Below are 57,671 nucleotides of genomic sequence, written 5' to 3'. Positions count from 1 at the left end.
ATATTGGCCAGGTAAAAGGGCTAAATGTTTACCAATTAACTTATCCAGCGCATTGTGCCTACCAATATCTTCACTGGTTCCTACAAGATCACCCTTGTGATCCAGCAGCGCTGCTGCGTGAACACCGCCAGTCCTAAAAAAAACCGGTTGTTGTAATCTCAGATTATTCGGTAAATCACATATCGACTTTGCCGCTAATGAAACCCTGTTTTGTTCATCGATAGGAGACAAATTTTCTAGCAGTTTGTCGATATTCTGTTGTCCGCAGACACCACAACTAGAAACGGACAATGAGTTCGCCTTATATTTCGATAATTCAACAGATACACCCGGTTTCAGAGTAATCAGGATCCGATTGCTATGATTTTCTTTTAATCTGTCTGTGCCAGTATGTTCAATACTGAATATATCGTTAAGGGAAACCAAATCAATAGAAAGCAACCAGCCTTTAACCAAATGGATGTCATCACCAGGAGTACGCATGGTGGAATGCAAATAAAGCTTTTCGGTTTGGTTCGGCGTTTTATAAAATTTCAACCAAATTTCCAAGGGTTGCTCACACGCAATCCAGTCGGCTTTATAGGTCGCTGAATTCTTATAACTCACTATATTGTATTGAATAGATTCTTGCATACCGCGCTTTTGTTAGAAAAATCTAGTTGCCAGAATCGAGCATCAGTAGGGTAATGCGCTGAAGCCAAGAAATAACACCCAACTGGCAAAAAAGATTTTTAAATTTGTTGCTGAAAAATATAACACCACTTGCTTAGCCAAGATACCACCGATAATCGCGCCAGCTCCAGCAAATAAAACCACAGGCCAGTATACGTCAACGCTAAAAAAGCCATGATAGATGATGGCGCTCCACACTGAAAAAGCACTTAGAATAACGGCTAAAGCGATGGAAAAAGTGATACTGAATTTACGAATGATTAAATAAATGGCGACTAACTCCCCCACTCCAATTGATAAGTAGGCTGTTATGATGCCACCGATAAATGCGATTATCGTCAAGGCATAACAATCAAACCGTGCTAAGTCAGAGGAAAAGGACTGCTTTTTAAGCAAAGGAATACTCGCAAATAACGCGATCGCCAAACCAATAGAGAATACGCCAAAACCTGCATGTAATTGCTCAGCTTCGCCTATTCCACCTCGGGCAGCTTGAAATAGTTGTGCAAGCCAAATGCCCAATACAGAAAAAGGTACTGTTAGCTTGAGTATTTTGCTGATCTCGTGCCAATGCTTATCATCAATATGCTGTTTGCGATAAAATGCCCACCAAGTTATGGCGCCAGCTGTCATCCCACAACATTGAATGGCAAAACTGGTTGCCACTGTAGAATTGGAATCGAATCCCAATTGATTAAAAAATGGGACAAATATCACACCACCACCAGCGCCTGTTGCGTTGGCAAAAATAGCGCCCACCACACCTAAAATTGCAAAAGCGCTATACTCTGTTATTAACAACAGTGGTTCTGCTTGAAAAAGCAATACACCAAACCAGGTTACAAAAAGGAAACATCGGATTTGATTGGCAGTTATGACGTGCAACATAGCAGTATCTTAAAGGTGTTTGGCGACTCAGTGTATCGCGTTTCAAATTATTATGGTTAAGCATTTTACGCAAAACAATATCACAACGATCACGCTGAGCCCAAATCGTTCTGCTACTTGGGCTGAAGCCAAAATGATTGTATTTATTATGGCCCTATGTGTACTGCTAATCGCGTCGATTTGGGCACTGTTAGGGATGTGGCTAATTTTACCTTTTGCCGGATTTGAAGTCGCTTTACTTGCCTTTTTAATGCATAAAGTGAACCGCCATTGTTACAGCAAGCAAATCATTACCATCAACCCAAAAACCCTAATAATTGAATGTGGAATTCAATATCCCATTTTCAATTGGCAGTTTGAACGGCATAAAACACACTTGTCGGTCATCGAAGCTGAAAGCTCATTTGACCGACCACACATGATCTTAACCGATGAAAATATCAGCATTGAGCTGGGACAATTTTTAAATCAACAAGACTGCCTTATCGCGCGTAATTTGTTGAAGCACAATGGCGTCATGGAAGTCAGCAACAAATGGTGGAAGCGACAATAATTTAGTAAGGTTTAATCCACATACTTGACCGCAGTACCACAGATACTAACCATCAACATGCTTCCATTTTGGCCAATCACTTCATAATCAATATCAACGGCAATAACGGCATTCGCGCCCATCATCCTGGCTTCTTCGGTTAATTCCGTAAATGCAATTTTGCGGGCTTTGGTTAACTCTTGTTCGTACGAACCAGAACGCCCGCCTACAATGTCTCGTATCGAAGCAAAAATATCTTTGAGTATGTTCGCTCCCATAATGGCTTCTCCCACTACAACACCGTAGTAGTGCTCAATCTTTTTGCCATCTAAATTGTTTGTCGTCGTTACTAACATATTTTATCTCCCAATAATGTAGACATTTTTTCAATCAAACTGTTTGAATCACTCAGTTCATAATGTTTGGCAGCAGCCACACCCCACACAGGTTTGGGCCATGCGACATCATGTTGAAATCGAGCAATATGATGAATATGTAATTGGGAAACCATATTACCAAGGGCTGCGATATTCAATTTGTATGGTTGAAACAAGTGTTTAATCGATTCACTAAGAATTTTTGACTCGTACCATAACTGACTCTGCTGCGCTTCGTTCAAATCAATTATCTCGGTGACTTTATTCACGCGGGGCACCTGTATAAACCAGGGGTATTGATAGTCGTTTAACAATAAGATTTTACTCAGAGGTAAATTACATACTTCAAAGCAATCTTTGGCCAATTGCGGATCGAGTTGGAAATCAGCATTGTGCATGCTTTCTCCTTATAATTTTGTTGCGACTACTGTTAGCAGTGCCCGTTGTCCAATTGCCACATTTTCATTCGGAAAAACAATGGCTTCATTATCAAACTCACAGCGATATTCGGCACCCGTCTCAGAGGCTAACAAATGTCCCTTTTTAAAGTCAGTAAAATTGGGGGTATCGTTATCGAAGTGTAATTTAAAATCTGGTTGCTGCTTGTTTATCACCTGATTAACCCGATAAATATAGGTTTTTTGAGGTGGAAATGCAGGTATATTTAATTCTTTATTGACGATCAGAGCGGTCAAGGTTTCTCTCACTGCAGCAAATTTCGACATGTCATTTTCGCCAAAACGATGCACTTTACCCAACTCAACAGTAAACGCATGAGCACCAAATTGGTGGGAAGAGTAATAACTAAAAGTTGTTGTAGGACTTTCAGAAAGCAAAAACGTGTTGACGCCACAAGCATACAAAAAAGCCAGTTGTTCAAGGCTATGTTGTTTTCCGTGTAAAAAGGGATAAACCGCAAATTTGTCGTTTTTAGAAGCACGAATGGCTGTATGTAAATCGTAATGTAAGCGCTCAGACGAGGCACTACCTAGGGTATAGAAATTCGCCACAACTTGCTCAAGCTCTTTGGCTCGTTGACGCTCCTGATTATTCTCGCCACTGGACGTTGTGTGAGCACCACTGAACAGGCGATTTAAATTTTCAACGACAAAACGTTTCTCGATATCCATTGAAGGTAAGTTAGCAAAAATCACCAAAAGCCGATGTTGTGGAGTTAGTTCTAAACGTAGGATTTGTGTAACTAAATCGTCGCATATTTCAATCGGAGCCGTTTCGTTGCCATGCACACCACAGGATAAAACTATGTCCTTTTTTGAAGTGCCTGATGGGGTAAACTGAATGATTCCAGGACTGCTAATATTGACTTTTACGCCATTGGCTAAAATGAATTCAACGGGATGCTTAAATAATTGAGGATCGAATCTGGAAAGCGCCAAAAATTGGCCTGATACGGTAAGTTTCTCAACTAACATAGAACCTCTTAACTGTTAAAATCATGAAAGTATAGCAAGTTGTCATTTAACTGGCAGCATAAGCCGTGCTTAAGCAGGTCTAGACAAAAATGTCTTTGACGTTCCAACAATCAAATCTGTGTAAAACAGCTGCACAAAATCGTCACGCTTAATGGCCTTAGAAAAAAGAAATCCTTGCCCACATTCAATGCCAATCTCTCGCAACATTTGCATTTGTTCTACACTTTCAATTCCTTCTGCCACTATGTCACATTTCAGTGCCCGACCAATCACTTGGGCAGCTTGAATAATCGCCAAATTCACCGGATTGTCTTCCAAGCTCATAACAAATGTTTTATCTATTTTTATCGCATCAATAGACAGATCGCGAATGTAGGCTAAATTCGAATAACCTTTACCAAAGTCATCCACCGATACTTTCATTCCCAAAGTTCGAGCTTCAGATAACTGACGTTTAACCATTAACGAATTAGACAGCGCCACATCTTCTGTTAACTCAAGTTCTAAACAGTTCAAATCAATGTCATAAAGTTTCTGCAGTTCCCGTAATTTAGGAATGAATTTGAAGTCGTAAAGTTGAGTGGGCGACATATTTACCGACAGAACAATATCTATGCCCTGCTGTTTAAAGAAGACCGCACTTTGAAATGCTTTTTCCAACGTCCAGTTACCCAATTCGTTCATCATATTATAAGATTCAGCAGCTTCGATTAATGCACCGGGAAACAACACGCCGTCTAACGGGTGATTCCATCGTAATAAACACTCAGCACCAGTAATCTTTAGGGTTTGTAAATTCACTTTAGGTTGGAAATAAATTTCTAATTCATCATTTTGAAAAGCGCGTTTCAAATCGGCTTTTAACGCTAAAGAACGACCACTATGCATTCTTTGGCTCATACTAAGAATATGTAAATTCTCATATTTATTTTCTTTAGCCTGTTTTAACGCAGACTCTGCGGCAGCCAGTAATTTAATGGTATCTTGATTATCCGCTTCATTGGCTACAGCACCAACATTGAAGTCAGCGATAAAGGCGTGCCCATCAATGTTAATAGGCGTTTTAAAGTGTTCGACTAAATGATTGAAGTGGTAACGAAGTTGTCTGTCTCCATGACGTCCTGGAATGACAATACCAAAAATATCACCACTCATTCTGCCGAATAGGACTTCTCGTCCAAATAAATATTTGATGCGGTTAGCTATCGCCAACAAAATGATGTCGCCGACTTGATAACCAAGGGAACTACTAACGTCTGAAAAGCGTACGACATCGATTAACATTAAGGATAATTTGTTATCGAGTTTAACCGCTTCATCTATGCGATCTAAAAATGCATATCGATTCGGGATAGTTGCTAACGTTTGGTGAGCTTGACCCATTCTAATTTTTCTTATTTAGGCGCACTGCTAGGCAATTACTAAGATTCTATACGTATCTGAGGGCAAAAGAAAAGGCTCAATTGAAAAATTGAGCCTTTTAATAACATATCAGCGGTTTTGAAATCTAAACTGTAACCATATGAGTGCTAGGTTAGCAGCAACTATCTAAGTCTATTAGGTTCAAAATGATTGCTCTACTTCACATGCATCTAACTTCCAGATTCGATCTACGTAATCTTGAACCGAGCGGTCGGAAGTAAATTTACCCATTCTGGCACAATTTAAAATTGCCATGCGGGCCCAATCTTTACTGTCTCGATAGGCTATATCCACTTTATTTTGAGCTTGCGAATATGCCTCGAAATCTGCTAACACTAAATATGGATCACCACCATCAAGCAGACTATGCTTCAATGAGGATAAAGCACCAGGCTTTCCAGGCGTGAAATAGTCGGTTTCTAACCAATCTAAAATAGCCTTGAGTTCCGCATTTTGGTAGTAGTAATCATATGGGTTATACCCTTTGGCGTGTAATTTATCGACTTCCTCAACCGTTAACCCAAAAATGAAGATGTTTTCGTCGCCCACTTCCTCAGCAATCTCTATATTGGCACCATCCATCGTACCTATAGTCAAAGCACCATTTAGCGATAGCTTCATATTTCCGGTACCCGATGCTTCTTTTCCGGCTGTCGAAATTTGCTCGGAAACATCAGCAGCAGGGATCATTTTTTCAGCCAAGCTGACTCGATAGTTGGGTAAAAACACCACTTTTAATTTTTTGTTTACCCGCTCGTCATTATTAATTCGTTCTGCAACCATATTAATCGCGTAAATAATGTCTTTGGCTAATTTATAACCTGGCGCAGCTTTCGCTCCAAAAAGAAAGACTCTAGGCTGCATGTCATAGGCTGGGTTTTCTAATAATCTGCGATACAGAGCCATAATATGTAGCAAGTTTAGATGCTGGCGCTTATATTCATGTAAACGTTTAATCTGCACATCAAATATGGCCTTAGGATCAATGTCGATCCCAGTTAATTTTTTCACCTCACTGGCAAGTGCGATTTTATTGTTAAGCTTAATTTTCATAAAGTCTTTTTGAAACTTTGCCTCAGTTGCAAATTTTTCTAAGTCTTTTAATTTTTTTAAGTTTAACGGCCAATCAGTACCAATCTTCTTATCAATTAATGCTGACAGTTCTGGATTACATGCTTTTAGCCAACGACGAGGTGTTATGCCATTAGTTACATTGGTGAGTTTATCTGGCCACATTTGGTCAAATTCTGGAAAAAGATTCTGTTTAACTAACTTGGAATGGATTTCAGCCACACCATTAACAGCAAATGAGCCAATCACGGATAGATTGCCCATGCGTACCATTTTATTGTTGCCTTCTTCAATAATTGACAGCTTTTGCTTAATTTTATTATCGCCAGGCCATTTTTTTTCTACTTCAGCTAAAAAGCGGGAGTTAATTTCGTAAATAATTTCTAAATGACGAGGCAGTATTTTTTCAATCATTCTGGCCGGCCACTTTTCTAATGCCTCTGGCAGCAAAGTATGATTAGTATAAGCAAAGGTTTTATGGCAAATCGCCCAAGCGTCATCCCAATCGAGTTCTGCTCGGTCAACCAAGATACGCATCAATTCAGGGATAGCGATAGCTGGATGGGTATCATTCAGTTGAATTACGACCTGTTGCGAGAAACGGCTCCAATCATCACCATGGGCACGTTTGTAGCGTCGTATAATGTCTTTTAGTGAACAAGCGCAGAAAAAGTATTGCTGAATTAGACGAAGTTCTTTACCCGCTTCGGTTTCGTCATTTGGATATAGCACTTTAGAAATGGTTTCAGCTTGCACATTTTCTGATTGGGCATCAACATAACCACCAGCATTGAAAACATCCCAATTGAAATAATTTGACGCTTGGCTTTGCCATAAACGCAGGACGTTTACCGTTTTACCGCCAAAACCGACGACTGGAATATCCCATGGAATACCTTTGACAATAGAGAACCAGGATGCCATTCTTTTAATATGCGACCGTTTTCACCATATTTGGTTTCCACATAACCAAATAGTGGTACTTCTTGAATTGATTCAGGACGGCATATTTCCCAAGGATTACCGTAGTCACGCCAACTATCGGGACGTTCTATTTGCGCACCATTTTTAATTTCTTGACGGAATAAACCATTTTCGTAATGGATTCCGTAACCTACTGCGGGCAAGTCCATTGTCGCTAATGAATCGATAAAACAAGCAGCTAAACGTCCCAACCCACCGTTACCTAGTGCCATGTCTGGTTCTTCTTCCATCACATCGGTAAGACTGACACCCAACTCTTGCAAGGCTTGTTGTGTCACTTCAAATAAACCCAAATTATGCAGGTTATTGGACATTAAACGGCCCATTAAAAACTCAGCGGAAAAATAGTGAACGGCTCGGGTATCGTTTAGGTAGTGGGATTTCTGGGTGCGGCGTAAACGCTCAAGGACTTGTTCTTGCACGGCTGCACATGCCGCTTTCCACCAAGCGTGGTTGTTGGCTTTATTTTCGTCTGTACCTAAAGAACAATGAAGGTGACGAACAATTGCTTCTTTAATATCACTCTTGTCTAATTTTGCAGGCTCATTTAGAGCCTTACTTTTAAGATTAACTTTTGGCATGACAGGAATTCCCACTTTTGCGACTTTCTATTCAATTCGAAACTGTAATAAAATTACAGTTTTCAGTATGAACGTAGTTTTAGCAGGAATTCCTAATCAATTCTATTAAATAAATGTTAATTTTTAGACTATTTTCGTAAATATTCTACAAAACACGAGTTATTTAACTAAAATAGAACCGAAAACAAACATTAATTAAACATTTTTGGATTTAAACACACCATCCACTAGGTTTTGAGCTTCATTTAAAAGACTATCTAAGTGTGTTTCGCCATTAAAACTCTCTGCATAGATCTTGTAAACGTTTTCTGTACCAGACGGACGTGCAGCAAACCAACCATTTTCGGTACTCACTTTCACGCCACCAATAGCGGCATTGTTACCTGGCGCATGAGTTTGGATATTGTTAATTTTCTCACCCGCTAATTCTGTAGAGGTAATTACCGACTTATCCATCTTACTCAATACTTGTTTTTGTTCATGACTGGCTGCAACATCAATACGTTTATAACTTGGCGAGCCAAACTGTTCTGTCAGTTTCTGATAATGTTCGCCTGGATCGATGCCGGTAACCGCCATGATCTCAGCCGCTAATAAACATAAAATAATGCCGTCTTTATCTGTAGCCCAAGGCTGACCATTCCTGCGTAGGAAAATTCCACCAGCACTTTCCTCTCCAGCAAAACCGAATTCGCTGTTTAACATACCTTGTACAAACCACTTAAAACCAACTGGCATTTCCGCTAATTCACGTCCCAGAGATTTAGCGACACGGTCAATCATGCTGCTGGAAACAAGGGTTTTACCAATTTTCAAATTGCTAGGCCAGTCGCTGCGATGCTGGTATAGGTAATTGATGGCTACAGCAAGGTAATGATTAGGGTTCATCAAACCTGCGGTCTTAGTGACTATTCCGTGACGGTCGAAATCAGGATCATTACCAAAGGCGACATCAAAATCTTGACGGAGCTCAATGAGTCCAGCCATGGCGTAAGGCGATGAACAATCCATACGAATTTTGCCATCTTTATCGCGGTGCATAAATCCAAATTGTTGATCAACTTTGTTATTAACCACTTTGATATTTAGATTGTAACGGTCGGCGATGATGTCCCAATAGCCTAAACCAGCTCCACCCAAAGGATCTGTTCCAAGACTTAAACCAGCTTCAGATATTGTTTTGAGATCAACGACTTGATCAAGTTCGCTAATATATTGTGCGGATAAATCAACCTCTTGAACAAACCCTGATTTCATTGCTGCATCAAAGTCCATGCGCTTAATTTCTTTGCATCCTGCGGCAATAATGCGATTCGCTCTATCTTGGATCCAATTTGTCATCCCCGTCCGCGGGACCACCGTGAGTGGGATTATATTTAAATCCACCATCCTCGGGAGGATTGTGCGAAGGTGTAATCACCACCCCATCTGCCAAGCCGGATTGCTTACCGCGATTGTAGTTAAGAATAGCGTGAGAAACGACCGGTGTAGGGGTATAGCCTCGCTTTTCTTGCACTATCATGTTGACCTGATTTGCGGCTAAAACTTCCACTGCAGTAATAAAAGCAGGCTCTGATAAAGCATGGGTGTCCATACCAATGTACATAGGACCACTAGTATTTTGAATACTTCTATATTCCGCCAATGCTTGGCATATAGCCGCAATGTGGACATCCGTAAACGTATTTAAAAAAGCACTACCACGATGACCAGAAGTCCCAAACGCCACAGCTTGTGTAGGATCGTCTAGATTCGGTTTATTGGAATAATAAGCGCTGACTAAGCGCGCTACATTGACTAGTTGTTCTGGAGCTGCCGGCTGTCCTGCCTGTGGATGAATTGCCATAATAATCCTAGTAGTGAGTTTGAGTGAGTTTAGGCTTTAAATATTTTACCTAAGCGTTCTACATTACTTTTAGAATACCCTAAGATAGCAGCGGTATTGGTTAGCATAGTACATTTTTTCTCTGTATTGTTATTTGTGACTACCCAATACTCTGAACCGGGTATTTGTTTTGGGTTAGTACTGCTGCCCGTTTTTAATAATACATTTTTGTCAGTCGCAAAATAGAGTCGACCTTTACCTTTAATTTCCAAAACCGCATTAAAACGATCCGGATGGGTTTGATGTAAAGCGCCCAACATCTTTAAAAAACGTTCTACCTTGCTCATGGGTTGATCAAAAGTCTCTTGGTTCAATAAATCGAACAACGACGTTGCATCAACCACCTCATCAGTGTTTTTTTGCTCTTTTGCTTGCACGTCACGAACTTTTTTAATTTTATTTATATCTTTGACTTCTTTATTTACTTCTGCTGGCTTGGATACATCAACTCTAGGACTTTCCCCTGCTTTTAAGCCTAATTCATCTATCAAAATTCGGCGCAAGATATCTGAAGCACTTTCACCGATATGCTTCGTTTGAGAGGCAATAAATCCATATAATTCGTCGTCGATAGTAATCGTTTTCATATTTCTAATAACTGCTATTTAAAAGTGCCACTATTATAAGACTAATGACATTTTTATTTCAGTAAAAAATTCACTTCTCTGTTCTAATTGGCTGACTTTCCTGCCGTTTATTGTGATTAAGTTGGCTTCTTGACCCCCTGACATAAAAAAGTGAATAAGATCTATACGTGAGTATTAACCCTGACAGTTACACGACTCTCAGCATGGTCTAGAATTAAATAGAGTAACTGTTTCTTTTCAAATACTAAAATAAAAAACAAGGTATTGCCAACTATGCACCCACAATTGCAAAATGCGATAAGTCAGGTTTCAGAACAAGTCATTGGCAAGCACCAACAGATTAAATTAGCGTTTACCTGTTTATTGGCTAATGGTCATTTGTTGATAGAAGATTTACCCGGAATGGGCAAAACTACCCTATCCCATGCACTTGCGGCAGTATTGGGGTTGGATTTTTCCCGCATTCAATTTACTTCTGATTTATTGCCTGCGGATATGCTGGGTTTAAACATTTTTGATAGCACCAAACAATCCTTTCAATTTCATCCAGGACCGATTTTCAATCAATTGATTTTAGCTGATGAGATTAATCGCGCTAGTCCCAAGACCCAAAGCGCTTTGTTAGAAGCCATGGAAGAAAAACAAGTTAGTCTAGACGGTGAAACACGAGCTTTACCTACCCCATTTTTTGTTATTGGGACACAAAATCCAATGCATCAATCAGGGACCTACCCTTTACCTGAATCTCAATTGGATCGTTTTTTAATGCGTATTCAATTAGGTTATCCAGATTGGCAAGCTGAAAAGAAAATGCTTTTGGAGCAAGATTTCGGGACTAAAAAACCCCAACAAGCCTGCTTAACTGTTACCGAATTTACACAAATGCAAGAGCAAATAAATAAGGTAAATGTATCTGATGCCATATTGGATTACATTCTAAAATTAGTAACCCATAGCCGTGAAAACGAAGGTTTCCCTAATCCCTTGTCCCCACGAGCAAGTAAGGCACTGATGCAAGCGTCCAAAGCCTGGGCGTTTTTGCACGGCAGAGATTACGTCATACCTGAAGATACCCAAGCGGTGTTACCGTCGGTAGCAGAACATCGAATGCGCGCAGCTTTGTCCGACTTTAATGGGCAAACGAGTTTGAGTGATCGGCTACTAGAAGCCATTGACCCGTTGGCAGCCTAATATGTTTGGTTGGCAATCAACTGCACAGAGATGGTTAGATAGGCGCATTCCTGAAGCCAATAACTATAAATTGAACTACCGTAGTATTTTCATTTTTCCATCGCGTTTCGGAGGATTGTTTATCCTGTTATGTGTGGGTTTATTTATTTTAGGAACCAATTATCAAAATAACTTAATGATAATGTTATGTTATTTTTTAGTCTCATTATTCCTTCTGAATTTATTTATCGCATATCTAAATTTTGCCAAGTTGGAAATTCAATTGGGTAAAATTCAACATGGATTTGCAGGGGAAAAGCTACAAATACCAATCTGGTTTAACAATAATAAACAAGTTTCCCACGGAATCCTTAAACTGAATTTTTGGAAGGTGAAAAATAATATTAATGTGGACTTGGACAATTTTTCGAATCCTATTTACCTTCCTTTGGATTGCCCACAAAGAGGTAGATTGAAATTACCCCGAGTCACACTAACCAGTACTTTTCCTTTGGGATTAATCAGTTGTTGGACTCACCTAGCTTTTTCATCTGATATTGTGGTTTACCCCAAACCTTTGGCTAGCAAAGTTCGCCTAATTGATAAACAAGACTCAGTGCACCTCAACCAAGCAGATTCGTCGCTCAAAGGTCACGATGATTTTGATAGCCTAGCGCCATACAAACAAGGTGAGCCCCTTTATCATGTGGCGTGGAAACAAGTCGCCAAAGGCCAAGGCATGATCTCCAAACAGTTTTCCAATCAATCAGGTGCAACAGGCTGGTTAATGTTGGCGTCGCTAAATTCCCATGATTTAGAACACAAACTCAGCGAGTTGAGCTTTCAAGTTATTGAATTAACTAGAAACAATAGTGTATTTGGTTTGGACTTGGGTAACCTTAAAATTGCGCCTAGTAGTGGAATAGAACATCAATATGCCTGTTTAAAGGCGCTCGCTTTGCACACGCCTTATTTGGAAGGCGTTAAATGATGATCTCTTCTGCTAAAAATCATGCTCATATCATACTGACTATGGTATTTCTGTGTATTAGTTTGAGTTTACTTGAGCCAGTAATGGGCTGGATTCTCATTTTAGTGGTGTGCGCTGTAGTGATGCGCAGCGCACTGTACTTAGAGTTGCACAAGCATGCTCCATCTGTACGTACACTCAACCTCTTAGCACTGTTAAGTGCAATTGTACTGGCCTATTTTAGTTTCCAGCTAGGGGTACTTCTAGGCATGATAAACCTGTTAGTTTTAGCCTGCTCATTAAAGTTAATGCAGTTACGCAGTATGAAAGATTATTATCAATTAATAACCTGCTGTGGCTTCCTGATTGGTTGCGGTTTTATATTCCAAAATAGCATAGGTTTTAGCATTTTTTATTTGTTCCTAACATTGCTGCTTTTGCTTTCTCTAGCCTGCAATATCAGTCCTAGCCTCGGCTTTGACACTAATTTAAAAAGAATCGCGATTATGGCAGGGCAGGCTTTACCTATCACCGCCTTATTGTTTATTGTACTGCCCCAAATAGGCCCATTGTGGCAAATGCCCACGGCCAAATCGCATCAAACCGGATTAGCAGAACAGGTCACTCCTGGAGATATTGCGCAGTTGTCTCAAAGTGCAGAATTAGCATTTAGAGTAACATTCAAAGGCGCCATCCCTGTCCCTCAAGAACGCTATTGGCGGGCTCTGGTTATGGAAGAGTTCGACGGTAAAACTTGGCGAGTATCTGCAGAACGAAAAGCGATTCAGCGCCAGTACAAACGGTTTAATAAAGAATTCACTCCCACACTTACTGGAAAATTCTATAGCTATGAGGTTATTGCTGAGCCAACCCATCAAAACTGGTTATATAGTATTGATGTTGGCGTTCCAGAAGGTCCCAAGAGTGCAAACCAGATTTGGCAAAGCCACGAATATCAATTAACAAGTCACACGCCGCTGGTAAGTAACTTTCAATATACATTGCGATCGTATCCCGAGACACCTCTTAACCAAGCTATCTATAGTGTAGACAGGCGGATTAATTTGCAACTGCCGGACACAGGAAATCCCAAAACTCAAATTTGGGTTAATAACCTGCGATCGCAATATCCCGATGATCAGGAATTCATACGCCAAGTATTGGCATATTTTGCTGAGCAACCTTTTGAATACACCTTACAGCCTCCGTTAATGCAAATAGATACTGTAGATACGTTTCTATTTGCACAACAGCAAGGGTTTTGTTCCCACTATGCTTCTGCTATGGCGTATATTCTGCGACTTGCAGGGATTCCAACTCGCTTAGTGACAGGTTATCAAGGCGGCGAAATGCGTGAGCAAAATTACATGAGTGTGTATCAATATGATGCCCATGCATGGATTGAGGCATGGCATTCAGATTTGGGGTGGCAGCGCTATGATCCAACTGCAGTGGTAGCTCCTGATAGAGTAGAGTATGGTTTAAGATCAGCAATAGAAGAAGCAGCAGAATTGATTGACTCCCCCTTCTCACTTAGTCGCTATAGCGCAATAGCTTGGTTAAATGAGTTTAGGCTTTTACTAAAAGATATTGATTTCGTATGGACCAAGTGGGTGTTAGGTTTCGATAAAAACTCCCAAAAAGACTTAATTAAATCACTAATTGGCGAGTTGACCCCAAAAAAGTTAGCCCTATTTGGACTCAGTGTGATCGGCTTGATCGTGCTTTTATTGGCATTTTTCTTTCTGCCATCGTTACATCGCAAAAAACCTGATCATATTACCCTGTACTATCAAAAATCAGAAAAGCTCTTGAACAAGCTTAAAATCTACCGGGCAAAATCCCAAGGGCCACTAGACTTTGCCAATAGTGTAAAAAACAAGCTTCCCAATTCACTACACCAACCTTTTAGCAATGTGACGCATATTTATATGCGCCATCATTACCAGCAAAACACCAATGCTCAAAAATCGAGTAATAGAACACGAATAAAACAACAGTGGCAAGCCTTAAAAAAAGCAATTAATCGACAGCTTAAAAACTAATCATTAAATAAAAGCGGATAAGCCTAAGCTGAAAGTCGCGCTTTAAAACGCTAGAGGGTTTTAATATGAACGGTCACTTCTTCTCGGTCGTGATAAAGGTGTTTCGCTTGCCATTCATATTTAATCGCATGTTTGTCCATCATTTCATGCACAAGTTGCTTCGCTTGGGTAACCGATTCGTACCTTTGTTTCATGGGCAACTTTAAATTAAAAATAGCTTCTTTACACCATCCCTTAATTAGCCAGTTAGCCATAAGTTTCGCCACGCGCTGGGGTTGCTCAATCATATCGCAAACTAGCCAATGAACATTCTTTTTACGGGGTTCGTATTTAAAGCCATCTTCAGGAAAGTAGCTAACCTGCCCTGTTTCCATCAAAGCTGCATCCATAGCGCCATTGTCAACCGCTTGCACAAAAAGCCCTCGCTGCACCAATTGATATGTCCAGCCACCTGGACATGCCCCTAAATCTACGGCGTGCATACCAGGTTCAAAACGGATTTGCATCTCAGCTTTGGGGATAAAAACCTGAATGGCCTCATCTAATTTAAGGGTTGAACGACTGGGTGCAGATGAAGGTGAACGCAAACGTAAAATGCCTAGCGGCAACGGACTGTGCTTTTTAGGGTTAGAGAATCCAAGAATCACTTCAACACCAGTGACAAAAAATACAAATAAACAAGGTTTGTTAGTTTGTTCTTTTGCTGTCAGTAAGTTGTTTTTACGTAAACTTTGTCGTAATGGTACCGCTAACTTTCGACATAACTTAGATAGTTCGCGACCATCCGTAGTGTCTGCATGTTCAACCCGCAGTTCACCAAATAAACTTTGGTCTTGCAAATTTTCTAAGATGGGAGAGATACGATCTGCAGTATCAGTGAGAGAAATAGGTTCTGTGCTCGCAAACATTTGACGAGCAAAGACCAAATCTTTTACGGCCAGTTGTTGAATAACTTTTTCTGGATCTCCATCTTGATGACAGATAAATCGGACAAAACCCGATTTTTTGGAAAACAGCGGATAACCAAATACACCTAGCTTACTCAACTGTTCTTGCAGTTCAGTGCACAGATCAGCCTCAAAGCCTGCTCGGCAATATAATAGTAGAGAATTAATTCTCATATTCGTAAGCTGCCACTAATAAACATACCCAACCGGCTATAAAACATAATCCACCCAATGGCGTAATTGGACCAACCCACTTTAAGTTAGTCAATGCTAACGTATATAAGCTGCCACTAAAAAAAATAATCCCAAAAGCAAACGAACGTGCTCCCCAAATTAACCACTGATTTTTCCAAAAACTGTAAAAAACTAAAAATGCCAACATAGCAAGACTATGGGTCATTTGGTATTGTACAGCAGTGTGAAAGTAGCCTAACGAATTCTCAGTTAACAAGGTCTTTAATGCATGCGCCCCGAAAGCCCCGAGCAATACTGATAGCGCTGCACTACTAGCAGCGAACATTAATAAAAACTTCATATTTGTCCCTTCATAAATTTTATCATTCTATCGGCTGCAGAATTAATATGTTCAACGGCTGTAATTCCACTCGATTTAAGCGGTACAAAACTATGGTCTGCCGCTGCTAAGAATTGAACTTCTATATTTTTAGGGAGTGGATATGACTCCACTCTACTGCGATTCCCGAATGTATCCCGCTCCCCCTGAATAATCAGTATAGGTGCGTTTGATAAATATAGATGTTCAGTGCGTTCCTTTTCAGGTTTACCTGGTGGGTGAAAAGGGTAACCTAAACAAATAACACCTTTAACTCGAGCAAGTGACTCAAGCATCGAGGCCATTCTTCCCCCCATGGATTTACCACCAATAAATAATGGTAGCTCTGTATCGGCACTATTTATCATCTCTGTAAAATCTTGCAGCAAAATATTAGCTCTATCAGGGGGCTGGCGTTTATTTTTTTCCGCTGCTCGAAGCATGTATGGGAAGTCAAAGCGTACAACCTCTACCCCACCTTGACAGAGTATTTCGGCAACCTGTTGCATAAACTCACTATGTTTATTCGCGCCAGCTCCATGGGCAAAAATAAACCGAGCAAACGGCTTTTCAGGACGATCAATTAAGCACTTCATCTTGCTCCCCATCTTGCTCTTCTTTAACCTGTTCTAACAACCAATGCCGAAAAGTCGCAATTTTACCTAACTCGGCTTGAGATTCATGACAAACAAGATAATAACTACTTTTACTCACTAAACGCTCTTCAAATGGACAGACTAATCGTCCAGAAGCTAATTCAGGTCGTGCTAACACACTATTTGCAAGCGCAATTCCTTGCCCAAGTGCCGCGGCTTGAAGAACCATCATAGTGTGACTAAAAATGGGCCCCTGCTCGACTTTGACGCCGCTAACATGAAATTGTCTAATGAACGTTTTCCAACTTTCGCGGGTACTGTCGTGTAACAAACGATGGTATTTAAGATCATCGAGACTATCTAAAGGCTTAGTACCGTTAAATAGCATTGGCGAGCAAACAGGTGTCAAATACTCAGTATGAAGTTTGTCTACTTTTAGCCCTGACCATTTGCCTCGCCCATAATAGATAGCCACATCAACATCGTCCTCTAAGAAACCATCATCAAAATCTATGGCTTTGATTCGCACATCTATATCAGGGTATTGCTGGCTAAATTGGTTCACCCGAGGCACTAACCATTGGATGGCGAAGCTTGGAGGCATGGCCACAGTTAGAGCACCTTTAGCGCCTGCCGCGAGAAGCCTCTCAGTAGCTGAGTGTAGTGATTCGAACAGTTCTTTTAATTCAAGGTAATAGCTTTGTCCCTGCTCTGTAAGTAACAAAGAACGATTCTTACGTAAAAATAATTTGATCGAAAGATACTCTTCCAAACTTTTAATTTGATGGCTAACTGCGGCTTGCGTTACGTAAAGCTCATCTGCCGCTTTCGTAAAACTTAAATGCCTTGCAGCAGCTTCAAATGCTCTAAGGGCATTCAATGGGGGCAATCGGCGATTCATGACAAATCTTATTTTTAGTGAATTGTGTTAAGGATAAACTAGAAACGCTTTTTAATCATTAGTTTTTCTAATGATTATCCATACTAAATGTCATTTTCAAGGTTTCACGTTATTGTATAAAATAGCTCCAAGTTAAAATTTTATGTATATAAAACATTAACTTATTTGTACATTTTTGTTAAATAAATATAGCAAAAATGATAATGTTAAATGAAAATAATTTAGAGAAAATATGAAAAACTTAAAATATCTTACAATTGCGATTGCTTTAAACGCCAGTGCTATCAGTTTTGCTAGCGCTAATGAAACAACTGAAATGGGCTTGTCACTAGCAACAACCATTGACGCTTTACTTCAACAAAACTTGGAAGACTTGCAACCATTGAACTCAATTGAAGCTTCTAAACTTTTGTTAGGATCTAATGCTGCCAAAAAAGAACTACAAAAATTTATAGTTGAAATTGAAGAAACTTCAAGTGTAAACAACACGGCGAAACTAACTGAATAAGTTCGCCGTTACGGCTATTAGTTAGCGCTAGTATCTAAAGGTTCAAAACTTTTAACCAATTCATCTAGCTGTTTCATTTGTAGTAAATAAGGTTCTAATTTATCCAACTTTAATGCACAAGGTCCATCACATTTAGCTTGATTTGGCTCTGGGTGAGCTTCAATAAATAATCCAGCGAGACCAAGTGACATGCCGCTACGAGCCAACTGAGCCGCTTGCGCTCTGCGACCATCGGCAGAATCAGAACGTCCACCAGGCTTTTGAAGAGCATGGGTTGCATCAAAAATGACAGGTGCATAATCTTTCATTTCATCCATACCAAGCATATCAACTACGAGATTGTTATAGCCATAACAAGAACCCCGTTCACATAATATTACTTTGTCATTGCCCGCTTCCAAAAACTTATTAATGATATGACGCATTTCATGGGCCGCTAAAAACTGTGGTTTTTTAACGTTAATGACGGCATTGGTTTGAGCCATTGCAACGACTAGGTCTGTTTGACGTGCTAAAAATGCAGGTAGCTGAATAACATCTACAATTTCAGCAACTGGTTGCGCCTGATGAGGTTCATGAACGTCTGTAATCAGCGGCACATCAAAGGTGTTTTTAATTTCTTCAAAAATCTTTAAGCCTTCTTCCATTCCAGGGCCACGATAAGAATGAACCGATGAACGATTGGCCTTATCAAAAGAAGCCTTAAAAACATAAGGGATATTTAATCGAGTTGTTACTTCTTTGTAGTGTTCTGCTATCCGCATTGCCAGATCACGAGATTCTAGTACGTTCATACCGCCAAACAATACAAAAGGTTTGTCATTCGCAACGTCTACATTGCCTACCGAAATAGATTGTTGATTATTCACTTAAATTGCTTCTCTATAGCTGAATTTATTACATAAGTTAGCGCTATAGTAGGAATATTAAAGTGCGGAGTAAAGGAAATTTGTCGGTGGCACGAGTAAGCAAATTGAGATTAATCGCCACTTGAGGACACTCTAACTGATGAAGTAAAAAACCACGATCACGGCGTTCGTAAGGGTCATCAGGACAAAGTTCAATTAGCAAATCCACCGCGCGAAGTGCCATTTGGTAATTTTCTTCTCGGATATAAGACGCTTTTAAATTATGTAATAACCTAACCAATATTTCTTCTGTAGAGGCAACATTGAGTGTGTCTGAGGGCATTTCCTCATCTTCTGTTTCACCTACGATACTAAAATATAACGCTTCTAACTCTTGCCATTTAATAGTGTTGCCATTAAGTGGATCGATAAAGCGTAAACGCTTTTCCTGACTTTGAAAAACGAATTAAAAAATGCCCAGGAAAGTTAACCCCTGCCACATTGAATCCAAGTTGATTGGCGATAGCAGAAAAAACAATGGATAGGGTGACGGGAATCCCAGTGTGATAGTCAATAACTTGGTCTACTAAACTATACTTGGCATTAAAAAAGTTGTTTTCATCGCCGCTAAATGCCAATTGAGTATAGAAACCGTCGATTAGTTGTTGAAAAAACCTTTCCAGTTCCGACCCATTAGAATCGATATTTTTGCGACTTGTTTGGCTAGTACAGTAATTTTGCCGCAACGTCCTTACGTACGTTGATGCTGTTTCCAAATTGGGGTTGAGTTTATAATAAACTCGCCAAACAACAGAGAGTCTTTTCTCATTGATAGACATGGTGTATGGCTATCCAACAGTATCCTCTAACAATTTGACATTATGTATTGACTTATCGGTTTTAGCGTAGTGAAACCTTAAAACACTTATCCATGTGATCTATTTGTTAAAAGCCGATTAAAGTGCTTGTTTACTAACCAGCTAAGTTAGCAGCCAAACATTAAACACACAATAGCGAGAGGTAAAACCACCCATGTTTTATCGCTGAATAGAAATTTAAGTAGTACAACCTAGTCCAATATAGGCGATACCAGAACGATTTTTTGCCACAACCAAGGTTGTTGGCTCGGATAAAAGGTCGATAAAACATAGAGTTATAGCAGTAACCAGCAACAGGGTATCAATTACATGCGGTACTATTTTCACCCATTTTTTATGTAACAATGTTGAATTACGCTGTAACCATACAAATCGTAAAATAAATAAAATAATGCTTAATGCCACTGCAGTAAGGTGAAGATGTTTGGTCATCATGTACATAAAACGCCCTTCTAATTATTATGTTTTTCAGTTGGAAAATTTGCACCTCAATATAAAGGAAGACTTTTGAGGCGGCCAACACTTTATACTAGACCAGTAGTCAAATCGAGAAGCCTTTGATTATTTTTTTGATAAGCAGCGTTCCCCGTAAGCTTGCTTGTATTAACGTTTGAAACTGGCGATTATTGATTAAACAGGATCAGGGTATTGCTGTTGTATATTCTCTATTTTCTCGATATTTTCGAGTAAAATGTCGACCAGTTTAGGTTCAAACTGTTTTCCTCGCGCCTCTTTGAAGGTATCTAGCACTTTATCCAACGGCCAAGCCTCTTTGTAATTGAGTTTACTACGCAGGGCATCATAAACATCAGCAATGGCCGTAATCCGACTAAAAATATGGATTTTTTCACCCTTCAAACCTCGAGGGTAGCCATTGCCATCCCAATGTTCATGGTGATCGCGAGCGACTTGGGCCGCTGACTGAATAATTTTGCGACGAGAATCTTTCAACAAATCATAGCCGATTTGAGCGTGCCGTTTGGCAGCTTCTTTTTCTAAGTCATTGAGTGGACCCGGTTTACCTAATATATCGGTTGGAACTTTCAATTTTCCGACATCATGCAATGGCACAGCTAAGGCGAGCATTTCAATTTGTGTCTCAGATAAACCATACTCTTTGGAGAGCAGTTTACACATTTCAACCATCCTTTGAATGTGCTTTCCAACGCTAAACTGTTTTTCCATAGCATCGCCCAAACGTTCGATTATTTCTCGTTGGGAGTCTTCAATATCTTTTGTGAGAAGCACGTTATCAAAAGCTATTTGGACATTATTAGTTTAGCGAGTTTTGCGCAGCTTTGGTTAACGTGTCTATAAATTACAGATATCAAATCGCGCCATTGAAGTTGCATAAAAATTTAGTGTAAAACCACAGTCAAAGCGCTTTCCCAATGCCGCATTTGCATTTTTAGTAGTTGCGCGGAAGGGTCTTGAGGACAACGTTTTATGAAAAACTGGTAATCGGCTTTCGCCACTTGAGGACACTCTAACTGATGAAGTAAAAAACCACGATCACGGCGTTCGTAAGGGTCATCAGGACAAAGTTCAATTAGCAAATCCACCGCGCGAAGTGCCATTTGGTAATTTTCTTCTCGGATATAAGACGCTTTTAAATTATGTAATAACCTAACCAATATTTCTTCTGTAGAGGCAACATTGAGTGTGTCTGAGGGCATTTCCTCATCTTCTGTTTCACCTACGATACTAAAATATAACGCTTCTAACTCTTGCCATTTAATAGTGTTGCCATTAAGTGGATCGATAAAGCGTAAACGCTTTTCCTGACTTTGAAAACGAATTAAAAAATGCCCAGGAAAGTTAACCCCTGCCACATTGAATCCAAGTTGATTGGCGATAGCAGAAAAAACAATGGATAGGGTGACGGGAATCCCAGTGTGATAGTCAATAACTTGGTCTACTAAACTATACTTGGCATTAAAAAAGTTGTTTTCATCGCCGCTAAATGCCAATTGAGTATAGAAACCGTCGATTAGTTGTTGAAACCTTTCCAGTTCCGACCCATTAGAATCGATATGTTTTGCGACTTGTTTGGCTAGTACAGTAATTTGCGCAACGTACTTAAGTACGTTGATGCTGTTTCCAAATTGTTGAGTTAATAATAAACTCGCCAACAAAGAGTCTTTCTCATTGATAGCATGGTGTAAGGCTTTCACAGTATCCTCTAACAATTTGACATTATGTATTGTTATCGGGTTAGCGTAGTGAAACCTTAACACTTATCCATGATCTATTTGTTAAAAGCCAATAAGTGCTTGTTTACTAACCGCTAAGTTAGCAGCCAACATTAAACACACAATAGCGAGGGTAAAACCACCCCATTGTTTTATCGCTGAATCAGCAAATTTTAGTACGTAAAACCCTAGTCCAATATAGGCGATAACCAGAACGATTTTTTGCCACAACCAAGGATGTTGGATAGGATTAAAAGGTACGATAAAACATAGAGTTATAGCAGTAACCAGCAACAGGGTATCAATTACATGCGGTACTATTTTCACCCATTTTTTATGTAACAATGTTGAATTACGCTGTAACCATACAAATCGTAAAATAAATAAAATAATGCTTAATGCCACTGCAGTAAGGTGAAGATGTTTGGTCATCATGTACATAAAACGCCCTTCTAATTATTATGTTTTTCAGTTGGAAAATTTGCACCTCAATATAAAGGAAGACTTTTGAGGCGGCCAACACTTTATACTAGACCAGTAGTCAAATCGAGAAGCCTTTGATTATTTTTTTGATAAGCAGCGTTCCCCGTAAGCTTGCTTGTATTAACGTTTGAAACTGGCGATTATTGATTAAACAGGATCAGGGTATTGCTGTTGTATATTCTCTATTTTCTCGATATTTTCGAGTAAAATGTCGACCAGTTTAGGTTCAAACTGTTTTCCTCGCGCCTCTTTGAAGGTATCTAGCACTTTATCCAACGGCCAAGCCTCTTTGTAATTGAGTTTACTACGCAGGGCATCATAAACATCAGCAATGGCCGTAATCCGACTAAAAATATGGATTTTTTCACCCTTCAAACCTCGAGGGTAGCCATTGCCATCCCAATGTTCATGGTGATCGCGAGCGACTTGGGCCGCTGACTGAATAATTTTGCGACGAGAATCTTTCAACAAATCATAGCCGATTTGAGCGTGCCGTTTGGCAGCTTCTTTTTCTAAGTCATTGAGTGGACCCGGTTTACCTAATATATCGGTTGGAACTTTCAATTTTCCGACATCATGCAATGGCACAGCTAAGGCGAGCATTTCAATTTGTGTCTCAGATAAACCATACTCTTTGGAGAGCAGTTTACACATTTCAACCATCCTTTGAATGTGCTTTCCAACGCTAAACTGTTTTTCCATAGCATCGCCCAAACGTTCGATTATTTCTCGTTGGGAGTCTTCAATATCTTTTGTGAGAAGCACGTTATCAAAAGCTATTTGGACATTATTACTGAATATTTCCAGAAGCTTTTTATCATAGCGATTCATTGCTCTGGGAATACCAGATAAATACAACAGGGATCCATTAGTATGTTTACCCTGACAATAGGCTGCAACGTATTCATCGCCATAAACCAGTGATTTTTCTTTCAATGCTTTTCTACAGGCAACAAGCTCATCCCCGGTTACAACATCTTCTAACAACGCTCCTTCTTGTCCATGGTACTCTCCTTTTCCAGAGAACACGTAAAACTCCTTAGGCTCGAATACATCAATTGGATTAGGGGCGGCAATGGCTGAAGTGATATAAGCAGCATCCTTTGTTCCTCCAAGTAGCGAAGATAGCTGTTGAATAATACCTTCGATAAAATTTTCTAAGGAACGAATAGAAAATAAATTTGCAGAAGCGGAAATGATTTTTTCTAAACCTTGCCGATTCTCTTCAATTACCATGATATCTCGATATGAGCGAAGAGCTGCGATTACCACAGTGAACAATTTCTGAGCTGTAAGTTCGGTTTTCGATTTATAATCATTAATATCGTAATTTAGAATCACATCACGCTCTGGTGCTTGCCCGGGCTGCCCTGTGCGTAAAATGATACGAGTGAAATTGTTGTGAAGCTCGTTACGTACATATTGGGCAACGTCTAAACCGGCTTCATCTGTTTCCATTACAACATCTAACAACACAACCGCAATATCATCATGCTGCTGGAAAAGTTCTTTAGCTTCTTTCCCGCTGTATGCGCTAATAAAGCGAAGGCCTTTTTCCTGAAAAACAAAATCGTTCAATGCAAGCTTGGTAACCGCATGAACCTCAGGTTCATCGTCAACTATAAGGACTTTCCATACACCTTTCTGAACTTCAATTTTTTCGTCTGTGTCTTCAGCAAACAGAAACATATCAGACATAGCATAACCTCATAGATAAATATCCGAGACAATCTACCATTTAGAAACTACTTGAGCCACAGAAATTTAATACCTCAAAAACAACAGGCTTAACCTAACAAATTCATCGAACCTCATACACTTTCAAGTAGTTTTGCCCTGCACTTTAACCAGTGCCGTTTAACCAGGACACCCACCTTTAATTCATATGACATAAAATCTGGTCAGAATGCGTTTAACCAGGACACCCACCTTTAATTCACATGACATAAAGACTTTAACCAGGACACCCACCTTTAATTCACATGACATAAAATCTGGTCAAAATCACTTTAACCAGGACACCCACCTTTAATTCATATGACATAAAATCTGGTCAGCATAGGTTTAAACATGGCTGTCTTTGTTGTTATTTGTTGTTAGTTTTGCCCAGCACTTTAACCAGGACACCCACCTTTAATTCACATGACATAAAATCTGGTCAGCATAGGTTTAAACATGGCTGTCTTTGTTGTTAGTTTTGCCCAGCACTTTAACCAGGACACCCACCTTTAATTCACATGACATAAAATCTGGTCAGAATAGATTTAAACATGGCTGTCTTTGTTGTTAGTTTTGCCCAGCACTTTATCCAGGACACCCACCCTTTAATTCACATGACATAAAATCTGGTCAGAATAGGTTTAAGCATGGGTGTCTTTGTTGTTACACATGACATAAAATCTGGTCAGAATAGGTTTAAGCATGGGTGTCTTTGTTGTTAGGTTTAAGCATGGGTGTCTTTGCTGTTATCTTTGTTGTTATTTTGCGTATTTGCTAGAAAGCTGAAGTGAGATAGGTCAGTTGACGTGTAATAGAATTAGCGTTTTTGAGCTGCACTTATACGGGGTTGGTTATTTAGGTCTTTTTTATGAAATATATTTATATATTGATAGTGTGCAAATAGTTTACCGATAGCCTCAGATTGATTGTATCCATGTTCAATAAGCAGCCAACCTCCTGCTTCTAGATGCTGAAGTGATTGCTCAATGATTATTTTAATGTCATCTAAACCATCTTTTCCAGAAGTTAAAGCAGATACAGGCTCAAAACGCACATCACCTTGTGAAAGGTATTGGCTGTCACTTTCAACATAAGGCGGATTACTAACAATCAAGTCAAAAGTGTTAGCGCCTAATTCACTAAACCAACTACTGTGCAGAAATTTGACATGAGACAATTGATTGGCAACTGCGTTGCGCTTTGCTAAAGCGACTGCATCTTCAATGACATCCACACCTAAAACATCCCATTCAGGCTTTTCTTGAGCTAAAGACAATGCAATAGCCCCTGTACCTGTGCCCAAATCTAGCACTTTTGCATTTTGATTTAAGGGTAATTGCAACGCTTGTTCAACCAATAATTCAGTTTCAGGGCGCGGAATCAGCGTATCAGGAGTTACCTCAAGACTTAGCGTCCAGAAATCTCGTTTACAAATTAAATGTGCTACTGGATGACCTAGCTTGCGCTTACAAACCAATTGCTGAAAACGTGATTGGGCGCTCTCATCAACAATTTGATCAGGCCAAGTCATCAGGTAAGTCGTTGATTTTCCGATGCAGTAAGCTAGTAACAATCTAGCATCCGTTTTTGGACTTTCGCCCTCTGACAGATGCTGATAGGCCCAATTCAACAGTTCTGAAACGCAGGAACCTGCAGTCAAATTTGGATTAGTTTCCATCAGACAAAGAGGCTAACAGGTCAGCCTGATGCTCCTGTCTAATTGGCTCCAGCAACGCATTCACATCGCCGGCAATTACGTCATCCAATTTGTACAAGGTTAAATTGATTCTATGGTCGGTCACTCGGCCTTGGGGAAAATTATAAGTACGAATGCGCTCTGAGCGATCCCCACTCCCAACCAAGTTTCTGCGTGTCGAAGCTTCTTCTGCAGCGCGTTTATCGTCCTCGATTTGATTCAATCTAGATTGCAGTACAGACATAGCTTTCGCACGGTTTTTGTGCTGAGAACGTTCATCCTGACATTCGACTACAACGCCTGTAGGTATGTGAGTTAGACGAATTGCAGAGTCTGTTTTGTTGACGTGCTGTCCTCCCGCCCCCGATGCCCTAAACGTATCAATTCTTAAGTCTGAAGGATTAATTTCAATTGCTTCAGATTCTGGTATTTCAGGCAATACTGCAACAGTACAAGCAGAGGTATGAATCCGACCTTGAGATTCCGTTTCAGGAACCCGTTGAACTCGATGTCCACCAGATTCAAATTTCATGATTCCATAGACGCCGTCGCCGATAATATTCGCAACCACCTCTTTGTAACCACCGTGCTCACCTTCGTTTGCATTGATAAGCTCTACTCGCCAGCCTTGTGTCTCAGCATAACGGCTATACATCCTAAATAAATCACCAGCAAAAATAGCGGCTTCATCTCCACCAGCCCCAGCCCTGATTTCCAAGAAGCAATTGCTATCGTCATTAGGATCTCTTGGCAGCAATAATATTTGTAAGTCATTTTCTAAACTTTCGATTTTCGACTTAGCTTCTTTATACTCTTCTTGTGCCATCTCGCGCATTTCTGCATCATCTTCTTGCATCATTTCTTGCGCAGATTTTAAGTCTTCCTGGGCTTGCTGATAAAGCTTAAAGGTTTTAACAACACTTTCTAATTGAGAATATTCTTTAGATAACGCGCGGAATTTATTTTGATCAGCAATAATTTCTGCATTACTTAACAACGCCTGAACTTCTTCAAATCGTTCGATAAGGGTTTCTAATTTACTGACTACTGAATCTTTCATGATTTTCCTGTTTGTTCTTTTTCGACATCCAGACCCAATGTTTGCCTGAGCAATGACAATGTATCTTGGTCTTGTTCTGATGCAGCACGGCTCAGCGCTTTGGTTGGCGCGTGTAGTAACGCATTGGTCAGTTTATTTGATAATTCTATCACGACTTCTTGCGGATCTTTGCCTTCGGCCAATTGGCTTAGAGCACGTTGTTGTAATTTAACTTTAACGTCATTATTTTGCTGACGAAATAATTTCAATGAATCAATCGATTCTAGTGAGTTTTGCCAATTAAAGTAGACCTGAGCCTGTTCTCTTATGATCAACTCAGCTTCGTCGGCAGCTTGTTGGCGACTGGCCAAATTCTGTTCGACAATATGTTGTAAATCATCAACCGAATACAAATAAGCATCATCTAAATCTGCGACTTCGGTTTCTATATCTCTAGGTACCGCAAGGTCCACGAAGAAGATAGGCTTATGTTTACGGTCTTTTAGCGCACTTTCTACCATCCCCTTACCGATAATGGGCAAAGTACTTGCAGTAGAACTAATGACAATATCGGCTTCATGCAAAACATTGGGAATTTGCGCAAGTGTAATAACGTTAGCGTTTATTTGCTCTGCTAATTCTTTACCACGGCTTAATGTCCGGTTGGCAACGGTAATCTTGTTCACACCATTATTGGTCAGATGTTTAGCAACCAATTCTATTGTTTCACCAGCCCCTATTAACAAAACTTTGGTTTTTGATAATGAAGAGAATATCTGTTTTGATAACTGCACAGCAGCAAAAGCAACGGAAACCGCATTAGCACCAATGTCTGTCTCTGTTCGAACTTTCTTTGCCACCGAGAAAGTATGTTGGAATAACTTTTCAAGTTGACTATTCACTGCGCCATAATTTTTGGCGCTCGTATACGCTTGTTTTACCTGCCCTAGAATCTGCGGCTCACCCAATACTAAAGAATCTAAACCACTGGCGACTCGCAAAATGTGCTGGATAGCCTCTTGTTCTTCAAGCAGATAACTATGGCAAATAAGTTCGTTGGTATCTAAATTATGAAAGTTAGCAAGCCACTTGATCAGCTTATCGCCTAACGAATGTTCAGTTGATATATAAATTTCAGTTCGATTGCAGGTAGATAGAATTACTGATTCTTCAGCACCTAAATGCTCTCGCAAAGAGGCAAGCGCTTCCACCATGGATTCCACAGGAAAGGCAACTTTCTCGCGTAAAACCACAGGGGCCGTTTTGTGATTAATTCCTACAGCAATCAGTGTCATTGAGAAATGCTAGTCAACCGTGCAATATTATTGGGAGCGGCATTGTACGCAAAAGCCAAAAGTATTGAAAGTAGTGGAGCTTCTGTGTTCCCATATAAAATAACAATCCAACTCAATTTTAGCTGTTTTTTATCAGAAGTCTTAATTAACGCATAAAAAATCATCTAAATCTCAATTTGGCACTTTGCATGAAATCGATTTTTGTCATATCTGCTTGTTTGACCATACTGTTACTATCAGGTTGTGTAACATCGACTAGAATTAATCAAAGTATCGATAGCGAACGTCATCAGCAGCAGCTTTCAGATTTAACCCATTGGAAAATCAAAGGGCGCTTAGCATTCAAAAGTGAAGAAGATAAAGTTAGTGCTTACATGAATTGGCAGCAGCAACTAACTCAATTTGATTTACAATTAAATACCTTTATAGGTACCAGCATTTTAAAAATGCAAAGTGGTGATAACTACGCAAAATTAGAAGTTGATGACCAAACCTTCACCGATACTGACCCCAATAAATTGATTTTACGGGTAACAGGTTGGAATATTCCGGTAGAAAAGCTCGGACTTTGGGTAAAAGGACAACATACAAAAAATGATAACGTGGTGTACGATGAGTACGGTTTAGTCAGTAAGTTAGAAGCTAAATGCAAAAAATGCGTGCCTTGGACGTTAACCTATTCTGACTACAAAAAAGTGGAAGAACTTTGGTTACCCCATGCTATTGAGCTGACCAACACGCAAAATACCGCGAATCAAATTAAAATTAAAATATCTTCTTGGCAGAGAATGCAATGATACAGAGCCCGCTCCCTCAACATTGGTGGCCTAGCCCCGCCAAATTAAACCTTTTTTTGCACATCAATGGACAAAATGAAAAAGGTTATCATTTATTGCAAACATTATTTCAATTAGTGGATATTGGTGATCAATTAGCGTTTGAAGTCACTGATGACGGCGTCATTAGCATAAAAAGCGAACTAGAAGGTGTAGCCCAAGAAGATAATTTAATCTACAAAGCAGCCAAACAATTACAGCAACTTTCAGGCTCAACTTTAGGTTGCAATATCTGGTTAGATAAACAGCTTCCAATGGGAGGTGGCATTGGCGGAGGTTCATCCAATGCGGCAACAACCTTGGTTGCGCTCAATGCATTGTGGAAAACGAAATTGTCAGAATCGCAATTAGCTGACATCGGATTAACCCTAGGTGCCGATGTCCCTATATTCATCTATGGCAAAACCGCTTTTGCAGAGGGTGTGGGAGAAAAAATCACAGCAACCGAGCTTCCTTCGAAATTTTATCTGATTGTTTTTCCAAATTGTCACGTGTCCACTGCGGAAATTTTTGCGGCGGATGATTTAATCCGAAATTCAGCTAAAATAGCCTGGCAAGATTACGAATTTACGAAAACTCGCAATGATTGCCAAAAATTAGTCTGTGATCGCTATCCTAAAGTTGCAAATTTATTACGTCAGTTGTTAGAATACGCGCCGTCGAGAATGACAGGGACAGGAGCGTGCTTATTTTCTGTTTTTGACACTTTCGAACAAGCTGAGCAGGTTAAACGAATCTTGCCTGAAGATTGTCAGGCGTTTGTCGCAAAAGGTATTAATACATCCCCCTTACATGAGTATTTAGCTATAATGCAATTAACCTCGGCTTAACTGCTGACAAACGCAATCTAGACTAAGCTCGCGGCAACCCTGAAACGCGATGAATCAATGTAGCCCATTGGTTACCCTTAACACTTTCGCACTGAGGAAATTTCTTGTGCCGGACATGAAGCTTTTCGCTGGTAATGCAGTACCAGAACTCGCCCAAAAAGTAGCAGATAGACTTTATACTAAACTTGGCCACGCTAGTGTGGGCCGCTTCAGTGATGGTGAAATAAGCGTCGAAATCCATGAGAATGTACGTGGTTCTGACGTTTTTATCATTCAATCAACTTGTGCCCCAACTAACGATAACCTAATGGAATTGATCGTGATGATCGACGCACTTCGTCGCGCATCAGCAGGTCGTATAACCGCTGTAATTCCATATTTTGGCTATGCACGTCAAGATCGACGAGTTCGCTCGGCGCGTGTTCCTATTACCGCAAAGGTAGTGGCTGATTTCTTATCGAACGTGGGTGTTGACCGCGTATTAACCATCGACTTGCATGCAGAACAAATTCAAGGTTTCTTCGATGTGCCAGTTGATAACGCATTTGGAACACCGATTTTGCTAGACGATATGCGTCGTCGTGATTTTCATAATCCAGTAGTAGTTTCGCCAGACATCGGTGGTGTAGTAAGAGCCCGAGCAATGGCAAAACTGCTTAATGACACAGATTTGGCGATTATTGATAAACGTCGTCCCAAAGCTAATGTCGCACAAGTTATGCATATCATTGGTGATGTAAACGATCGAGATTGTATCATTGTCGATGATATGATCGACACTGGCGGTACATTAGGTAAAGCAGCTGAAGCACTAAAAGCTCACGGTGCAAGAAACGTGTATGCCTATGCAACTCATGCGATCTTCTCTGGTAATGCAGTGGAAAATATTCAAAACTCAGTGATTGATGAAATTATCATCACCGATAGTATTCCACTTGCTGATGACATAAAAGCTTTGAGCCGTGTCAAACAACTAACCTTGTCCAACATGTTAGCTGAAGCAATTCGTCGAGTGAGTAATGAAGAATCCATTTCAGCGATGTTCGAGTACTAATTTCTAACAGTACACGAGATTGATTAAAAGCCGTTTGATTGTAAAATCAAACGGCTTTTTTATGCACTTTTATAAAATGTAATTGTCAAAGTATCGTGTTATACATGGTTGTATATTGTACAAAATAATATTGATGGGATAAAAATGAATAAGTTACTGTGTCTATTTTCGATAATATTTTTTGTGGGTTGTTCAGGTACTGATACTGCCGACACCAGCGTGTCTGCAGCGGCTCAAGCAAAACCGGCTGTAGAATTGAAAAAAGCGAACAACAGTGAAGCCACACAAGAGGAAACAGAAATGCTCACTATTACTGGCACCATTGTTTATAAAGGTATGGAAGGTGGATTTTTTGGCTTAGACGCAAATGATGGCAAAAAATACATGCCCAGAGGAATGAACAAAGAACTATTGCAAAATGGCATGGTTGTCGAAGTAAAAGGCTATGTTTTAACTGATGTACTAACGTTTCAACAATATGGTGAAGTACTCAAAGTAGTAGAAGCTATTGAAATTGATAGAAGTAAAGTTAAGCAAAAAGACGCTTGGTGAGCCCTCTCTCGTCTTGTATAAAAAATTGAGCCCGAACAATGTCGGGCTCTCGAACCATATTAATCTATTTGAACATGAGATTAATCTAAATTTTTCTCTACCGGCACACCTTCTGATTTATAAACCACACCACCTTTCATCACAAAGTCGACCCGCTGTAATAAATTAATGTAACGTAAAACATCTCCGTGAACCGCGATAATATCGGCATCTTTACCCGCTGAAACCGTACCCGTTTTTTCATGGACACCCATCATAACTGCGGGCCAATAAGTTGCGGCACGAATCGTATCCATAGCACTTATATTCATTTCATCTACCCATACTGCCATTTCATTCCAGGTACTTTGACAATGAAACTTCGCCGGAATACCACTATCAGTGCCAACTAGAAAAACCACACCCGCGTCTTTCAATTGCGCGATCTTGCGTTTCAACGTAGGTTTACGTAGCGGTGTCAGTTGCATGTAGTCCAGTTGCCCTACATGTTCTAACGATCCTTTGATATCAGTAATTGTGTCTTCCTTGAGTCCACGCTTCCAACATTGGCTGTCTAATTTTTCAGGATTGGCAACAGTGGCAGGATAATTCCACAAACCTTCAACGGTGGGTGTCCAAAATAAAGGTCCGCCCGCTACTCGACCAGTTGCAGTGCGTTCTTTTAGCATTTTTACAATATCTTCGGGGTACTCAGGAGAGGTTGTTAGTCCAGTATGTTCAAAATTATCGACTCCGATTTCAAGACCGCGTCTAATTTCATTCGGTCTATGGGAATGCGCGATAACTTTAAGGCCTCTTTTATGCGCTTGATCGACAATAGCTTGGGCTTCTTCTAATTCCATTTTATCCTGATCAATTAATTTAATGATGTTCATACCTGCATCAGCTAATTTATTAACTTTTTGCTTTGCATCACGCACCCCATTGATGCCCCAACGAAACTGTTCCGTTCCTGGGTAGGCTTCATGTTGTAAGAACGGCCCTGACACATATAAGTTAGGACCAGGAATAGTGCCATCTTCAATTCGTTTTTTAACGCTTATGGTGTCATCTAAAGGTGCTCCTAAATCTCGAGCACTCGTGATCCCCGCGAGCAATAGTTGCACAGCACTCGCGGGCATAATTTCATCAGCCAAACGGTTTATGTAAGCTTTATCCCAATGCACATAGTCTGAGTGACCATTGAGCATTAAATGAGCATGGTTTTCCCACAGACCAGGTAACACATCCATCCCTTCGGTGGAAACAATTTGATACCCCTTAGGCACAGGTAAAGTATCAACTGTGCCTACTTGTTGAATAATTCCATCTTTGATTAAAATGACGCTATTCGCTATAGGTTGGTGCCCAAACCCATCAATTAAGCGTCCACCAACTAACGCTGTTTGCTCAGCAAAAACGCTGAAATTGATTAAACTGGCACACAATATTACGACCCAAAATTTAAGATGATTCATTCAAACTATTTCCTATATTGAGAATAACTAAAAAGCTAATCTATCCTATATCCACAAGTGATACAAAATCTTAGACAGCTAGTTAAATAAAGTACCAAGTGCTTGTTAAGTATGCACTCGAGTGGTAGACTTCCGCGCCCGTTTTCCATGGGTAGCAAGGTAATACTTGCATTTATGTAGTTTCTGGTCGCAAGAAACTACAAAATTTAATTTTTTAATTTGGAGTTCCAAAATGTCTGATGCAATTTTCAACTTGGATGCAGAAGTTCGTTCTGACTTGGGGAAAGGTGCGAGCCGCCGCCTACGTCGTGAAGACAAAGTCCCTGCTATCCTTTACGGTGCTGGTAAAGACCCAGTATCTCTAACACTAGCTCATAACAAAGTAATTCAAGCGCAAGAATTCGAAGCTTTTTATAGCCACGTTCTTACTCTTAACATTGCTGGTGAAAAAGTAGACGCGCTTGTTAAAGATATGCAACGTCACCCTTTCAAACCAAAAGTTACACACATAGATTTCTTGCGTGTTGATAAAAATAAAGAAGTTACAACCAATGTACCTCTTCATTTCATCAACGAAGATAAAGCGGAAGCAATTAAAACTGAAGGCGGTCACGCAGAACATCACATGAATGATGTTGAAGTAACATGTTTACCTGGCGTACTTCCAGAATTCATCGAAGTTAACTTAGAGTCTGTTGGTCTAGGTGAAACTGTTCACTTGTCTGACCTTGTGCTTCCTGAAGGTGTAGTTTTAGTTGAGCTTGCTAAAGGTGAGTCTCATGACTTGGCTGTAGCAACAATTAAAACAGCTAAAGGACCAAGCGCAGAAGAAGCTGAAGAAGGCGATTCTGAAGAAGCTGCATCTGAGGAATAAGTTGCTTGTCTGACATTCAACTTATTGTGGGCCTGGGAAATCCAGGCCCCGAATATCAAAATACCCGTCACAATGCCGGTACATGGTTTGTTGAAGCACTGGCAAAACAATTTGGGTGCACGCTCAAATTGGAAAATAAATTTTTTGGATATACTGGCCGCATTACTTATGCTGGACAGGATATTAGATTACTGATCCCTACCACCTATATGAATAAAAGTGGTCAGGCAGTTTCAGCTCTAAGCAGTTTTTATCGAATCCCCCCTGAAAATATGTTGGTTGCCTTTGATGAGCTTGATTTACCACCCGGTATTGTAAAATTCAAGGTTGGCGGCAGTTCCAGTCAAAATGGGATCAGGGATATAGTTTCAAAACTGGGAAACTTTAAAGACTTTTTACGCTTACGTATTGGCATTGGTCATCCAGGTGATAAATCCAGAGTTACCGGCCATGTGTTAGGAAAAGCGTCAAAACAAGATCAAGAAAAAATCGATGCCGCAATAGACGAAGCATTGCGTTGTACCGAAATATTGTTAAAGGATGATTTAAAAAAGGCAATGAATCGCCTTCATTCATTCAAAGTAGAATAACAGCATACGCCGGATTATCTGAGCGCCAAATAGTTTAAGGAACACCAAATGGGTTTTAAATGTGGAATAGTTGGTTTGCCCAACGTCGGAAAATCAACGTTGTTCAATGCATTAACAAAAGCTGGCATAGAAGCGGCTAATTTTCCGTTTTGTACGATTGAACCCAATACAGGCGTTGTACCTGTGCCAGATGAAAGACTGACTGCACTATCTGAGATCGTTAAACCGCAACGCGTCATTCCTACCACAATGGAATTTGTTGATATTGCAGGATTGGTCGCTGGTGCTTCTAAAGGCGAAGGTTTAGGTAATAAGTTTCTCGCAAACATTCGCGAAACAGATGCCATAGGACATGTTGTTCGTTGTTTTGAAAATGACAACATCGTGCATGTTGCAGGTAAAGTAGATCCACAAGATGACATTGAAGTTATCAACACTGAATTGGCCTTGGCTGATTTAGAAACCGTTGAAAAAGCACTACTTAGAGTGGCCAAAAAAGCTAAAAGTGGTGATTCTGATGCAAAATTCGAAATAAAAGTATTGGAAAAGATTAAGCCAGCATTGGATGAAGGAACTTTACTTCGCGGTGTGGCGCTAGAAAAAGAAGAACTAGCCGCAATTAGCTACATGAACTTACTGACGCTTAAACCGACAATGTATGTAGCAAACGTTAACGAAGATGGGTTTGAGAATAATCCTTATCTGGACAAAGTTCGCGCTATTGCTGAAAAAGAAAATGCAGTAGTTGTAGCAGTATGCGCAGAAATTGAATCTGAAATAGCAGAGTTAGATGAAGAAGAAAAAGCAGAATTTATGGATGAATTGGGTTTAACAGAACCCGGCTTAAACCGAGTCATTCGTGCGGGCTACAACTTATTGACCTTACAAACTTACTTTACAGCTGGAGTTCAAGAAGTAAGAGCTTGGACTTTCCCTGAAGGCTCAACTGCACCACAAGCTGCCGGTAAAATCCATACAGACTTTGAAAAAGGTTTTATTCGAGCTGAAATAATTGGTTACGACAACTTCGTAGAATTTAAAGGTGAGCAAGGAGCCAAAGACGCCGGTAAATGGCGTTTGGAAGGCAAAGACTACATTGTGAAAGACGGTGATGTTATTCACTTCCGCTTTAACGTCTAACTTGTAGTGTTCGACAATTTGATATTTGAAGAGGCCCATTAATTGGGTCTTTTTTATTTCCCATACGACCTATTTAAAAGAGAGAAACATATCCACATGATCGATACCGCCATCATCGTATAGCTCACTTTTTATTTCAAATCCCCACTTTTTATAAAACGCAATAACATCTACCTGAGCCGATAATAAAAGCCCTTCAACCTTCGTATCTTGTTGGAAATATACAATAATTTCATCCATCATTTGAGCTGCTAATCTTTGACCACGAGCATGGCTGTCTACAACAACTCGTTCTATTTTCCCGATAACCGATGCTTCGCCAACAATCCGTAATCGTGAATACGCCAACAATTGCTGCGTCTGTGAATAGACACATAAGTGTTTGGATAGTTGATCCAGATTATCAATATCGTCATAAAAACTTTTTTGTTCTAAAACAAAAACGTTCTGGCGTAAACGCAAAATTTGATAAAGCTGATTCGGGCTTAATTGCTCAAATGCATAAAAACAATAATTCATAAAACTAAGAATTCTCGATGCCTTAATATTAGTCGTTGCACTAGGTCAACTGTAATAATATTTTTACGGCTTAGATGGATGCCCCTAGTATGCCACCGCTATGCTTGTTAGCATAGATCAACTCATACAGAGATAAATATTAAAAACAAAGGATTTTCAATGGAATTAGGTACACTCATATCACTTACCGTGTATTTTATCGTGATGCTTGGTATAGGCCTTTACGCCTTCAGAGAGTCCACATCCGACATGACAGAATACATGCTCGGTGGTAGGACGTTAAGCCCTAAAGTGACAGCCTTATCTGCAGGTGCGTCAGACATGAGTGGTTGGATGTTAATGGGAGTTCCTGGCGCAATGTACGTATCCGGACTATCGAGTATCTGGATCGCGGCAGGATTAACCATAGGTGCTTTTCTGAATTATATTTTGGTTGCTCCAAGGCTTAGGGTTTACACTGAAGTGGCTAATAATTCTATTACCCTACCCGACTATTTTGAAAACCGATTCGAAGACAAAAGCCGCTTACTCCGAGTTATTTCCTCCGTCGTGATTATTATATTTTTTACCCTTTATACCTCCAGCGGTGTCGTTGCTGGCGGCAAGCTATTTGAATCCTCTTTTGGTTTAACATACGAAACCGGTCTTTATGTGACAGCCGGTGTGGTGGTTGCGTATACCTTATTTGGTGGTTTCTTAGCGGTGAGCATGACTGACTTTGTGCAAGGCTGCATAATGTTTGTGTCTCTTATTATGGTTCCCTTAGTTGTGTTGTTTGAAGTGGGCGGTATAGGCGAAGTCACCCAACAGATATCGAGTGTTAGTGAGAATATGATGAGTTTGTGGGTAGATGCATCAACTGGACAGGCACTCTCGGCCATCGGCATCATTTCGTTACTTGCTTGGGGACTCGGTTATTTTGGACAGCCACACATAATTGTAAGATTTATGGCTATTCGACATGTCAAAGACATGAAAGTAGCGAGACGGATTGGCATGAGTTGGATGATCGTCTCTTTGGCAGGCGCAGTTGCAACGGGTTTGTTCGGTTTAGCCTATATGACTAAAACCCAAGGAAATATTGAAGATCCTGAAACTATTTTTATTGTGTTATCACAATTGTTATTTAACCCATTTGTCGGCGGTTTTTTACTCGCAGCAATTCTAGCCGCAATTATGAGTACCATTTCATCGCAGCTACTGGTGACCTCAAGCTCATTGACGGGTGATTTTTATCAAGCATTTTTACGTCGTGGAGCCAGTCAAAAAGAGTTGGTCATGGTAGGTCGTATATCGGTGGCTTTAGTCGCTTTTGTAGCGGTAATGCTTGCGTATGACCGAGATAGCACAGTCCTCACATTAGTTAGTAACGCATGGGCTGGTTTTGGTGCGGCTTTTGGACCATTGGTTATCATTAGTTTGTACTGGAAGCGCATGACATTTGCTGGTGCATTAGCTGGTATGATTACCGGTGCAGTAACGGTACTCATTTGGGTTTTTGCAGACTTAACGATTAATGGACAGGCATTGAGCGATGTCATTTACGAAATAGTACCTGGGTTTATTGTAAGTTGTATCTTTACAGTGGGTGTCAGTCTTATGACAGCCAAGCCTACAGCAACTATTTGCCAGACATTCGATAGCGTTGACCGTGAATTAGAAGATTTGTAAAAAACGGCGAAAAAACACAGAGGTAAACAAGCTATTAACAAGTTGTTTACCTTTGCTTTTTTTAAACGATTTTGTTGCTAAATATAGTAAATGGTCATACCTATTCTGCTCTAAAGTATGTTATTGTTCTATGCATATAAGTATTTTGTCTAACGCTCGAATTTACGTGGAAATAAAACATGACTAACTCTATTCCGTCAGTGACTCATTTGAAACAGCTTGAGGCTGAAAGTATTCATATTTTCAGAGAAGTTGCTGCAGAATTCGATAACCCAGTAATGCTCTATTCAGTAGGAAAAGACTCTTCGGTCTTATTACACTTAGCCCGCAAAGCTTTTGCCCCAGGTAAAATTCCTTTTCCTTTATTACATGTCGACACCACTTGGAAATTCCACGAAATGATCGAATTCCGTGACAAGATGGCTAAGAAGCATGATTTAGATTTGCTAGTTCATATCAACCAAGAAGGTATCGATATGGGCGTAGGTCCGTTTTCCCACGGTAGTGCCAAGCATACCGATATAATGAAAACGGCTGGATTAAAACAAGCTCTGAACAAATATAAATTTGATGCCGCTTTCGGTGGGGCTCGTCGCGATGAAGAGAAGTCTCGTGCTAAAGAAAGAGTCTACTCTTTCCGTGATGATAACCATCGTTGGGATCCAAAAAATCAACGTCCAGAATTGTGGAATATCTATAATTCGCAAATCAATAAAGGGGAAAGTATTCGTGTATTCCCTATGTCTAACTGGACTGAGTTAGATATTTGGCAATATATTTACCTAGAAAATATTGAAATCCCTTCACTATACTTAGCCAAACCCAGACCTGTTGTTGAAAGAGATGGGGTTTTGTTTATGGTTGACGACGATCGTATGCCTTTAGAAGAGGGTGAAGTACCGCAAATGCGTTCAGTTAGATTTAGAACCTTAGGCTGTTATCCACTAACGGGTGCTGTCGAATCTACAGCGGATACCTTACCTGAAGTCATCCAAGAAATGTTGTTAACTAAAACTTCAGAGCGTCAAGGAAGGGTTATAGATCATGACTCTTCAGGTTCAATGGAGAAGAAAAAGATGGAAGGATATTTCTAATGGCTAACAACATCGTATGGCATCAACATGATGTCGACAAGCAACGCAGAGCCAAAGCAAAAGCACAAAAACCATCAGTAATTTGGTTAACAGGTCTTAGTGGCTCTGGCAAATCGACTATTGCTAATTTATTAGAAAAGAAACTAGCTGAAGCCAGCAAGCATACTTATTTGCTTGATGGTGACAATGTTCGTCACGGTTTGTGTGGCGACCTAGGTTTTAGCGACTCTGATAGAGTTGAAAACATACGCCGAATCAGCGAAGTGGCTAAACTTTTTGTAGATTCAGGATTAATCGTACTCACAGCGTTCATTTCGCCATTCAAAGCGGACAGAGATTTTTGTCGTAGTTTGCTGGCCGAAGGGGAATTTATCGAAGTGTTTGTCGATACTCCCTTAGAAGTTTGCGAGCAACGGGACCCAAAAGGACTTTATCAAAAAGCTCGTCAGGGCGATATTAAAGACTTTACGGGAATTGATTCCACCTACGAAACACCAGAGAATCCAGAAATTCATTTAACATTTTCAGGACAAAGCGCGGAAGAATCTGCTGAGTTATTGTTTAAAATGTTACAGGAAAAAGGATTTTTAGACTGATGTTTGACCATGCTCTCGCAACGCAAGTCGCTGAAATAACCCATAAAGCAGGGACAGCCATACTTGAAATATATAAAAAAGATTTCGCTATTTACGAAAAGTCTGATGAAAGTCCTTTGACCGAAGCAGATTTAGCCGCACATCACATCATTGTGGATGGACTCAAAGCGATTTCGGAACTGCCTATTTTATCAGAAGAGTCTGCCAGTATTGACTGGAAAACTAGACAAACCTGGGATGATTACTGGCTGGTTGACCCACTAGATGGCACTAAAGAATTCGTAAAGAAAAACGGTGAGTTTACCGTTAACATCGCTTTAATTAGTAACGGAAAGCCTGTTTTAGGCGTAGTTTATGCCCCAGTACTAAATGCCACTTATGTTGGTGTTAGTGAACTAGGCGCATATAAGATAGATGGTGGAGAAATTAACGATATTAGCGTTAAACCACACCAAGATGGCGAAACCTGGCAAGTCGTAGGTAGCCGTTCACACCAAAGCCCTGAAATTAAATCATTACTGGATTCTCTGCCTGGCCAGACAGAATTAGTAGCAATGGGAAGTTCACTTAAACTGTGTTTGGTTGCTGAAGGCAAGGCTCACCTATATCCTCGATTAGGTCCAACATCTGAATGGGATACAGGTGCAGCACAAGCGGTAGTTGAAGCTGCTGGCGGTAAAGTTACCGTTATCAATTCAGACAACCCATTGGATCCTGATGCCCCAGCGTTACGTTACAATCAAAAAGATTCTGTATTAAACCCTTATTTTTTGGTGAGTTGCTAAAATATGAATAGCGAAAACACATTACTACAAAAAGATATATTGTCTTACTTAGATCAACATGAGAAAAAAGATCTTCTTCGATTCCTTACTTGCGGAAGTGTAGATGACGGCAAAAGTACGCTTATCGGACGTTTGTTACACGACTCAAAAATGATCTATGAAGATCAGTTAGCAGCGATTACCAAAGACAGTAAAAAAGTAGGCACAACAGGCGAAAAAGTTGACCTTGCTTTGTTGGTTGATGGATTACAATCAGAGCGTGAGCAAGGTATCACCATTGATGTAGCTTACCGTTATTTTTCGACTGATAAACGTAAATTTATCATTGCAGATACTCCAGGACACGAACAATATACGCGTAACATGGTAACAGGTGCTTCAACCTGCCAAATGGCGATTATTTTAGTCGACGCCCGTGCTGGCGTGAAAACGCAAACTCGTCGTCACTCATTTTTAGTCTCGTTGTTAGGTATCAAACACGTCATTGTTGCTATCAACAAAATGGATTTGATGGATTATAGTCAGACTGTTTTTGAAGAGATTAAGCAAGATTATTTGGAGTTTTCTAAACAACTAGACATTCCTGATATCACTTTTATTCCTTTGTCTGCACTTGATGGCGATAACGTGGTGAATAAAAGCGAACACACGCCTTGGTATACTGGAAGTACCTTGATGACAGCGTTGGAAAATATAGAAATCGGTAAAGATCTCAATCTGGATGATTTCCGCTTCCCTGTGCAATATGTCAATCGCCCACATCTTAACTTCCGCGGATTTGCTGGTACAGTTGTATCTGGTCAAATTGCAGTAGGCGATAAGGTTACGACCTTGCCATCTGGAAAACAGTCAACGGTAAAATCAATCGTTAACTTTGAAGGTGAACAACAGCTTGCTCATGCTCCATTGACTACGACCTTAACCTTAGAAGACGAAATTGATATATCTCGTGGCGATATGATTGTTAAGTCGGATAATTTACCATTACATGGAAATACGTTTAAGACCCATTTGGTTTGGATGGATGAAGAAGCATTGATTCCAAACAAGCAGTATGGTTTTAAATTTGCGACGAAATTCGTACCGGGTTCGGTCACCAATATCAATTATTTAATTGACGTCAATACCATGGAAAAGAAAGAAGCAGTACATCTGAACTTAAATGAGATTGCGGTTGCTAATATCAAGCTTACTCAGATGGTTGCTTGTGACCCCTATACTGAAAATCGTGCTACAGGTGCGTTTATCATTATAGATAGGGTAACAAATGGAACTGTGGGCGCAGGAATGATAATCGAGCAGACACAGGCGACAACGGCTGTGAATCAATTCTCAGAATTTGAAATTGAGTTCAATACTTTGGTTAGAAAACACTTCCCACATTGGAATGCCACTGACATAACCAAGTTATAATTACTCGAACTCCCAGCTGTGGATTTTAATCAATTTGCTGTTATCGCGATTTTTTTCGCAACTATTGCGGCGCTTATCTTTACTGATAAGCGCCCTTCTTCTGTGTTTGCAGGTTCCACATTAGCATTAATGCTATTTGGCCAAATAACATTCTCAGAAGTTGCCCATAACCTTACCAACGAAGGCTTACTGACCCTTATTATTTTGCTGTTAGTTAGCACCGCCGTTGATAAGACATCCATGATTAAAAGTTTAGGCAGAAAACTGATTACAGCCAGTTTTAAAGCGAGTTACTGGCGATTGTTTGGACTCACTTTTGCATCCTCAGCACTACTAAATAACACCGCAGTGGTTGCCAGTATGATTGCTCCAATCAGTCAAAATCAACATCATCCTGCATCAAAGTTACTTATTCCGCTGTCCTACTCCGCAATATTAGGCGGGACAGTCACGCTTATAGGAACATCTACCAACTTGATTGTAGATAGTTTCCTGATTGAACAAGGTCACCCTGGCTTTCAGTTCTGGGACTTTACCTTTTACGGACTGGTTGCTGGCCTAAGTTGTGGCTTATTAATGTTTTTATTAACACCAATTTTGCCAAATATTGAGACCCGCAAAGGGAATTTTCAATATTACTTTATAGAAGCTGAAGTGATAGCTGATTCAGAATTGATCGGAAAAACCGTAGAACAAAATCATTTACGAAATTTACCTGAATTGTTTTTAGTTGAAATCATTCGTGACGGGCAATTAATTAGTCCAGTAGCTCCCGACCTGATGATTTTAGAAAAAGATAAATTAATTTTTTCTGGAAACATAAAGAACGTAGACAGCCTTTCACATATAAAGGGGTTAGTGTTATTTGCCGAAACAGATGGCCTTTTAAGAGATAACTTAACCGAAGTTATCATCTCAAATCGAGCTCAAATTATAGGCAAAACCCTTAAAGCTGTTGGGTTTAGAGCCCTATTTGATGCTGCAGTTGTTGCTATTCGAAGAGATGGTGAGCAGTTATCTGGTAAATTGGGAGACATTAAATTGCAAGCCGGAGATTTCCTCTTACTTGCAACGGGACAAGATTTTGTTAACAGGCACAACCTGAGTAAAAACTTCTTTATCATTTCTGAACAAAAAATTTCAACCCGTCTAAATAAACCTCAAGAAATTTTGACCATTGGTGGATTTTTATTAACCATTTTATTAGCTGCAACTTCGGTACTCAGTTTATCTTCAGGCTTATTATTTTTCATGGCAGCGTTAATCGTCGCCGGTGTTATTAATAATTCAGAGCTAAAACGAAACATTCCAATTAACTTAGTAATTGTGATTGTTGGCGCATTGAGTTTAGCGTCTGCCCTATCTTCTTCAGGCGTAATTGATCTAATAACCGGTTCCTTAAAACCCTTTTTAAGTGACAGCAGTCCATTTATAGCTTTGCTGGTTGTCTACGGGTTAACCCTACTGTTGACAGAATTGGTCACCAACAATGCAGCCGCAGCCCTGATGTTTCCTTTCGCATACGGTGTAGTTCAACTGCTAGAAGTTCCACTTATGCCCTTCGCATTAGCGGTAGCATTTGCTGCCAGCGCTAGTTTTTTATCACCTTATGGATATCAAACCAATTTATTAGCGTTTAATGCCGCCAATTATAAATTTAAACATTTTATCAACTTTGGTTGGCCAGTTTCTTTACTGTATTCGAGTATCGTTTTGCTGCTGTTGAAGTATTCTTACAGCCTCTAATTCTAAAATTCCTACTACAAAATTTTGGTACCAAATCGTGGACAGGCACCAAAACTACTAAATCGTGGACAGGCACCAAAACTACAATTTGTGGACAGGCAACCAAACTAGACCTGAATTCAATTTAAACTAGACTTCTCATTACCAAAATTACTACTAAGCTATTGTGAATTGCATTAAAAATGGATTAAAAAATGCCTGTTGCAAGGAAGCATCAAATTAGCCTGGTTGATACGCCGTATTACCACTGTGTATCTAGGTGCGTTCGCCGTGCCTACCTATGTGGCATAGACACTCATAGCGGTCAAAATTATGAACATCGACGCCAATGGGTTGAGGACCGATTATTATTACTCACATCTGTTTTTTGCATTGATGTATGTGCCTATGCAGTCATGAACAACCATATTCACGTGGTATTGCATGTAAATAAAACTAAAGCACTTGGTTTATCAGACACAGACGTCATCAAAAATTGGCAAAAAATACACAAGCCAACCGAATTAGCTCTGCAGTTTATCCAAACTAAATCACCGGAATTGAACGAAACCCAAAGACAAGCCCTCAATAATACAATATCAATATATCGTCAGCGCTTATTTGATATTAGTTGGTTTATGCGCGAGTTGAATGAACCGATTGCTCGACGGGCAAATCTAGAAGATAAGTGTACTGGGCATTTTTGGGAAGGTAGATTTAAATCCCAAGCGTTGCTAGACGAAAAAGCGCTAACCGCTTGCATGGTATATGTCGATTTAAACCCTATTAGAGCTAAGATAGAGGCTACACCTGAAACTTCGAGTCACACTAGCATTAAACGACGCATTGCGGCATTTCAAAAAGGTATTCAACCTCGCGAATTAATGCCTTTTGTTTCTGAAAATGACAAAGAGTCGTGCTTACCTTTAAATTTGATCGATTATATAAGCTTAGTGAGGGAAACAGCTAAAATATCCAATCCATCGCATGACAATTTAGTTACTACTTCTCAACAGAGTATTCTAACCAAACTGAATTTTATTGAATCAACTTGGTTTACTCTCAGTCACCAATTCGAAGCGATTTATGGTCTTGCAGCAGGTAGTTATCACGCCTTAAAACGATTCAAAGAACATACGAACAGGAAAAGAATACTAAGTGTCACAGATAATTATTATTGAGTAAGAGCCTAAAGAATAATATCTGCAACACAAATTCTAATGCGACCAATTTACAATTAACGGAACAGAACTTTTTCTTTATTAAACCAGTTTACGCAAAATGCCAACAAACCTGCGGCAATCAAAGCCGTAGACCCGAAAATTGCAATCAACTGAAAATAATCCATTGTACCTTTAATCAATTCTTTTATAGCCAATGCAACGTTAGTTAAAGGTACCCAAGCCCAAATCCCTTTCAGTTCAACCCCGGGCGCCATGGCTAAAAAGATAGGGATAAACAACAACATCATCAACGTCCCCATATAACTTTGCGCCTCCTTGTAACTTTTAGCGTAGATGGACAGGCTTAATAAAATAGATGCGAAAATAGCTACCACGGGAATTAACATCAGGAACATTAGAATAAAGTCTACAGCGCCAATGGATGACATAAATGTCACCACAAACTCAATCGCTAAACCCTGACTAAGTATCAGCCCCCATAATGCCATGCTGGTGACGGTAATGAGTGCTGAAGTTAAACCTGCAAAGGCGATAGTTAGAAATTTACCTAATACTAGTTTGTAGCGCTCAATAGGCGAAATTAACAAGGTCTCTAAGGTTCCTCTTTCCTTTTCTCCCGCCCCTAAATCTGCAGCCGGAAACATTGCCCCTTGAAGACACAATATAAAAATAAAGTAAGGTATTAAACCACCTATTTTCTCTCCCCAATTTTCGCGGCTGTCAGCAGTATTAACTTTCTCTAGAATAATCGGATTTAATACAGCAATTTGTTGTTCTTCTGATAAATTCAATTTAGCAAAAGCGGACGCCCTTAATTTTTGAAGTTGTTCATCAACTATTTCATTTACACGATAAAAAACGCGATTCAAGCCAGAATCATTTAGATGAAGTTTTAGCAGTGCCTGTCCAGATTGCAAAACGTCATCAGAGTAATTTGCTGGAATTTCTAAGACAAAATCGACTGTATTCTCTTGGATCAATTTTTTGTAATCCGTCTGCTGATTGATTTCAACTCTTTTAAAACCATCAATTTGCATTAATTTAGCATCAATATCAGGAGCGTACCGTCCTCCTATCAACGCATAATTCAACACTTTATTTTGTGCTTCAGTCGCGGCATTTTGCGCAAAATAAATAGCTATACCAGCGAAAGCAGGCATTACAAGTATGGGAACAGCAATCATAAAAAATAGCGTTTTTTTATCTCTGACTAGTTCTTTTAATTCTTTTAAAAACACCAACCACATTATGACACTCCCTTTTGAATGGTGGCTAAGAAAGCATCATGTAAATTACCATCTATTGCCTGTCTCCTAAATTCATCAAGACTGCCATCAAACTGACTTATCCCTTTATCAATAACAGTTACTCTGTCACATAACTCCTCCACTTCACTGAGATGGTGAGTCGAAAAAATGACGGGGATATCTTTGTTTTTCAAACTACGAATAAAATCCAGCACAGTTTGAGTCGCCATTATGTCTAGACCTGTAGTTGGCTCATCCAATATAACGACTTCAGGATTATGGACTACAGCTCTGGCAATTGATGTTTTTTGCTTCATTCCAGTAGAAAAGTTTTCACTTCGTCGATCCAAAAAAGTTCCCATTTCTAACAAGTCTGATAATTCTGTTATGCGACTTTCGATTTCTTGTTTATGCATACCGTGCAACTGTCCAAAATACTCAATATTTTCACGACCAGTCAAACGACCATATAACCCTGTGGAACCTGATAGAAATCCAATTTTCTGACGAGCAACTAAGGGATCTTCTAATACATTAACGTCGTTTATAAAGACACTTCCCTGATTTGGTTGCAGGGCCGTAGATAGCATTCTTAAAGTTGTAGTTTTACCTGCCCCATTAGGGCCGAGTAAACCAAGTACCTCCCCCTTATTTACTTTAAACGTCACATCCAATACAGAATGGAAGTACCGGCCTTTAAGGCGAGGATCTTTCTTTTCTTGCTCGCTAAGTTTTTTGGGATTCTCAACCTCAAACTTTTTAGCTAAGCTCTTTATTTCTATCATTACTTTTCCCTGATTGCATTTTAGCTAGATAAACTCTACAGATTTATAAAGTAAACTAAACAGTCAATATTCAAGCAAATGCCTGTAATTCGGACATACTTGTTCAATAGTGTATAACTTGCTGGATTTATTACATATAATTGAAAAAGTTCTGCTTTACATTTATACAAAATAAAACAACTACGCCATTTAGAGTGAATCAAGAAAAACTTTAACCTAACGAGAGCACCTTTGTTATGCAACCCACTAATCCATTCCAAGCATCTCTACAAATATTCACAAAACCAAATGGAGTTTTTGAAGCTGCTAACAATAATAATAATTGGTCTTGGATACCTTTCATATTAGTTATGAGTTTTGTATTACTACCAATATATTTATATTACAATTTTGTTGATTTTGAATGGTATCGTGATTTTATCGTTAATAGTACAGCTGGTAATCTTAGTCCTGCCGAACAAAATAATATTCGAGCGCAAATCAAACCAGATTTTCTTGTTACTGGTATGCTTATCGTTGCTTTTTTATTCCAAGTAATCATCAATTTGATACTTGCTGCTTATCTCAATTTAGTCGCTAAAACAGATGATGAGTGTATTAATGGGTTTACAGATTGGTACGGTTTTACATGGTGGGTCTCGTTACCCTCGGTAATTGGTTTTATTGCGGCCTTAATCAGCCTGACTTTAGCTGAAAACAATCAAATTTCCATTGGCCAATTAAACCCTCTAGCTTTGTCGTATTGGTTAAGTTTAGACGAAGGATCAAAGTGGTATGGGTTAGCTAATTTAATAAAGCCTGAACTATTTTTTAGTATTTACCTGATAGCTGTGGGGCTTAGCCGCTGGACCAAATTTAACAGTTCGAAGATTTATACAATTGCAATTGCGCCTTTTGCAATAATAATAGTACTGTGGTTTTTCTTGTTATTAATGAAATAACCATGGCAAAGTTATTTTGAGCGAGCTGGTCTGAAGTAGTCCTGATTCATGTAGAAGTCTTCGTTCTCGTTTGCTAAGTGCCAACCTGGTATGCCTAAAAGCGGAATGGGTGATAGTTTTCTCGAGTTTGAAAGCAAATGTTTACGATTTAAAAGGTCATAAATAGCAGAATCTAAAATAGTTAACTGCCGATCATAATTTTCCTCGAAAAAACTGTTATCAACTCTTATAGCTAACCATTTCCCAGTCAACCCGATAAAAGGATTTAGAAGCATTTCATAATTTGCGTGTCCAAAAACAAACGCTTTAGCTGCCGGCATCTTAACATGACTGTCTTGGTTATTTTTAACATGACTGTCCTGGTTATTTAGCCGCTCCAAATCGTGATGTAAATACGAGTTATAATTTGCCCACTTATGTCTGTCTTCAATAAAAACCTTTTGCCATTGATGATTAGACAGGTTTTCACATATTTGTGGATCCGAGACAGCCAAAATAACGCCACATTCATCAAACAGTGTAATTTGGTTTCGTCGATGGGTACGCGGTGTTAAACCATGGGATTGAATATCTTCAACATGCCACTCGTTTAAAAGTGTTTTAGTTTTAGGAAAATTAAGCCAAATCAAACCATTAAATAAGTCATGCCAAGAATTAGGTCGGGTAGGAATAATTTTGTCTTTGAAAATGATGGTTTCGTAATAGTCTTCCGAATCAGACATGGAATTTTGACATTTAAAAGACTGTTTAAAATCAATTTGACATGCCTGTCCATGATTCAAACTCTGACTGAAATCATTTTGCGGTGCCTGTCCACGTTCAAGAGACGCTAGGCTGCTTTGAAGTGCCTGTCCACGTTGGGTATTTTGCGGTGCCTGTCCACGTTGGGTATGTCCACGTTGGGTAGAGCCATTCTCTGTGGTAATAAGCCTATTTTTTAAAGTGTTGAGCGTGTCTGCATGCAATAAGTGCTCAAATTTAGTTAAGCTATAACGCTGTTCAAGCTCAGTAAAAGGCGGCCTTTTTGCAATGCCTGTCCACAATTCTTGGCATTCGCTAGGCGATGTTGGGTTAAGTGTTGTCATTAGCTACTAGAGTCTTTTTGATGGATTTCTTATACTGGACGCAAATGTAATAATAAGAGTAACAATATGCAATCACGACGTTTTATTTTTCCCGTTGTTTTTTCGATTTTGGCTTTGGCCGGATGTGAACAACTCCCAGACAGCAATAGTCCGCAAAGTAACTTCCAGCAGGTGTATGACAGCATCAGTGAACAGGAGTTGAAACAGCACGTCAAAACTATATCGTCTGACGAATTTGAAGGTAGAGCACCAACCTCAGCAGGGGAAACGAAAACCCTTGAGTATTTAGTGAATAATTTCAAAACGCTAGGATTTCAACCTGGCAATGGTAATAGTTATCTTCAAGCAGTGGAATTAATGGAAATTACTGCTGATCCAAACATGCAACTACGCATGGGACAAAATACATTTGAATACCAAAAAAATATGGTTGCATCTTCGAAACGTGAAACTGCCCAAGTTAATCTGAATGACTCCGAAATTGTATTCGTTGGTTACGGTGTAAATGCACCAGAATACAATTGGAATGACTATGAAGGCCTAGATGTAAAAGGCAAAACCGTGGTCATTTTAGTTAATGATCCTGGGTTCGAAAATCCCGAAAGTGGTAAGTTTCAAGGTAAAACTATGACTTACTATGGTCGCTGGACATACAAATATGAAGAAGCCAGCCGTCAAGGCGCTGAAGCAGCCATTATAGTCCATGAAACAGCGCCAGCCTCATACGGTTGGTCAGTTGTATCCAACAGCTGGAGTGGCCCGCAATACAGTTTAGTTTCCAAAAATGGTAACTCAGACAGAGTCGCGGTAGAAGGTTGGATTAGTCTTGAAGCCGCCAACAAAGTGTTTGCCGAAGCAGGCCTTGATTTCAGCCATGAAAAAGCGCAAGCAATGCAAGGCCCCTACTCCAAAGCATTAGGCACAACAGCTTCAATTACAATAAACAGTAAGCTGAAAAAGTCAGTGAGCAATAATGTTATCGCAACATTACCTGGCAGCGTCGCTCCTGACGAACACATAATTTACACCGCGCACTGGGATCATTTAGGCATGGACACCAGTTTAAAAGGGGACCAAATCTATAATGGTGCTCACGATAATGCGACAGGGGTAGCCGCCAGTTTAACTATGGCAAAAGCATTTTCAGAGCTTTCTATTCGTCCAGCACGTTCAATTACCTTTTTAATTGTAACAGCTGAAGAGCAAGGTTTGCTTGGCTCTAAATACTATTCCGAACACCCAATTATTCCGTTAGATAAAACCGTAGCAAATCTAAACATGGATGCCCTCAACGTTTTAGGCAGAACAAAAAATGTTTCAGTTGTGGGAATGGGGAAATCTGATTTAGAGAACTATCTTCAGTCAGCCGTCACTAAGCAAGGCCGTTATCTGACACAAGAAGATAGACCGGAAGCTGGATCATATTATCGTTCCGATCATTTCAGTTTCGCAAAACAAGGGGTCCCTGCCCTTTATGCTAAAGGTGGCAACGAACCAATAAACGAAGCGACCGCTAAATATCGTAAACGCGCCAGTGTAGTAGTAAAAGGTTGTTACCATCAGGTATGTGATCAATTCAGAGAAAACTGGGACTTTGGCGGCATTCAAGAAGATACGCAAATGTTATTCGATGTGGGCTACAGCATTGCCAACTCAAATGATTGGCCACAATGGAGTAAAACCAGCGAATTTCAGCGTTAAAACTATCTAAAACAAAAATGCCAGCAATTATGCTGGCATTTTTTTATGAATTAAAATTCACATTTACTTCTGACTTTCTTTGATAAAGTGACTGAGCTCTTTAATGCAGTGACGCAATACTGGGTTTAAGCGTGTATTTTTGCCGTTCATAACAAATAACTCATGTTCAAATTTGAACATATTACCACCACCAACAGGGACTAAACCCAAGCCAGCGCCTTGTTCTTTGGTCATATAATCAGGCAACAAACCTACATACTCACCAGTCATGATAGCCGACATGCAGCCATCGAAAGAGTCAGAAAACGTTTGAATAGCTAAACGTCTTTCATCTTGAATATAATTAGCTGAGGACAACCCTGAAATCCCAATTGCCGGATAATCTTCTATCTTCACGGTCTCAGGTAAATCTTCTTTATACTTAGCCAACGGATGTGAAGGGGCGCAATATAATCTTCCATGACAAATATGATCAACAGTATGGAAGGTTACCGATTCTGGTTTTACCATGTCATAAGTTGAGATAACTAAATGACACTCGCCGGATAAGGCCACATGCTCAACTTCATTGTAAAGTCGGGTTTGTATATTGACGTGAATATCATCAAACTTCTTCATTGTGCTTTTAACTGCTTTACTAACAGCTAACTGCATAGAAAGAGGTAATCCAGCCATCAATACTAGTGTGATATGGCCAGAATAATCATCATGTAAACTCTTCAAGTTAAACACAAAATTATCAAAAGCATTAAAGATTCGTTTAGTTTCCTGAAAAACTACTTCACCCTCTTTGGTCATTTGGAAACCGCCACGGCCTCGATGACAAAGCACTAGATCTAATCTTTCTTCGAGCTTTTTAATTGCAGCACTGATATTCGGACGTTGCATTCTAAGCACAGGTTCAGCAGCGGTGAAGCCGTTGCATGAGGCGACAGCATAGAAAACACGTAACAATTTTATGTCTGATTCTTGTAAGCGGTTTAACATAAAAACACCAAGTTAAGGTATATAAATAGATACTCTAATTGCTATATTAGGCAAGCTGCCACTGTATTACAATCATTAATTACAGTTTATTCTATTGATGTTTTAGGGATTTAAAACACTTAACTCAAAGTCACAACCTTATCTAAACTCATACCTTTTTGCCCCTCAACACTCTCGTCATCACAAGTAAGTAGCCATTAGTACATAGCAAAACTATCTTCAATCCCCCTAAGATAGTTTTACACTTTGCTCACGAAGAAGTTCCACTTCATCTCGTAAACTCGCCGCTTTTTCAAATTCCAACTCTCTGGCTGCAGTGAACATTTGCTTTTCTAATTCAGCAATTTTCGCCATCAACTCTGTGGCTGTCATTGCTTTGTATGTTTTATTCGCTTCAGCAATTTTACGCAATTTAACTTTGCCACCAACATCCACCGAATTACCCTCTCCTATATCCATAATATCGGTAATAGGTTTGTTTAATTGCGTGGGCACGATACCATTATCAAGGTTATGTTGATGTTGCTTCTCCCGTCGGCGCTCGGTTTCTTCCATTGCTCGTTGCATTGAACCAGTGATTCGGTCGGCATAGAGTATTGCTTTGCCATTCACGTTTCGAGCAGCCCGCCCCATAGACTGAATCAGTGAGCGATCAGAGCGCAAAAAGCCTTCCTTATCAGCATCTAAAATGGCGACTAATGAAACTTCTGGCATATCCAAACCTTCTCGAAGCAGGTTAATCCCCACTAGAACATCGAATTTACCCAATCGTAAATCGCGGATAATTTCAATACGCTCAACCGTATCTATGTCTGAATGCAGATATCTTACTCGAATGCCATGTTCATCCAGATAATCCGTGAGGTCTTCCGCCATGCGTTTGGTTAGCGTGGTTACTAACACTCTTTCGTTTTTCACCACACGCAAGTTTATTTCCGACATTACGTCGTCAACCTGGCTAGCAACGGGTCTCACTTCTACTTCAGGATCTAACAAACCTGTTGGTCTAACAACTTGCTCAACGATATCGTCACCGGACTTTTCAATTTCATACTTACCGGGCGTGGCTGAAACATAAATAGTTTGTGGAGAAATTTGTTCAAATTCTTCAAACTTTAATGGTCGGTTATCTAATGCTGAAGGCAACCTAAAACCGAATTCAACGAGGGTTTCTTTACGAGAACGGTCGCCTTTGTACATGGCACCAATTTGCGAAACAGTCACATGCGACTCATCCACAAACAACAAACCGTCGGCTGGAAAATAATCTAATAATGTTGGCGGTGGCTCACCAGGCGCTCTGCCTGATAAATACCGAGAATAATTTTCAATACCAGAGCAGTACCCTAACTCTTGCATCATTTCCATATCAAATTGAGTACGCTGCACTATGCGTTGCTCTTCAACTAATTTATGTACTGATTTCAGTTGTTCTCTGCGATCTTTGAGCTCTACTTTAATATGCCCTATTGCCTCTAAGATCTTTTCCCGTGGAGTAACATAGTGCGTTTTCGGAAAGACAGTGGCGCGAGTAACAGTTTGTTCAACGCTGCCAGTCAATGGATCAAATAATCGAATGGCATCGATTTCTTCATCAAACAACTCGACTCTGATTCCTTGCTTCTCCGAATCAGCCGGAAAAATATCAATTACATCACCGCGCACACGAAAAGTACCACGCTCAAAAGAGACATCGTTGCGAGCATATTGCAACTCCGCTAAGCGACGAAGAATAGCCCGTTGATCCATTAAATCCCCTTGACGCAAATGTAACAACATTTTCATATAAGACTCAGGATCACCTAGTCCATAAATAGCTGAAACACTCGACACAATAATAACGTCGCGACGCTCCATCAAAGACTTGGTGGCTGACAAGCGCATTTGTTCAATATGGTCATTTATGGAAGAGTCTTTTTCAATGAAGGTATCAGTACTCGGAACGTAAGCTTCGGGCTGATAATAATCGTAGTAAGAAACAAAATACTCAACAGCGTTGTTAGGAAAAAACTCTTTCATTTCTCCGTATAATTGCGCTGCGAGGGTTTTATTGTGAGCAAGAATTAACGTCGGTCTTTGTACTTGCGAGACAATATTCGCCATTGTAAAGGTTTTACCAGAACCAGTTACCCCCAACAATGTTTGATTTGCTAACCCGCTTTCCAAGCCATCGACAAGTTTTTCGATCGCTTGGGGCTGATCACCCGCGGGTTGATAATGTGAGGATAATTCAAATGGTCGACTCAATTCTTTTTCCTTACTTAATTAGGCAGGTTGGTGTCGCGTATCGATGCTCTTAGTAAACCAAACGTAAGCCACAATTGCGGTACAAATATTAGCTAATATAATGCCAAAAAACATGCCTTTAATATCTAACAACTCGCTTCCTAAATAAGCCAATGGTACAAAAAACAAAAATAACCTAATGACGCTTAAGATCAATGCTGATATCGGTTGATGCATGGCATTAAAGGAAGAATTTGTGAGAATAACAACGCCCTGCAATCCATAACCAAGGGGCACTATATACAAAAATAAAACAATTAAGTCTGCAACCTGCTGTTCTTCGGCAAACAAAGAGGCAACAAATGGTGCGACTAAACACAGAAGAAGGTAAACAACTAGCTGAATAATGAGTACAAACTTAAGCGAAAGTACGTAACTAGAAGCAACTCGAGTAACTTTGTTAGCCCCAAAATTTTGACTGATAAACGGAGGTAACGACATTGATAGTGCTAACACCAAGATACTGGCAATCGATTCTAAGCGACTTCCCACGCCCCAAGCCGCTACGGCTCCAGGACCATAACCAGCAGCAATTGCAGTGATTATGCCGCCAGCAATTGGAGTTAGCATATTGGCTCCAGCCGCAGGTAAACCTATTCGTAAAACCCCACCACTGGTCAGCTTTAGCTCTTTTAAGGTCAATAACCGAGGAAGCATTAATTTCCGTTTTACGGCAAGTAAATACAATATATAGAGCAGCCCTATTCCCCAAGCAATAGCGGTAGCTAGCGCCGCACCTTGAATTCCCATCGCTGGAACGGGTCCCCAACCAAAAATAAAGATGGGATCTAAAATAACGTTAATTATGCCACCACAGGTCATAATAATACTGGGGGTTTTAGTATCTCCAGCGGCTCTTAAAACACTATTTCCCACCATGGGAACAGCTAAAAATATGGCCGCTGCATACCACACCACCATATAGTCATTTATGTAAGGCAATAAGTCATCTGTTGCCCCCATCAAACGAAAAATAGGGTCAATAGTTAAATAACCGATAAAAGCCAACGCACCGACTAAAATAAAAGAGAGCATTAAAGCGCCAGTGGCAAATTCCTTGGCTAAGTGAGTTTCACCTGACCCCAAGGAACGACCAATAATCGCTGAGGTGCCGATGCCAAGACCTATGTTTAAGCTAATAATGGTAAATGTGACAGGAAATGTGAAGCTGATTGCTGCCAGTTCTTCAGTACCCAACATACTCACAAAAAACGTGTCGGCTAATCCAAACGTCATCAACATAATCATCGCCAAAATCATTGGCAACGTCATCCGTCTTAATGTTTCGAAAATGGGACCATTCAGCAAATCATTGTTTCGGTTTGTTGCTTTGGACTCATTCACTGTATTTGTACTCGTTAAGGCTAATCGACAATGATAATAGACATAGTGAAAATTAACTATGTCTAAACTACTTTTTACTTTATTTGGGGTGTAATTGCGCTGCGAAAGCAAGCGCATAATTATATGACAGACAGATTTTCGAATATATGCCTATTTATATATTTTTTACTGCTTAGATAAGGATCCCATTGATCTGATCGTCTCGGAACGGAAAATTTTAAGTTTTTATTAACTGCCGAAAAATGTTAATAAATTGTCAATTTTTCAACATCTTACTAAACAGATTCTATCTACCTAGCAAAACTACACACAGGAAAACGAATGTTAGGTAACTTTATGTACCACCTTGGTGCAATTTCTATCGAAAACACAATAAACCATTGATAATAAAGAATAAAATATTTTTTCATAAAAATATCAAATGCTATATTGACTTCTTTAAACAAATTAGATTTTGTTATTTTCAAGTGTTATACACAAACTTATCCACAGGATTAGTGGATAACTGCACTAACACCAATAAAGCCGCTATGTTACAGTAATGTGACTAAAAATTAGGTAAGTCAACGCTAACCTGACGGGCTATAAGTTTATGTTTCAGATTTATTAAACACTGTTGTAAAACACAGTGATCAACTAAATCTTTATAACAAAATAGTATAGTAAGCTGTATTTTTGCTAATTAAAGTTCAAAGTAATTCTGGCACTTTTATTGCCGAATTATTGCGCAATTTAGTTGCTAATTTGTAACGTAAAAACAGTTCTTTCTAAATTTTAAAAATGACAGCTTGAAGTTTTTTATATCTAGTACGCGAAATTTTTTAGTGCTTTTCTAATTTGCTAAAAGAAAAAGAGATGTTGTTTTAGCCGGAAAAGTAGTTTTTTTTAAAATTTTTAATTTTATCAAAATCGAGTTTGAGTAATAAAAATAGCGCTAACTGCTAAATATGAGCTATTTTTAAAGCGAAAATAGCTGCTTATTCAATCAATTTGAAAGAAAGCCTAAAAAACTAAGATATTGTATTGACAGAACGGTTGATGCTCATTAATATTCGCCTCCGTTGAAATCAGGTCCCCCTTAGCTCAGTTGGTTAGAGCGACGGACTGTTAATCCGCAGGTCCCCCGTTCGAGTCGGGGAGGGGGAGCCAACTTCAACGACACAATTTGATTCCCCCTTAGCTCAGTTGGTTAGAGCGACGGACTGTTAATCCGCAGGTCCCCCGTTCGAGTCGGGGAGGGGGAGCCAAATCTCCTGGCTCTATCTCTTAATATCTTTTTAATGTACAAATTTGGCTAAATTTTGGCCGCAATAACCTTATGAATATCAAGTTGTTAATCGGTCTGTAAACAGAGATAATAGACACTGTTTGCATCATCGTTGGGCGATACACATATCAAATGAGTGAATTTTTAGTTTTATTAGTAGGTACAGTACTGGTAAATAACTTCGTATTGGTCCAATTTCTGGGTCTATGCCCGTTTATGGGTGTGTCTAACCGGTTAGAAACTGCGATTGGCATGTCAATGGCAACGACTTTCGTACTTACCCTCGCCTCTTTAACCAGCTACTTAGTCGAACATTATGTTCTTCAGCCACTAGGTATGGGTTATCTGCGCACCTTGAGTTTTATACTCGTTATAGCAGTAGTTGTGCAATTTACTGAAATGGTGGTGCATAAAACAAGTCCAACCTTATATCGTTTACTTGGTATTTTTTTACCGCTTATCACCACCAATTGTGCGGTTTTAGGTGTTGCCTTACTTAATGTTAATCAAGATCATAATTTTGTAGAGTCGGTTATTTATGGTTTTGGCGCCGCGCTTGGTTTCTCCTTAGTGTTAATACTTTTTTCTGCTATGCGTGAGCGATTAGCTGCTGCAAATGTGCCCTCTCCTTTTAAAGGAGCTTCCATAGCAATGATTACCGCGGGCTTAATGTCGATGGCATTTATGGGCTTTACTGGTTTGGTGAAGTTTTAATGACGTTAGTGATCGCACTTATTGTAATAGGAATCATGGCGCTTATTTTCGGCGCGATACTCGGTTATGCCGCGATTCGATTTCGCGTTGAAAGTGATCCCCTAGTCGAACAAATAGATGCACTTTTACCTCAAACCCAATGTGGCCAATGTGGCTTTCCAGGTTGTCGTCCTTATGCAGAATCCATTGCTAACGGTGATGACATTAACAAATGCCCTCCTGGTGGAGACGCCACCATCAAACAATTGGCCGAGTTAATGGGGGTTGAAGCGAAACCTTTAGATGCCGCCCACGGACAAGAAGACGTCAAAAAAGTCGCTTTTATTCGCGAAGATGAATGTATTGGCTGTACTAAATGTATTCAAGCTTGCCCAGTGGACGCGATTATTGGTGCAGCCAAACAAATGCATACTGTTATTCAAGATGAATGTACCGGATGTGATTTGTGTGTCGAGCCTTGTCCAGTTGATTGTATCGACATGATTCCGGTTGAACAGAATACTTCTTCATGGCGATGGCAACTCGATGCTATTCCAGTAAAACAAGTCAATTGAGGAAGTTTAAATTGTATTCTGATTATGACAGTATTTTACAACGATTAAATCAAGGCCGATTGTGGGACTTTCATGGTGGTGTGCATCCACCTGAGCTGAAATCACTCTCTAATCAAAAAGCCATTGAAACTATAACCATGCCAAAAACTCTGCATGTTATGGTGAAGC

54 protein-coding genes, 2 tRNA genes and 2 pseudogenes (2 of these 58 cut by a window edge) are annotated in these 57,671 nt (G+C 39.8%); 26 read left to right on the top strand and 32 right to left on the bottom strand.

Translation table 11 applies throughout. From position 1 onward, the window contains the following. Both fdhD and VUI23_RS06975 read right to left on the bottom strand, forming a co-directional pair. A protein-coding gene (gene fdhD / locus VUI23_RS06980) for a formate dehydrogenase accessory sulfurtransferase FdhD (RefSeq protein ID WP_342807480.1) crosses the window boundary here: on the bottom strand, positions 1 to 633 show its 5' portion. Its footprint begins 195 nt before the window's first position; 633 of the gene's 828 nt are visible here — the first part of the coding sequence; it begins with the start codon at positions 631 to 633; its stop codon lies beyond the left edge, outside the window. 42 nt (positions 634 to 675) lie between these two features. Further along, positions 676 to 1,560, bottom strand: coding sequence for a sulfite exporter TauE/SafE family protein (locus VUI23_RS06975; protein WP_342807478.1), 885 nt, complete (start codon positions 1,558 to 1,560; stop codon positions 676 to 678). A 52-nt stretch (positions 1,561 to 1,612) separates the two neighbouring features. Between VUI23_RS06975 and VUI23_RS06970 the strand changes: the two genes are divergently transcribed. After that, complete coding sequence (locus VUI23_RS06970; protein ID WP_303500202.1) at positions 1,613 to 2,113, top strand: DUF2244 domain-containing protein; 501 nt, start codon at positions 1,613 to 1,615, stop codon at positions 2,111 to 2,113. Positions 2,114 to 2,124: 11 nt separating this feature from the next. Here VUI23_RS06970 and VUI23_RS06965 read toward each other — a convergent pair whose 3' ends face one another. The 7 genes and pseudogenes from VUI23_RS06965 to seqA form a co-directional block, all read right to left on the bottom strand. After that, positions 2,125 to 2,448 carry a heavy metal-binding domain-containing protein gene (locus tag VUI23_RS06965; RefSeq protein WP_216050300.1) on the bottom strand — a complete coding sequence of 108 codons (324 nt, stop codon included), beginning with the start codon at positions 2,446 to 2,448 and terminating at the stop codon, positions 2,125 to 2,127. Beyond that, on the bottom strand, positions 2,442 to 2,867 hold the full coding sequence (locus VUI23_RS06960) for an HIT domain-containing protein (RefSeq protein ID WP_216050299.1): 426 nt from the start codon (positions 2,865 to 2,867) through the stop codon (positions 2,442 to 2,444). Before VUI23_RS06960 ends, VUI23_RS06965 begins: the two co-directional genes overlap by 7 nt. A gap of 9 nt (positions 2,868 to 2,876) precedes the next feature. Then, positions 2,877 to 3,902, bottom strand: coding sequence for a succinylglutamate desuccinylase (gene astE / locus VUI23_RS06955; RefSeq protein WP_342807476.1), 1,026 nt, complete (start codon positions 3,900 to 3,902; stop codon positions 2,877 to 2,879). A 69-nt stretch (positions 3,903 to 3,971) separates the two neighbouring features. Beyond that, a complete protein-coding gene (locus VUI23_RS06950) occupies positions 3,972 to 5,285 on the bottom strand; it encodes a bifunctional diguanylate cyclase/phosphodiesterase (protein WP_216050297.1) in 1,314 nt (437 codons plus the stop codon). A 180-nt stretch (positions 5,286 to 5,465) separates the two neighbouring features. Continuing rightward, positions 5,466 to 7,960, bottom strand: a pseudogene (locus VUI23_RS06945) (glycogen/starch/alpha-glucan phosphorylase). Between the two features lie 195 nt (positions 7,961 to 8,155). Continuing rightward, a pseudogene (gene pgm / locus VUI23_RS06940) lies at positions 8,156 to 9,806 on the bottom strand (phosphoglucomutase (alpha-D-glucose-1,6-bisphosphate-dependent)). 29 nt (positions 9,807 to 9,835) lie between these two features. Continuing rightward, the gene (gene seqA / locus VUI23_RS06935) at positions 9,836 to 10,432 is read right to left on the bottom strand and encodes a replication initiation negative regulator SeqA (protein ID WP_216050294.1); all 597 of its coding nucleotides are present in this window, start codon (positions 10,430 to 10,432) and stop codon (positions 9,836 to 9,838) included. A gap of 273 nt (positions 10,433 to 10,705) precedes the next feature. Here seqA and VUI23_RS06930 point away from each other — a divergent pair, with 273 nt between their 5' ends. The 3 genes from VUI23_RS06930 to VUI23_RS06920 are packed head-to-tail and all read left to right on the top strand — an operon-like array spanning position 10,706 to position 14,617. Beyond that, entirely contained in the window at positions 10,706 to 11,623 is a 918-nt protein-coding gene (locus tag VUI23_RS06930; RefSeq protein ID WP_342807474.1) for a MoxR family ATPase, read from the top strand. Between the two features lies 1 nt (position 11,624). Further along, positions 11,625 to 12,593, top strand: a complete 969-nt coding sequence (locus tag VUI23_RS06925) for a DUF58 domain-containing protein (protein ID WP_342807472.1) — start codon at positions 11,625 to 11,627, stop codon at positions 12,591 to 12,593. Further along, entirely contained in the window at positions 12,590 to 14,617 is a 2,028-nt protein-coding gene (locus tag VUI23_RS06920) for a DUF3488 and transglutaminase-like domain-containing protein (protein WP_342807470.1), read from the top strand. Before VUI23_RS06925 ends, VUI23_RS06920 begins: the two co-directional genes overlap by 4 nt. A gap of 50 nt (positions 14,618 to 14,667) precedes the next feature. Here VUI23_RS06920 and rlmM read toward each other — a convergent pair whose 3' ends face one another. From rlmM to VUI23_RS06900, 4 genes are read right to left on the bottom strand one after another with little or no spacing between them, the layout of a single operon-like run. Then, a complete protein-coding gene (gene rlmM, locus VUI23_RS06915) occupies positions 14,668 to 15,732 on the bottom strand; it encodes a 23S rRNA (cytidine(2498)-2'-O)-methyltransferase RlmM (RefSeq protein ID WP_342808256.1) in 1,065 nt (354 codons plus the stop codon). After that, positions 15,728 to 16,099 (bottom strand): DUF423 domain-containing protein, encoded by a 372-nt coding sequence (locus tag VUI23_RS06910; RefSeq protein ID WP_342807468.1) that lies wholly within the window; start codon positions 16,097 to 16,099, stop codon positions 15,728 to 15,730. The genes rlmM and VUI23_RS06910 overlap by 5 nt, the downstream gene beginning before the upstream one ends. Beyond that, on the bottom strand, positions 16,096 to 16,713 hold the full coding sequence (locus VUI23_RS06905; RefSeq protein WP_342807466.1) for an alpha/beta family hydrolase: 618 nt from the start codon (positions 16,711 to 16,713) through the stop codon (positions 16,096 to 16,098). The genes VUI23_RS06910 and VUI23_RS06905 overlap by 4 nt, the downstream gene beginning before the upstream one ends. Continuing rightward, positions 16,697 to 17,614: a transcriptional regulator GcvA gene (locus VUI23_RS06900; RefSeq protein WP_216050289.1), complete on the bottom strand. Its 918-nt coding sequence runs from the start codon at positions 17,612 to 17,614 to the stop codon at positions 16,697 to 16,699. The genes VUI23_RS06905 and VUI23_RS06900 overlap by 17 nt, the downstream gene beginning before the upstream one ends. A gap of 232 nt (positions 17,615 to 17,846) precedes the next feature. Between VUI23_RS06900 and VUI23_RS06895 the strand changes: the two genes are divergently transcribed. Further along, positions 17,847 to 18,122 carry a hypothetical protein gene (locus tag VUI23_RS06895; protein ID WP_216050288.1) on the top strand — a complete coding sequence of 92 codons (276 nt, stop codon included), beginning with the start codon at positions 17,847 to 17,849 and terminating at the stop codon, positions 18,120 to 18,122. Positions 18,123 to 18,139: 17 nt separating this feature from the next. On the opposite strand, the gene kdsA is transcribed toward VUI23_RS06895, so the two are convergent. From kdsA to hemA, 11 genes are all read right to left on the bottom strand, one after another. Then, complete coding sequence (kdsA, locus tag VUI23_RS06890; RefSeq protein WP_216050287.1) at positions 18,140 to 18,991, bottom strand: 3-deoxy-8-phosphooctulonate synthase; 852 nt, start codon at positions 18,989 to 18,991, stop codon at positions 18,140 to 18,142. A gap of 43 nt (positions 18,992 to 19,034) precedes the next feature. After that, positions 19,035 to 19,313 (bottom strand): tetratricopeptide repeat protein, encoded by a 279-nt coding sequence (locus VUI23_RS06885; protein WP_342807464.1) that lies wholly within the window; start codon positions 19,311 to 19,313, stop codon positions 19,035 to 19,037. Positions 19,314 to 19,386: 73 nt separating this feature from the next. Beyond that, positions 19,387 to 19,809 carry a transglutaminase family protein gene (locus VUI23_RS06880; RefSeq protein ID WP_342807462.1) on the bottom strand — a complete coding sequence of 141 codons (423 nt, stop codon included), beginning with the start codon at positions 19,807 to 19,809 and terminating at the stop codon, positions 19,387 to 19,389. Between the two features lie 216 nt (positions 19,810 to 20,025). Beyond that, positions 20,026 to 20,283 carry a SirB2 family protein gene (locus tag VUI23_RS06875; RefSeq protein WP_342807460.1) on the bottom strand — a complete coding sequence of 86 codons (258 nt, stop codon included), beginning with the start codon at positions 20,281 to 20,283 and terminating at the stop codon, positions 20,026 to 20,028. 195 nt (positions 20,284 to 20,478) lie between these two features. After that, positions 20,479 to 21,096 (bottom strand): HD domain-containing phosphohydrolase, encoded by a 618-nt coding sequence (locus tag VUI23_RS06870; RefSeq protein ID WP_342807458.1) that lies wholly within the window; start codon positions 21,094 to 21,096, stop codon positions 20,479 to 20,481. 110 nt (positions 21,097 to 21,206) lie between these two features. Beyond that, entirely contained in the window at positions 21,207 to 22,022 is an 816-nt protein-coding gene (locus VUI23_RS06865) for a tetratricopeptide repeat protein (RefSeq protein ID WP_216050286.1), read from the bottom strand. A gap of 81 nt (positions 22,023 to 22,103) precedes the next feature. Then, on the bottom strand, positions 22,104 to 22,475 hold the full coding sequence (locus tag VUI23_RS06860) for a SirB2 family protein (protein ID WP_252729378.1): 372 nt from the start codon (positions 22,473 to 22,475) through the stop codon (positions 22,104 to 22,106). A gap of 195 nt (positions 22,476 to 22,670) precedes the next feature. Continuing rightward, positions 22,671 to 24,221, bottom strand: coding sequence for a DUF3369 domain-containing protein (locus VUI23_RS06855; RefSeq protein WP_303500211.1), 1,551 nt, complete (start codon positions 24,219 to 24,221; stop codon positions 22,671 to 22,673). A gap of 838 nt (positions 24,222 to 25,059) precedes the next feature. After that, complete coding sequence (prmC, locus tag VUI23_RS06850) at positions 25,060 to 25,920, bottom strand: peptide chain release factor N(5)-glutamine methyltransferase (RefSeq protein ID WP_342807456.1); 861 nt, start codon at positions 25,918 to 25,920, stop codon at positions 25,060 to 25,062. After that, the gene (gene prfA / locus VUI23_RS06845; RefSeq protein ID WP_216050281.1) at positions 25,910 to 26,998 is read right to left on the bottom strand and encodes a peptide chain release factor 1; all 1,089 of its coding nucleotides are present in this window, start codon (positions 26,996 to 26,998) and stop codon (positions 25,910 to 25,912) included. The genes prmC and prfA overlap by 11 nt, the downstream gene beginning before the upstream one ends. After that, positions 26,995 to 28,272 carry a glutamyl-tRNA reductase gene (gene hemA / locus VUI23_RS06840; RefSeq protein WP_216050280.1) on the bottom strand — a complete coding sequence of 426 codons (1,278 nt, stop codon included), beginning with the start codon at positions 28,270 to 28,272 and terminating at the stop codon, positions 26,995 to 26,997. Before hemA ends, prfA begins: the two co-directional genes overlap by 4 nt. Positions 28,273 to 28,460: 188 nt before the next feature. On the opposite strand from hemA, the gene lolB reads away from it, so the two are divergent. The 4 genes from lolB to VUI23_RS06820 all read left to right on the top strand — a co-directional run bounded on the left by lolB (position 28,461) and on the right by VUI23_RS06820 (position 31,544). Beyond that, the gene (lolB, locus tag VUI23_RS06835) at positions 28,461 to 29,069 is read left to right on the top strand and encodes a lipoprotein insertase outer membrane protein LolB (protein WP_342807454.1); all 609 of its coding nucleotides are present in this window, start codon (positions 28,461 to 28,463) and stop codon (positions 29,067 to 29,069) included. Then, complete coding sequence (gene ispE / locus VUI23_RS06830; protein WP_342807452.1) at positions 29,066 to 29,938, top strand: 4-(cytidine 5'-diphospho)-2-C-methyl-D-erythritol kinase; 873 nt, start codon at positions 29,066 to 29,068, stop codon at positions 29,936 to 29,938. Before lolB ends, ispE begins: the two co-directional genes overlap by 4 nt. Before the next feature lie 106 nt (positions 29,939 to 30,044). After that, positions 30,045 to 30,992, top strand: a complete 948-nt coding sequence (locus VUI23_RS06825) for a ribose-phosphate pyrophosphokinase (protein ID WP_216050277.1) — start codon at positions 30,045 to 30,047, stop codon at positions 30,990 to 30,992. Positions 30,993 to 31,136: 144 nt separating this feature from the next. Continuing rightward, positions 31,137 to 31,544, top strand: a complete 408-nt coding sequence (locus tag VUI23_RS06820; RefSeq protein WP_216050276.1) for a hypothetical protein — start codon at positions 31,137 to 31,139, stop codon at positions 31,542 to 31,544. Positions 31,545 to 31,624: 80 nt separating this feature from the next. On the opposite strand, the gene VUI23_RS06815 is transcribed toward VUI23_RS06820, so the two are convergent. Then, the gene (locus VUI23_RS06815; protein ID WP_342807450.1) at positions 31,625 to 33,001 is read right to left on the bottom strand and encodes an amidohydrolase family protein; all 1,377 of its coding nucleotides are present in this window, start codon (positions 32,999 to 33,001) and stop codon (positions 31,625 to 31,627) included. Between the two features lie 232 nt (positions 33,002 to 33,233). Between VUI23_RS06815 and VUI23_RS06810 the strand changes: the two genes are divergently transcribed. Genes VUI23_RS06810 through ychF form a run of 3 tightly spaced genes read left to right on the top strand, consistent with a single transcriptional unit; the run spans position 33,234 to position 35,605 of the window. After that, positions 33,234 to 33,875 (top strand): 50S ribosomal protein L25/general stress protein Ctc, encoded by a 642-nt coding sequence (locus VUI23_RS06810; RefSeq protein ID WP_216050274.1) that lies wholly within the window; start codon positions 33,234 to 33,236, stop codon positions 33,873 to 33,875. A 5-nt stretch (positions 33,876 to 33,880) separates the two neighbouring features. After that, a complete protein-coding gene (pth, locus tag VUI23_RS06805; protein WP_216050273.1) occupies positions 33,881 to 34,465 on the top strand; it encodes an aminoacyl-tRNA hydrolase in 585 nt (194 codons plus the stop codon). 48 nt (positions 34,466 to 34,513) lie between these two features. Continuing rightward, complete coding sequence (gene ychF, locus VUI23_RS06800; protein WP_216050272.1) at positions 34,514 to 35,605, top strand: redox-regulated ATPase YchF; 1,092 nt, start codon at positions 34,514 to 34,516, stop codon at positions 35,603 to 35,605. Between the two features lie 69 nt (positions 35,606 to 35,674). Here the strand turns inward: ychF and VUI23_RS06795 are convergent, their stop codons facing one another. Next, on the bottom strand, positions 35,675 to 36,124 hold the full coding sequence (locus tag VUI23_RS06795) for a GNAT family N-acetyltransferase (RefSeq protein WP_342807448.1): 450 nt from the start codon (positions 36,122 to 36,124) through the stop codon (positions 35,675 to 35,677). 159 nt (positions 36,125 to 36,283) lie between these two features. Here VUI23_RS06795 and putP point away from each other — a divergent pair, with 159 nt between their 5' ends. From putP to VUI23_RS06760, 7 genes are all read left to right on the top strand, one after another. Continuing rightward, the gene (putP, locus tag VUI23_RS06790) at positions 36,284 to 37,795 is read left to right on the top strand and encodes a sodium/proline symporter PutP (protein WP_303500220.1); all 1,512 of its coding nucleotides are present in this window, start codon (positions 36,284 to 36,286) and stop codon (positions 37,793 to 37,795) included. Between the two features lie 179 nt (positions 37,796 to 37,974). Further along, positions 37,975 to 38,889, top strand: a complete 915-nt coding sequence (gene cysD / locus VUI23_RS06785; protein ID WP_216050269.1) for a sulfate adenylyltransferase subunit CysD — start codon at positions 37,975 to 37,977, stop codon at positions 38,887 to 38,889. Next, on the top strand, positions 38,889 to 39,485 hold the full coding sequence (gene cysC, locus VUI23_RS06780) for an adenylyl-sulfate kinase (RefSeq protein WP_216050268.1): 597 nt from the start codon (positions 38,889 to 38,891) through the stop codon (positions 39,483 to 39,485). Before cysD ends, cysC begins: the two co-directional genes overlap by 1 nt. After that, a complete protein-coding gene (cysQ, locus tag VUI23_RS06775) occupies positions 39,485 to 40,270 on the top strand; it encodes a 3'(2'),5'-bisphosphate nucleotidase CysQ (protein WP_216050267.1) in 786 nt (261 codons plus the stop codon). The genes cysC and cysQ overlap by 1 nt, the downstream gene beginning before the upstream one ends. Before the next feature lie 3 nt (positions 40,271 to 40,273). Next, complete coding sequence (gene cysN, locus VUI23_RS06770) at positions 40,274 to 41,683, top strand: sulfate adenylyltransferase subunit CysN (protein WP_216050266.1); 1,410 nt, start codon at positions 40,274 to 40,276, stop codon at positions 41,681 to 41,683. Positions 41,684 to 41,701: 18 nt separating this feature from the next. Continuing rightward, positions 41,702 to 43,429, top strand: a complete 1,728-nt coding sequence (locus VUI23_RS06765; protein WP_342807446.1) for an SLC13 family permease — start codon at positions 41,702 to 41,704, stop codon at positions 43,427 to 43,429. A 194-nt stretch (positions 43,430 to 43,623) separates the two neighbouring features. Beyond that, complete coding sequence (locus tag VUI23_RS06760; protein WP_342807444.1) at positions 43,624 to 44,589, top strand: transposase; 966 nt, start codon at positions 43,624 to 43,626, stop codon at positions 44,587 to 44,589. 56 nt (positions 44,590 to 44,645) lie between these two features. Here VUI23_RS06760 and VUI23_RS06755 read toward each other — a convergent pair whose 3' ends face one another. Both VUI23_RS06755 and VUI23_RS06750 read right to left on the bottom strand, forming a co-directional pair. Then, positions 44,646 to 45,839: an ABC transporter permease gene (locus tag VUI23_RS06755; RefSeq protein ID WP_342807442.1), complete on the bottom strand. Its 1,194-nt coding sequence runs from the start codon at positions 45,837 to 45,839 to the stop codon at positions 44,646 to 44,648. Then, a complete protein-coding gene (locus VUI23_RS06750) occupies positions 45,839 to 46,624 on the bottom strand; it encodes an ATP-binding cassette domain-containing protein (RefSeq protein ID WP_342807440.1) in 786 nt (261 codons plus the stop codon). The genes VUI23_RS06755 and VUI23_RS06750 overlap by 1 nt, the downstream gene beginning before the upstream one ends. A 236-nt stretch (positions 46,625 to 46,860) precedes the next feature. On the opposite strand from VUI23_RS06750, the gene VUI23_RS06745 reads away from it, so the two are divergent. Continuing rightward, the gene (locus VUI23_RS06745; protein WP_216050261.1) at positions 46,861 to 47,565 is read left to right on the top strand and encodes a YIP1 family protein; all 705 of its coding nucleotides are present in this window, start codon (positions 46,861 to 46,863) and stop codon (positions 47,563 to 47,565) included. Positions 47,566 to 47,576: 11 nt separating this feature from the next. On the opposite strand, the gene VUI23_RS06740 is transcribed toward VUI23_RS06745, so the two are convergent. Then, positions 47,577 to 48,650, bottom strand: a complete 1,074-nt coding sequence (locus tag VUI23_RS06740; RefSeq protein ID WP_342807438.1) for a DUF3025 domain-containing protein — start codon at positions 48,648 to 48,650, stop codon at positions 47,577 to 47,579. Positions 48,651 to 48,716: 66 nt separating this feature from the next. Here VUI23_RS06740 and VUI23_RS06735 point away from each other — a divergent pair, with 66 nt between their 5' ends. After that, positions 48,717 to 50,351: a M28 family metallopeptidase gene (locus VUI23_RS06735; RefSeq protein ID WP_342807436.1), complete on the top strand. Its 1,635-nt coding sequence runs from the start codon at positions 48,717 to 48,719 to the stop codon at positions 50,349 to 50,351. 63 nt (positions 50,352 to 50,414) lie between these two features. Here VUI23_RS06735 and VUI23_RS06730 read toward each other — a convergent pair whose 3' ends face one another. The 3 genes from VUI23_RS06730 to VUI23_RS06720 all read right to left on the bottom strand — a co-directional run bounded on the left by VUI23_RS06730 (position 50,415) and on the right by VUI23_RS06720 (position 54,968). Next, positions 50,415 to 51,338 carry a LysR family transcriptional regulator gene (locus VUI23_RS06730; RefSeq protein WP_342807434.1) on the bottom strand — a complete coding sequence of 308 codons (924 nt, stop codon included), beginning with the start codon at positions 51,336 to 51,338 and terminating at the stop codon, positions 50,415 to 50,417. A gap of 228 nt (positions 51,339 to 51,566) precedes the next feature. Beyond that, positions 51,567 to 53,585, bottom strand: coding sequence for an excinuclease ABC subunit UvrB (gene uvrB, locus VUI23_RS06725; RefSeq protein ID WP_303500224.1), 2,019 nt, complete (start codon positions 53,583 to 53,585; stop codon positions 51,567 to 51,569). A gap of 18 nt (positions 53,586 to 53,603) precedes the next feature. Continuing rightward, the gene (locus tag VUI23_RS06720) at positions 53,604 to 54,968 is read right to left on the bottom strand and encodes an MATE family efflux transporter (RefSeq protein WP_342807432.1); all 1,365 of its coding nucleotides are present in this window, start codon (positions 54,966 to 54,968) and stop codon (positions 53,604 to 53,606) included. Positions 54,969 to 56,040: 1,072 nt separating this feature from the next. Between VUI23_RS06720 and VUI23_RS06715 the strand changes: the two genes are divergently transcribed. From VUI23_RS06715 to rsxC, 5 genes are all read left to right on the top strand, one after another. Then, positions 56,041 to 56,117: transfer RNA gene (locus tag VUI23_RS06715), tRNA-Asn, on the top strand. A gap of 21 nt (positions 56,118 to 56,138) precedes the next feature. Beyond that, a tRNA-Asn gene (locus tag VUI23_RS06710) sits at positions 56,139 to 56,215 on the top strand. Positions 56,216 to 56,367: 152 nt separating this feature from the next. Beyond that, positions 56,368 to 56,949, top strand: coding sequence for an electron transport complex subunit RsxA (gene rsxA, locus VUI23_RS06705; protein ID WP_216050255.1), 582 nt, complete (start codon positions 56,368 to 56,370; stop codon positions 56,947 to 56,949). Beyond that, the gene (rsxB, locus tag VUI23_RS06700; RefSeq protein ID WP_216050254.1) at positions 56,949 to 57,503 is read left to right on the top strand and encodes an electron transport complex subunit RsxB; all 555 of its coding nucleotides are present in this window, start codon (positions 56,949 to 56,951) and stop codon (positions 57,501 to 57,503) included. The genes rsxA and rsxB overlap by 1 nt, the downstream gene beginning before the upstream one ends. An 11-nt stretch (positions 57,504 to 57,514) precedes the next feature. After that, positions 57,515 to 57,671: the beginning of an electron transport complex subunit RsxC gene (gene rsxC / locus VUI23_RS06695; RefSeq protein WP_342807430.1), read on the top strand. 2,186 nt of this gene lie beyond the right edge of the window; the window shows 157 of its 2,343 coding nt (coding positions 1–157); its start codon is at positions 57,515 to 57,517; its stop codon lies beyond the right edge, outside the window.

Source organism: Alteromonas sp. M12 (assembly GCF_037478005.1).
GTDB classification, from domain to species: Bacteria; Pseudomonadota; Gammaproteobacteria; order Enterobacterales; family Alteromonadaceae; genus Aliiglaciecola; species Aliiglaciecola lipolytica_A.
Note: the sequence above shows the minus strand (reverse complement) of the source record. Positions and strands in the feature narration are given on the sequence as shown.

What these genes read in the sequence shown, in the direction of transcription:
- VUI23_RS06895 (WP_216050288.1), top strand. Translation starts at nt 17,847, where the DNA reads ATGAAAAACTTAAAATATCTTACAATTGCGATTGCTTTAAACGCCAGT.
- VUI23_RS06900 (WP_216050289.1), bottom strand. Translation starts at nt 17,614, where the DNA reads ATGAATCGCCGATTGCCCCCATTGAATGCCCTTAGAGCATTTGAAGCT.
- VUI23_RS06755 (WP_342807442.1), bottom strand. Translation starts at nt 45,839, where the DNA reads ATGTGGTTGGTGTTTTTAAAAGAATTAAAAGAACTAGTCAGAGATAAA.
- rsxA (WP_216050255.1), top strand. Translation starts at nt 56,368, where the DNA reads ATGAGTGAATTTTTAGTTTTATTAGTAGGTACAGTACTGGTAAATAAC.
- VUI23_RS06970 (WP_303500202.1), top strand. Translation starts at nt 1,613, where the DNA reads ATGGTTAAGCATTTTACGCAAAACAATATCACAACGATCACGCTGAGC.
- VUI23_RS06965 (WP_216050300.1), bottom strand. Translation starts at nt 2,448, where the DNA reads ATGTTAGTAACGACGACAAACAATTTAGATGGCAAAAAGATTGAGCAC.
- cysD (WP_216050269.1), top strand. Translation starts at nt 37,975, where the DNA reads ATGACTAACTCTATTCCGTCAGTGACTCATTTGAAACAGCTTGAGGCT.
- VUI23_RS06815 (WP_342807450.1), bottom strand. Translation starts at nt 33,001, where the DNA reads ATGAATCATCTTAAATTTTGGGTCGTAATATTGTGTGCCAGTTTAATC.
- VUI23_RS06810 (WP_216050274.1), top strand. Translation starts at nt 33,234, where the DNA reads ATGTCTGATGCAATTTTCAACTTGGATGCAGAAGTTCGTTCTGACTTG.
- VUI23_RS06920 (WP_342807470.1), top strand. Translation starts at nt 12,590, where the DNA reads ATGATGATCTCTTCTGCTAAAAATCATGCTCATATCATACTGACTATG.
- VUI23_RS06960 (WP_216050299.1), bottom strand. Translation starts at nt 2,867, where the DNA reads ATGCACAATGCTGATTTCCAACTCGATCCGCAATTGGCCAAAGATTGC.
- VUI23_RS06880 (WP_342807462.1), bottom strand. Translation starts at nt 19,809, where the DNA reads ATGTCTATCAATGAGAAAAGACTCTCTGTTGTTTGGCGAGTTTATTAT.
- VUI23_RS06930 (WP_342807474.1), top strand. Translation starts at nt 10,706, where the DNA reads ATGCACCCACAATTGCAAAATGCGATAAGTCAGGTTTCAGAACAAGTC.
- VUI23_RS06855 (WP_303500211.1), bottom strand. Translation starts at nt 24,221, where the DNA reads ATGTCTGATATGTTTCTGTTTGCTGAAGACACAGACGAAAAAATTGAA.
- seqA (WP_216050294.1), bottom strand. Translation starts at nt 10,432, where the DNA reads ATGAAAACGATTACTATCGACGACGAATTATATGGATTTATTGCCTCT.
- cysN (WP_216050266.1), top strand. Translation starts at nt 40,274, where the DNA reads ATGAATAGCGAAAACACATTACTACAAAAAGATATATTGTCTTACTTA.
- VUI23_RS06875 (WP_342807460.1), bottom strand. Translation starts at nt 20,283, where the DNA reads ATGATGACCAAACATCTTCACCTTACTGCAGTGGCATTAAGCATTATT.
- VUI23_RS06820 (WP_216050276.1), top strand. Translation starts at nt 31,137, where the DNA reads ATGAATAAGTTACTGTGTCTATTTTCGATAATATTTTTTGTGGGTTGT.
- cysQ (WP_216050267.1), top strand. Translation starts at nt 39,485, where the DNA reads ATGTTTGACCATGCTCTCGCAACGCAAGTCGCTGAAATAACCCATAAA.
- VUI23_RS06795 (WP_342807448.1), bottom strand. Translation starts at nt 36,124, where the DNA reads ATGAATTATTGTTTTTATGCATTTGAGCAATTAAGCCCGAATCAGCTT.
- VUI23_RS06910 (WP_342807468.1), bottom strand. Translation starts at nt 16,099, where the DNA reads ATGAAGTTTTTATTAATGTTCGCTGCTAGTAGTGCAGCGCTATCAGTA.
- VUI23_RS06860 (WP_252729378.1), bottom strand. Translation starts at nt 22,475, where the DNA reads ATGATGACCAAACATCTTCACCTTACTGCAGTGGCATTAAGCATTATT.
- VUI23_RS06760 (WP_342807444.1), top strand. Translation starts at nt 43,624, where the DNA reads ATGCCTGTTGCAAGGAAGCATCAAATTAGCCTGGTTGATACGCCGTAT.
- VUI23_RS06730 (WP_342807434.1), bottom strand. Translation starts at nt 51,338, where the DNA reads ATGTTAAACCGCTTACAAGAATCAGACATAAAATTGTTACGTGTTTTC.
- VUI23_RS06735 (WP_342807436.1), top strand. Translation starts at nt 48,717, where the DNA reads ATGCAATCACGACGTTTTATTTTTCCCGTTGTTTTTTCGATTTTGGCT.
- VUI23_RS06740 (WP_342807438.1), bottom strand. Translation starts at nt 48,650, where the DNA reads ATGACAACACTTAACCCAACATCGCCTAGCGAATGCCAAGAATTGTGG.
- VUI23_RS06745 (WP_216050261.1), top strand. Translation starts at nt 46,861, where the DNA reads ATGCAACCCACTAATCCATTCCAAGCATCTCTACAAATATTCACAAAA.
- VUI23_RS06750 (WP_342807440.1), bottom strand. Translation starts at nt 46,624, where the DNA reads ATGATAGAAATAAAGAGCTTAGCTAAAAAGTTTGAGGTTGAGAATCCC.
- VUI23_RS06950 (WP_216050297.1), bottom strand. Translation starts at nt 5,285, where the DNA reads ATGGGTCAAGCTCACCAAACGTTAGCAACTATCCCGAATCGATATGCA.
- prmC (WP_342807456.1), bottom strand. Translation starts at nt 25,920, where the DNA reads ATGGAAACTAATCCAAATTTGACTGCAGGTTCCTGCGTTTCAGAACTG.
- VUI23_RS06905 (WP_342807466.1), bottom strand. Translation starts at nt 16,713, where the DNA reads ATGAAGTGCTTAATTGATCGTCCTGAAAAGCCGTTTGCTCGGTTTATT.
- ychF (WP_216050272.1), top strand. Translation starts at nt 34,514, where the DNA reads ATGGGTTTTAAATGTGGAATAGTTGGTTTGCCCAACGTCGGAAAATCA.
- prfA (WP_216050281.1), bottom strand. Translation starts at nt 26,998, where the DNA reads ATGAAAGATTCAGTAGTCAGTAAATTAGAAACCCTTATCGAACGATTT.
- VUI23_RS06885 (WP_342807464.1), bottom strand. Translation starts at nt 19,313, where the DNA reads ATGCCCTCAGACACACTCAATGTTGCCTCTACAGAAGAAATATTGGTT.
- ispE (WP_342807452.1), top strand. Translation starts at nt 29,066, where the DNA reads ATGATACAGAGCCCGCTCCCTCAACATTGGTGGCCTAGCCCCGCCAAA.
- VUI23_RS06975 (WP_342807478.1), bottom strand. Translation starts at nt 1,560, where the DNA reads ATGTTGCACGTCATAACTGCCAATCAAATCCGATGTTTCCTTTTTGTA.
- astE (WP_342807476.1), bottom strand. Translation starts at nt 3,902, where the DNA reads ATGTTAGTTGAGAAACTTACCGTATCAGGCCAATTTTTGGCGCTTTCC.
- lolB (WP_342807454.1), top strand. Translation starts at nt 28,461, where the DNA reads ATGAAATCGATTTTTGTCATATCTGCTTGTTTGACCATACTGTTACTA.
- hemA (WP_216050280.1), bottom strand. Translation starts at nt 28,272, where the DNA reads ATGACACTGATTGCTGTAGGAATTAATCACAAAACGGCCCCTGTGGTT.
- putP (WP_303500220.1), top strand. Translation starts at nt 36,284, where the DNA reads ATGGAATTAGGTACACTCATATCACTTACCGTGTATTTTATCGTGATG.
- cysC (WP_216050268.1), top strand. Translation starts at nt 38,889, where the DNA reads ATGGCTAACAACATCGTATGGCATCAACATGATGTCGACAAGCAACGC.
- VUI23_RS06925 (WP_342807472.1), top strand. Translation starts at nt 11,625, where the DNA reads ATGTTTGGTTGGCAATCAACTGCACAGAGATGGTTAGATAGGCGCATT.
- rsxB (WP_216050254.1), top strand. Translation starts at nt 56,949, where the DNA reads ATGACGTTAGTGATCGCACTTATTGTAATAGGAATCATGGCGCTTATT.